The organism is Kitasatospora sp. NPDC059408 (assembly GCF_042751525.1).
In the GTDB taxonomy this organism is placed as follows: Bacteria; Actinomycetota; Actinomycetes; order Streptomycetales; family Streptomycetaceae; genus Kitasatospora.
The window spans coordinates 1-57671 of the sequence record NZ_JBHYWI010000031.1; the positions used below are offsets into that span (position 1 = coordinate 1).

At 72.9% G+C, this 57671-nt stretch carries 37 protein-coding genes (1 of these 37 running past the window's edge); 22 read left to right on the top strand and 15 right to left on the bottom strand.

The window, feature by feature from the left end:
• Positions 1 to 208: 208 nt before the first annotated feature.
• From ACFXDE_RS21495 to ACFXDE_RS21515, 5 genes are all read right to left on the bottom strand, one after another.
• Complete coding sequence (locus ACFXDE_RS21495) at positions 209 to 3250, bottom strand: alpha-mannosidase (protein WP_380496452.1); 3042 nt, start codon at positions 3248 to 3250, stop codon at positions 209 to 211.
• A gap of 34 nt (positions 3251 to 3284) precedes the next feature.
• On the bottom strand, positions 3285 to 4550 hold the full coding sequence (locus tag ACFXDE_RS21500; RefSeq protein WP_380496453.1) for a glycosyl hydrolase: 1266 nt from the start codon (positions 4548 to 4550) through the stop codon (positions 3285 to 3287).
• A gap of 43 nt (positions 4551 to 4593) precedes the next feature.
• Complete coding sequence (locus ACFXDE_RS21505; protein WP_380496454.1) at positions 4594 to 5448, bottom strand: carbohydrate ABC transporter permease; 855 nt, start codon at positions 5446 to 5448, stop codon at positions 4594 to 4596.
• A gap of 5 nt (positions 5449 to 5453) precedes the next feature.
• Positions 5454 to 6326: a carbohydrate ABC transporter permease gene (locus ACFXDE_RS21510; protein WP_380496455.1), complete on the bottom strand. Its 873-nt coding sequence runs from the start codon at positions 6324 to 6326 to the stop codon at positions 5454 to 5456.
• Positions 6327 to 6412: 86 nt separating this feature from the next.
• On the bottom strand, positions 6413 to 7702 hold the full coding sequence (locus tag ACFXDE_RS21515) for an ABC transporter substrate-binding protein (protein ID WP_380496456.1): 1290 nt from the start codon (positions 7700 to 7702) through the stop codon (positions 6413 to 6415).
• A 247-nt stretch (positions 7703 to 7949) separates the two neighbouring features.
• Between ACFXDE_RS21515 and ACFXDE_RS21520 the strand changes: the two genes are divergently transcribed.
• The 7 genes from ACFXDE_RS21520 to ACFXDE_RS21550 all read left to right on the top strand — a co-directional run bounded on the left by ACFXDE_RS21520 (position 7950) and on the right by ACFXDE_RS21550 (position 19315).
• A complete protein-coding gene (locus ACFXDE_RS21520; RefSeq protein ID WP_380496457.1) occupies positions 7950 to 8330 on the top strand; it encodes a hypothetical protein in 381 nt (126 codons plus the stop codon).
• Entirely contained in the window at positions 8327 to 9103 is a 777-nt protein-coding gene (locus ACFXDE_RS21525; RefSeq protein ID WP_380496458.1) for an RNA-guided endonuclease InsQ/TnpB family protein, read from the top strand. The genes ACFXDE_RS21520 and ACFXDE_RS21525 overlap by 4 nt, the downstream gene beginning before the upstream one ends.
• A gap of 104 nt (positions 9104 to 9207) precedes the next feature.
• Positions 9208 to 10290, top strand: a complete 1083-nt coding sequence (locus ACFXDE_RS21530) for a LacI family DNA-binding transcriptional regulator (RefSeq protein WP_380496459.1) — start codon at positions 9208 to 9210, stop codon at positions 10288 to 10290.
• 157 nt (positions 10291 to 10447) lie between these two features.
• On the top strand, positions 10448 to 12904 hold the full coding sequence (locus tag ACFXDE_RS21535) for a discoidin domain-containing protein (protein ID WP_380496460.1): 2457 nt from the start codon (positions 10448 to 10450) through the stop codon (positions 12902 to 12904).
• A 28-nt stretch (positions 12905 to 12932) separates the two neighbouring features.
• A complete protein-coding gene (locus tag ACFXDE_RS21540; RefSeq protein WP_380496461.1) occupies positions 12933 to 17126 on the top strand; it encodes an NEW3 domain-containing protein in 4194 nt (1397 codons plus the stop codon).
• On the top strand, positions 17123 to 17830 hold the full coding sequence (locus ACFXDE_RS21545; protein WP_380496462.1) for a hypothetical protein: 708 nt from the start codon (positions 17123 to 17125) through the stop codon (positions 17828 to 17830). Before ACFXDE_RS21540 ends, ACFXDE_RS21545 begins: the two co-directional genes overlap by 4 nt.
• A gap of 261 nt (positions 17831 to 18091) precedes the next feature.
• Entirely contained in the window at positions 18092 to 19315 is a 1224-nt protein-coding gene (locus ACFXDE_RS21550; RefSeq protein WP_380496463.1) for an alpha/beta hydrolase family protein, read from the top strand.
• On the opposite strand, the gene ACFXDE_RS21555 is transcribed toward ACFXDE_RS21550, so the two are convergent.
• From ACFXDE_RS21555 to ACFXDE_RS21575, 5 genes are all read right to left on the bottom strand, one after another.
• Positions 19312 to 19782, bottom strand: a complete 471-nt coding sequence (locus ACFXDE_RS21555) for a GNAT family N-acetyltransferase (protein ID WP_380496464.1) — start codon at positions 19780 to 19782, stop codon at positions 19312 to 19314. The genes ACFXDE_RS21550 and ACFXDE_RS21555 overlap by 4 nt on opposite strands.
• A 53-nt stretch (positions 19783 to 19835) precedes the next feature.
• On the bottom strand, positions 19836 to 21143 hold the full coding sequence (locus ACFXDE_RS21560; RefSeq protein ID WP_380496465.1) for a S8 family serine peptidase: 1308 nt from the start codon (positions 21141 to 21143) through the stop codon (positions 19836 to 19838).
• 200 nt (positions 21144 to 21343) lie between these two features.
• Positions 21344 to 21859 (bottom strand): SMI1/KNR4 family protein, encoded by a 516-nt coding sequence (locus ACFXDE_RS21565; protein WP_380496467.1) that lies wholly within the window; start codon positions 21857 to 21859, stop codon positions 21344 to 21346.
• Complete coding sequence (locus tag ACFXDE_RS21570; RefSeq protein WP_380496468.1) at positions 21856 to 23094, bottom strand: cytochrome P450; 1239 nt, start codon at positions 23092 to 23094, stop codon at positions 21856 to 21858. The genes ACFXDE_RS21565 and ACFXDE_RS21570 overlap by 4 nt, the downstream gene beginning before the upstream one ends.
• 193 nt (positions 23095 to 23287) lie before the next feature.
• Entirely contained in the window at positions 23288 to 26491 is a 3204-nt protein-coding gene (locus ACFXDE_RS21575) for a M28 family peptidase (RefSeq protein ID WP_380496469.1), read from the bottom strand.
• A 357-nt stretch (positions 26492 to 26848) separates the two neighbouring features.
• Here ACFXDE_RS21575 and ACFXDE_RS21580 point away from each other — a divergent pair, with 357 nt between their 5' ends.
• Positions 26849 to 28336 (top strand): helix-turn-helix domain-containing protein, encoded by a 1488-nt coding sequence (locus ACFXDE_RS21580; RefSeq protein WP_380496470.1) that lies wholly within the window; start codon positions 26849 to 26851, stop codon positions 28334 to 28336.
• Positions 28337 to 28352: 16 nt separating this feature from the next.
• On the opposite strand, the gene ACFXDE_RS21585 is transcribed toward ACFXDE_RS21580, so the two are convergent.
• On the bottom strand, positions 28353 to 28787 hold the full coding sequence (locus ACFXDE_RS21585) for a hypothetical protein (RefSeq protein ID WP_380496471.1): 435 nt from the start codon (positions 28785 to 28787) through the stop codon (positions 28353 to 28355).
• A 248-nt stretch (positions 28788 to 29035) separates the two neighbouring features.
• Here ACFXDE_RS21585 and ACFXDE_RS21590 point away from each other — a divergent pair, with 248 nt between their 5' ends.
• A complete protein-coding gene (locus ACFXDE_RS21590) occupies positions 29036 to 29497 on the top strand; it encodes a rhodanese-like domain-containing protein (RefSeq protein ID WP_380496472.1) in 462 nt (153 codons plus the stop codon).
• 33 nt (positions 29498 to 29530) lie between these two features.
• Here ACFXDE_RS21590 and ACFXDE_RS21595 read toward each other — a convergent pair whose 3' ends face one another.
• Entirely contained in the window at positions 29531 to 30709 is a 1179-nt protein-coding gene (locus ACFXDE_RS21595; RefSeq protein WP_380496473.1) for a cytochrome P450, read from the bottom strand.
• A 427-nt stretch (positions 30710 to 31136) separates the two neighbouring features.
• Here ACFXDE_RS21595 and ACFXDE_RS21600 point away from each other — a divergent pair, with 427 nt between their 5' ends.
• From ACFXDE_RS21600 to ACFXDE_RS21630, 7 genes are all read left to right on the top strand, one after another.
• Positions 31137 to 40478, top strand: a complete 9342-nt coding sequence (locus tag ACFXDE_RS21600; protein WP_380496474.1) for an amino acid adenylation domain-containing protein — start codon at positions 31137 to 31139, stop codon at positions 40476 to 40478.
• The gene (locus ACFXDE_RS21605) at positions 40465 to 42165 is read left to right on the top strand and encodes a phytoene desaturase family protein (protein WP_380496475.1); all 1701 of its coding nucleotides are present in this window, start codon (positions 40465 to 40467) and stop codon (positions 42163 to 42165) included. Before ACFXDE_RS21600 ends, ACFXDE_RS21605 begins: the two co-directional genes overlap by 14 nt.
• A 20-nt stretch (positions 42166 to 42185) precedes the next feature.
• Positions 42186 to 43826, top strand: a complete 1641-nt coding sequence (locus ACFXDE_RS21610; RefSeq protein ID WP_380496525.1) for a phytoene desaturase family protein — start codon at positions 42186 to 42188, stop codon at positions 43824 to 43826.
• A gap of 37 nt (positions 43827 to 43863) precedes the next feature.
• Complete coding sequence (locus ACFXDE_RS21615; RefSeq protein ID WP_380496477.1) at positions 43864 to 44922, top strand: MDR family NADP-dependent oxidoreductase; 1059 nt, start codon at positions 43864 to 43866, stop codon at positions 44920 to 44922.
• A gap of 116 nt (positions 44923 to 45038) precedes the next feature.
• Positions 45039 to 46340, top strand: a complete 1302-nt coding sequence (locus ACFXDE_RS21620) for a hypothetical protein (protein ID WP_380496478.1) — start codon at positions 45039 to 45041, stop codon at positions 46338 to 46340.
• A gap of 24 nt (positions 46341 to 46364) precedes the next feature.
• Positions 46365 to 47612 (top strand): AAA family ATPase, encoded by a 1248-nt coding sequence (locus ACFXDE_RS21625; protein WP_380496479.1) that lies wholly within the window; start codon positions 46365 to 46367, stop codon positions 47610 to 47612.
• A complete protein-coding gene (locus ACFXDE_RS21630; protein WP_380496480.1) occupies positions 47609 to 48850 on the top strand; it encodes a VWA-like domain-containing protein in 1242 nt (413 codons plus the stop codon). Before ACFXDE_RS21625 ends, ACFXDE_RS21630 begins: the two co-directional genes overlap by 4 nt.
• Here ACFXDE_RS21630 and ACFXDE_RS21635 read toward each other — a convergent pair.
• Positions 48796 to 49362 (bottom strand): winged helix-turn-helix transcriptional regulator, encoded by a 567-nt coding sequence (locus ACFXDE_RS21635; RefSeq protein WP_380496481.1) that lies wholly within the window; start codon positions 49360 to 49362, stop codon positions 48796 to 48798. The two genes, ACFXDE_RS21630 and ACFXDE_RS21635, sit on opposite strands and share 55 nt — an antisense overlap.
• Positions 49363 to 49557: 195 nt before the next feature.
• Between ACFXDE_RS21635 and ACFXDE_RS21640 the strand changes: the two genes are divergently transcribed.
• The gene (locus tag ACFXDE_RS21640; protein WP_380496482.1) at positions 49558 to 50313 is read left to right on the top strand and encodes a class I SAM-dependent methyltransferase; all 756 of its coding nucleotides are present in this window, start codon (positions 49558 to 49560) and stop codon (positions 50311 to 50313) included.
• Between the two features lie 64 nt (positions 50314 to 50377).
• Here ACFXDE_RS21640 and ACFXDE_RS21645 read toward each other — a convergent pair whose 3' ends face one another.
• Together ACFXDE_RS21645 and ACFXDE_RS21650 are read right to left on the bottom strand one after the other, a co-directional pair.
• A complete protein-coding gene (locus tag ACFXDE_RS21645) occupies positions 50378 to 50962 on the bottom strand; it encodes a class F sortase (RefSeq protein WP_380496483.1) in 585 nt (194 codons plus the stop codon).
• An 83-nt stretch (positions 50963 to 51045) separates the two neighbouring features.
• Positions 51046 to 52659: an ADP-ribosyltransferase domain-containing protein gene (locus ACFXDE_RS21650; RefSeq protein ID WP_380496484.1), complete on the bottom strand. Its 1614-nt coding sequence runs from the start codon at positions 52657 to 52659 to the stop codon at positions 51046 to 51048.
• A gap of 228 nt (positions 52660 to 52887) precedes the next feature.
• Here ACFXDE_RS21650 and ACFXDE_RS21655 point away from each other — a divergent pair, with 228 nt between their 5' ends.
• The 5 genes from ACFXDE_RS21655 to ACFXDE_RS21675 all read left to right on the top strand — a co-directional run.
• On the top strand, positions 52888 to 53562 hold the full coding sequence (locus tag ACFXDE_RS21655) for a macro domain-containing protein (protein WP_380436446.1): 675 nt from the start codon (positions 52888 to 52890) through the stop codon (positions 53560 to 53562).
• 222 nt (positions 53563 to 53784) lie between these two features.
• A complete protein-coding gene (locus tag ACFXDE_RS21660) occupies positions 53785 to 54966 on the top strand; it encodes an MFS transporter (protein ID WP_380496485.1) in 1182 nt (393 codons plus the stop codon).
• 37 nt (positions 54967 to 55003) lie between these two features.
• The gene (locus ACFXDE_RS21665) at positions 55004 to 56146 is read left to right on the top strand and encodes an acyltransferase family protein (protein ID WP_380496527.1); all 1143 of its coding nucleotides are present in this window, start codon (positions 55004 to 55006) and stop codon (positions 56144 to 56146) included.
• Positions 56143 to 57378 (top strand): acyltransferase family protein, encoded by a 1236-nt coding sequence (locus ACFXDE_RS21670; RefSeq protein WP_380496486.1) that lies wholly within the window; start codon positions 56143 to 56145, stop codon positions 57376 to 57378. Before ACFXDE_RS21665 ends, ACFXDE_RS21670 begins: the two co-directional genes overlap by 4 nt.
• Positions 57379 to 57575: 197 nt before the next feature.
• Positions 57576 to 57671: the 5' end (the start) of a patatin-like phospholipase family protein gene (locus ACFXDE_RS21675; RefSeq protein WP_380496487.1), read on the top strand. It continues 747 nt past the right edge of the window; 96 of the gene's 843 nt are visible here — the first part of the coding sequence; its start codon is at positions 57576 to 57578; the stop codon falls past the right edge of the window.

A 57671-nucleotide genomic window follows, 5' to 3' on the forward strand; every position in this document is an offset into this window, starting at 1 on the left:
CTGCCGACTCTGTGGGTGGGTGGTTAAGACCGTTGGCAGTCTGAAAATCACCCGTCACGCCCCTCTCCGCGGCCACCCCCTCCGCCACCCCCTCCCGCAGCGCTCCCTCTCGCCTGCGGGGGGATGAGGGGAGGGGGGTGGTTGAGGGGGGTGGGTCGGTATGGGGTGGGGGGCGGTTGAGGGGGGGAACTGGTGGGGGCGCGGTCTGTCAGCCTTGTGTGCTCAGGCGCAGGGTGACCAGTTCGAATGGGCGGAGGGCCAGGTCTACTGTGCCCTCGGTCAGTGTCACGTCTCCCCGGGTTCCCTCCCACGGGCGTTCCAGCAGGTCGCACGGCTGGGCTTCGGCCAGGGGGAAGGACGTGGTCAGACGGCCCCTCGCTCGGCCTCCGTTCGCCTCGTAGACGCGGACGATCAGGTCGCCGCTGCGGTCGTCGGCCAGTTTGACGGCGCTCACGACGATGGCGTCGTTGTCGACCGTCACCAGGGGGGCCACCGTCTCCTCGCTGCCCGTGACCCGCCGTTCGGGGAGGCCGATGCGGTAGCCCTCGCGGACGGCGTCGGCGATCGTCGCGCCGGGGACGAGGGCGTGGTGGAAGCGGTGCAGACCCTGGTCGGTCTTGGGGTCGGGGAAGCGCGGGGCGCGCAGCAGCGAGAAACGGACGGTGGTGGTCGTCCCGCCGTCGGTGTCGCGCACGGTCCGGGTGACGTCGTGGCCGTAGGTCGACGCGGTGACCAGGGCGACGCCCCACCCGGGTTCGTCGAGGTGGACGAAGCGGTGGTTGCAGGCCTCGAACTTCGCGGCCTCCCAGCTGGTGTTGGTGTGGGTCGGGCGGTAGAGGTGGCCGAACTGGGTCTCGGCCGCGTAGCGCTCGGTGTGGAGGTCGAGCGGGAAGGCGGCCTTGAGGAACTTCTCGGCCTCGTGCCAGTCGACCTCGGTGTCGATGTCGAGGCGCTGCTCGCCCGCCCGCAGCGTGAGCGTCTGGACGACGCGGGACGAGCCGAAGGAGCGCTCGACCCGGACGCTCGCCCGGTCCGGGTGGGTGGTGGCGGTGATCGCGTCGACGTCGGTGAGGTCCGTTCCGGTGTTGCGGTAGAACTGGTCGACGTCCCACGCGTCCCACATGTTGGGGAAGTCGGGGTGCAGTTGGAGCAGGTTGGCCCTCGTGCCGGGGGCGACGGTCTCGCGGCCGCTCGCCACCTCGGTGACGGAGGTGATCAGGCCTTCGGTGTCGACGACGACGTCCAGCAGGCCGTTGTGGAGGGTGAATCCGCCTTCGGGACGCTCGGTTGCGGCGCAGTTGCCGGGCGTGGTCGGTGTTGCTGCCGCTCCGCCTGCGGGCACCGAGGAGCGTTCGTGCGGTGCCGCGTTGAAGACCAGGTCGTGTCCGCCGCCGGCGTCACCGGCCAGGGTCTGCTGGGCGCGGCCGATGAGTGCTTCCAGTTCGGTGGCCAGCGCCGCGTACGTCGCCTCGGCCTCGCGGTGCACCCAGGCGATCGACGAGCCGGGCAGGATGTCGTGGAACTGGTGCAGCAGCACCGTCTTCCAGATCCGGTCCAGCTCCTCGTACGGGTAGGCGGCTCCGGTCCGCAACGTCGCGGTGGTGCACCAGAGTTCGGCTTCGCGCAGGAGGTTCTCGCTGCGCCGGTTGCCCTGCTTGGTCTTCGCCTGGCTGGTGAGCGTGGCCCGGTGCAGCTCCAGGTACAGCTCGCCGACCCACACCGGCGGGCTCGGGTACTCGGCCTCGGCCTTCGCGAAGAACTCGGCCGGCCGCTCCCAGCGGACCGTCGCCGAGCCCTCCAGGTCCTTCAGCCGCGCGGCCTTGGCGACCATCTCGCGCGTCGTGCCGCCACCGCCGTCGCCCCAGCCGGTCGGCGCGAGCGAGTGCCTGGCCACCCCCTTGTCCTTGAAGTTGCGGGCGGCGTGGGCGATTTCGCTGCCCTTCATCGAGCAGTTGTAGGTGTCAACGGGCGGGAAGTGGGTGAAGATCCTCGTCCCGTCGATCCCCTCCCACAGGAACGTGTGGTGCGGGAACGTGTTGACCTGGCTCCACGAGATCTTCTGCGTCAGCAGCCACTTGGAGCCCGCGTTGCGGATGATCTGCGGCAGGCCGCCGGTGAAGCCGAACGTGTCGGGCAGCCAGGCCTCGTGGTTCTCCACCCCGAACTCGTCCAGGAAGAAGCGTTTCCCGTGGACGAACTGACGGGCCATCGCCTCCGAGCTCGGCATGTTGGTGTCCGACTCCACCCACATGCCACCGGCCGGCACGAACCGCCCGTCGGCCACGGCCTTGCGCACGCGTGCGTACACCTCGGGGCGGTGCTCCTTGATCCACGCGAACTGCTGCGCCTGGGACATGGTGTAGAGGAAGTCGGGCTCGTCCTCCAGCAGCGCCGTCATGTTGGCGGTGGTGCGGGCCACCTTCCGGACCGTCTCCCGCAGCGGCCACAGCCAGGCCGAGTCGATGTGGGCGTGGCCGATCGCACTGATCCGGTGGGCGGATGGGGCCGCGGGGGTGGAGAGTACGGTGTTCAGCGCTGAACGGGCTTGTGGGGCGGTTTTGTTGACGTTCTGCAGGTCGATCGCGTCCAGTGCTCGTTCCACGGCGCGCAGGATCTCCCAGCGGCGGGCGCTCTCGACCGGCAGTTCGGCCATCAGTTCGCCGAGGACCTCCAGGTCGATCACCAGCTGCCACACCGTCTCGTCGAAGACGGCGAGGTCCATCCGGGTGAGCTTGTACTGGGGTTCGGTGCCGGCTGTCTCCTTGTCGCCCAACTCGGTCGGCAGGAACGGGTGGTAGTCGAGGATGACCGGGTTGGACGCCGCTTCCACGTGCAGGAGGACCGGTTCGCCGCCGACTGCCGGGGAGGCCACGCGCACCCACTGGTTCTGCGGGTTGAGGCCCTTCACCGGCGTGCCGTCCGGGCGGTAGACGAGGCCCTCGCACTGGAATCCGGGCATGTTGGCGTCGAAGCCGAGGTCGATCAGCGCCTCGACCGTCCGCCCGGCCCACTCCTGCGGCACCGTGCCGGTCACGGTGAGCCAGCTGGTGCCCCACGGCGCGCCCCAGGCGTCGCCGACCGTGATCGGGGAGCGCGGCGCCGCCAGGCCCTCGGCGACCGGGACGGGCTCGCCGGGCGCCGTCCAGATCCCGACGGTCAGCGGGACGGACTCGGGGTACACGGCGGGGCGGATGCGCTCGTCGAGGACGCGCTTGAGGCGGGACTCGACCAGGGTGCGGTCATCGTGCATGTCGGCGGCTCCGTTGCTCGGCTGGGGGAACGGCTCAGAGAGAACGTACGTCGTCGGGGTGGACCACCTCGGTGATTCCGCGTGCGGCCAGGTGCGCGCGGTCCCCGGCGTGCTCGGCGAGCACGGTGGTCGGACGGGCGCCCGCCTCGGTGAGGCGCATGAACGCCTCGAAGACCGCGCCGCCGGGCCCGCAGACCGAGCGCTTCGGCGCCGTGACCTCGTCGCCGGCGGCGATCACCACCGCCGTCGTCCGCGGCTTGGGCGGCTGCCACGCGCGGCGCGCCTCGGCGGCGGCCTCGGCGAGCCGGGCGCCGGCCGGCTTGACCTTCCGGTCGGTGGTCAACAGGCCGAGGCCGTACTCGAGTTCGGGGAAGTCGGCGAGCGAGCGGTCGACGTCGTGCGAGCACCACCAGGTGACGCCCCACAGGTCCGGGCAGTCCAGGACGGCCTCGACGGTCGCGCCGGTGAAGCGCGCTGCGTCCTCCGGGGCGATGTGCGGGGCGGGGGCGCCGACCTCCTGGAGCCAGACCGGGCGCGCCGGGTCGTCCGCCCACGCCTTCGCGAGCTCGACCAGGTAGGCGGCGTGCTGCGCGGTCGCGGTGGACGCGGCGCCGTAGCGCTGGGCGGTGCCGTTGAACACCCACGAGTGCACGGCCGTCGCCGCGCCGATCCGCGCCGAGTGCCACGGCGTGAACGGGTGCCCGTCGAGGTAGTGGGCGGCGTCGTAGGAGGCGTGCAGGTGGAGCCGGCCGGGCGCGCCCTCCTCGCACGCGGCGAGCATGCGGCGCAGCCACGCGTCGGCCTGCCCGGGGGTGATCCGGTCGGGGTCGGGGTGCGGGTCGCCGGCGAACTGGTTGATCTCGTTGCCGAGCGTCAGGCCGAGGAAGTTGGACTTCTCGCGCAGTGCCTCGGCGAGGGTGCGCAGGTAGGCGGCCTGGCCGTCGAGGACGTCGGGGTCGGTGAAGACGTTCCGCCGGTGCCAGGTCCGGGTCCAGGAGGGCAGGAAGTCGAAGCTGGAGAGGTGGCCCTGGAGGCCGTCCACGGCGACGTCGAGTCCGCGCTCCTCGGCGGCGTCCACGAGCGCGGCGAGCTGCTCGACGGCGCGCGGGCGGATCAGCGTGCGGTTGGGCTGGAAGAGCGGCCAGAGCGGGAACACCCGGACGTGGTCGAGGCCGAGCGCGGCGACCGAGTCGAGGTCGGCGCGGACGGCGTCGAGGTCGAAGTCGAGCCAGTGGTGGAACCAGCCCGTGGTGGGGGTGTAGTTGACGCCGAAGCGGGGGACGGGCGGAGCGGTGGTCATGGATCCTCGACGAGTAGACGGGACGGGGGTTCGAAGACCAGCCCTAGCCCTTGACGGCTCCCTCTTCCACGCCCTTGAAGAAGAAGCGCTGGCAGGCGGCGAACACCAGGACGATCGGCAGGAAGGCGATCATCGTGCCGGCCGCGATCAGCCGGGGGTTCGCGGAGAACGTGCCGTTGAGGTACTGGAGTCCGACGGTGAGCGTGTACTTCTGCGGGTCGTTGAGCACGATCAGCGGCCACAGGAAGTCGTCCCAGGCGCCGATGAACGTGAAGATGACGATCACGCTGAGCATGCCGCGCACGTTCGGCAGGCCGATGTGCCACAGCCGCTGCCACACGGTGGCGCCGTCGACCAGGGCGGCCTGGTCGAGTTCGGCGGGCACGGCGGCGAACGCCGTCCGCATCAGCAGCACGTTGAGCATCGCGAGCGCGCCGGGCAGCGCCACGCCGACCAGGCTGTCGGCCAGGCCGAGGCTGCGCACGAGCACGTACTGGGAGACGATCGTGACCTCGCCGGGCAGCACGAGCGTGGCGAGGAACAGGCCGAACACGAGCTTGGCGCCGCGGAACCGCAGCCGGGCGAGCGCGTAGCCGGCGAGGGTGCAGCCGGCGACATTGCCCGCGATGCAGATCGCGGCCACGATCACGGAGTTGAGGGCGTAGGTCCACACCGGGATGGTGTCGGCGACCTTCCCGTAGTTGCCGAAGGTCAGGTCCTCGGGCAGGAAGTCCGGCGTCCGGGTGTACACGTCCTCGCCCGGGCCCTTGAGGGACGTTGACAGCTGCCACAGGAACGGGCCGATGACGAGGAGCAGTACGAGGACGAGGAGTGCGTAGCGTGCCGCCGTCTGCGCGGGGGTGGGGGTGTTGAACGCCCTGGAGCGTCGGGTCGCCATCGGGTTCAGTCCGCCTTCCGGTTCAGGCGCGTCAGGAGCAGCATCGGGCCGAGCGTGATGACGAACAGCAGCAGGCTGAGCGCGGAGGCGTAGCCGAGGTGGCCGGTGAAGCCGCGGCTGTACATCTGGATGAGCATCACCACGGACATGTCCCGGCCGCCGGGGCCGCCCTGGCCGTTGGAGAGCACGTACAGCTCGGAGAAGACGCGCAGGGAGCTGACCGAGATGAGCACGGAGACCAGCATCATCGTCGGCCGCACGCCCGGGAGCGTGACGTGCCACAGCCGGCGCAGCGGGCTCGCGCCGTCGACGGCGGCGGCCTCGTGCAGCTCGCGCGGCACGTTGGCGAGGGCGGACAGGTAGATGACCATGTAGTAGCCGAGGCCCTTCCACGTGGTCAGGGCGATGGCGCTGAAGAGGAGGAGCCAGCGGTCGGTGAGGAAGGTGACCGGGGTGTCGGTGAGCCCGCTCTGCTGGAGGACGCCGTTGACGAGGCCGCGGTCGTCCAGTACCCAGCCCCAGATCAGGGCGACGACGACGGCGGAGGCGATGACGGGGGTGTAGAAGGCGGTGCGGAAGAAGGTGATGCCGGGGATCTTGCGTTGGACGAGCAGGGCGAGCAGCAGCGGCAGGACCGTCAGGAGGGGCAGGCAGACCAGCATGAAGACGATGCTGTTGACCAGGGCGTCGGCCAGCTGTTCGTCGTCCAGGAGGCGTCCGTAGTTCTCCAGGCCGGTGAACGTGCCGCCGCCCAGCGGCTTGGCGTTGGTGAAGGACAGGATCACCGTGTTGACGGCCGGCCACAGGTTGAAGACGGCCAGCCAGAGTATCGCGGGCCCGGCGAGCAGCCAGGGTGTGAACCAGCGCCGGTGGGTCATGCGGAGTGCCTTCCTGGGGCCTGGGGGCGGTGCGGTCGTTCCCGGGAGCGGCGGGGTGGGGGCGCCCGCCGTCCGGGCCCGCGGGATCAGCCCTTGAGCAGCTTGTCGCACTGCTGGACCGCGGAGTCGAGCGCCTGCTTGGAGCTCGCCTGGCCGCTGATCGCCAGGGCGATCTGCTGGTTGACGACCGTGCTCATCGCGTCGTCGATCACGACGGGCTGGATGAGCTTCGCCTTGGCGAGCGAGGCGAAGGCGATCACCTTGGCGTCGCCCGCGTTGGTGCCGTCGCCCTTGCTGAAGAACGGGTCGTCGGCGGAGGCCTTGGTGGACGGGAAGACGCTGGTCAGGTGGGCCAGCCCGGCCTGGTTCTCGGGGCTGGTGAGCCAGCGGGCCAGGGCCACCGCGGCGGCCGGGTTCTTGGTGCTCTTCGGGATGGACACGCCCTGGACGTACAGCGGCGGCGTGTTGAACGCGGCGGACGGGACGACCTTGGGGGCGAGCGTGGGGTTGTCGGTGGCGAGCGAGGTGATGTAGTTGGCACCGGCGGTGGTCCAGGCCGCGGTGCCGGAGTTGAAGAGCTTGCTGTTGCCCGCGTAGGTGTTGGTGAGGACGTCGTTGGGCAGCAGACCCTCCTTGAAGGCGTCGCGGTACTTGTCGAGCAGTGCGGCGGCCTCGGGGGTGTTGAAGGTGAAGGACTTGCCGTCGTCGGCCAGGATCTTCACGCCGGCGTTGTAGAGGTCGCCGATGCCCGGCTTGCGGCTCATCAGGTAGGCCTTGCCGCCGGACCTGTCCTTCATGACGCGGGCCTGGGCGATGAGTTCGTCCAGGTTGGCGGGGAGCTTCTTCGGGTCCAGGCCGTTCTGCGTGAGGAGGTCCGAACTCCAGTAGTTCACATCGGTGTTGAGGTACCAGGGGTAGCCGTAGACGCCGTCCTGGCCGGCGAAGCGGTAGGCGTCGACGCCGCCGCTGACGTACTCGTCGGCGAGCTTCGGGTCGGCCTTGGAGACGTCGAGGAGGAGGTCCTTCTTCGCCAGGGGGAGGGCGAAGTCCGGCGGGAGGTTGACCACGTCGGGGAGGTCGCCCGCGGCGGCCTGGCTGAGCACCTTGTTGGAGTAGCCGTCGCCGGGCTGGTCCAGCCAGTCGACCTCGACGCCCGGGTACTTCTTCTTGAAGCCGTCGATCACGCCCTGCATGTAGTCGGTGAACTTCGGCTTGAGCGCCCAGGTCTGGAGCGAGACCTTGCCCTTGACCTCGCCGGTCGCGGCCGCACTGGCCACGCTGTCGCCGTTCTTGCTGTCGCCGGAGCCGAGTCCGCACCCCGTGAGTGCGGCGGCGGTGATCGCCGTTGTCGTCAGTGCCGCCCAGATTCTTCGCATTGAGGGTCTCCCGGTCCTGGGTAGGTGGGATTGCGCCGGCTGGTGTGCCGTCTTCCTGAAACCTCATTTGCTAAACCGGTCTAGCTATTTCAGGGACTATGCTCCGACCTGACTCGGCTGTCAATATGAGCTAGCGGCTGGGGGTGGCGCCAAAAGTCCGCGTGCAAGGTGTAGGCAGTGTTGTGCCCTCGCTGTGCGCTGGGTTGAGACCCGCTGGAGTGACGCAGAAGCATGTTACGGTTACCCAGTGTTGACGGCAGTTCAGGTCAAGCTGATGCCGTCGCCGGATGTGGCGACGGCACTGCGCGACACCCTGTCCACGTGCAACCGAGAGGCCAACCGTGTCTCCGAGCTGGCTTTTCGTACGGGGGAGCAGTCCCGGAGGGCCTTGCAAAGCGCGGCCTACCTCAAGCTGAAGGGTGCCGGGCTGTCCGCGCAGCCCGCGCTGCATGTCATACGCAAGGTCGCCGACGCCTATGCCACCCTGGCGGCGAACATCCGCGCCGGGACGGGCCCGGCGACAAGCGACGCGAACGCGCCGAGTCCAAACCGATCAGTTTCCGCCCCGATGCCGCTCAGGCATACGACGACCGCTGCCTGTCCTGGCGGCTGGATGATCGGACGGTGAGCATCTGGACCACCGCTGGCCGTGTGAAGAGCATCCCCTTCGCGTGCTCCGCAGAGGTCCTTGCGATGCTCCGTGAGCACCGTAAGGGCGAAACCGATTTGGTGGCGCGCGATGGCGCGTTCTACCTGATGGCAGCCTGCAACGTAGCCGAGGCTGAGGCATTCGAGCCGACCGGATGGATCGGCGTGGACCTCGGTATCACCAACATCGCCACCACCAGCATCGGTTACCGTGCCGCCGGACGCGGCCTGAACCGGCACCGCAAGCGCATGCAGGACCTGCGGGCCAAGCTTCAGACGAAGGGCACCAAGTCAGCCAAGCGGGTGTTGAAGCGGCTCTCCCGTAAGGAGTCCCGCCGCGCCAGGGACGTCAACCACTGTATCTCCAAGCGCATCGTGACCGAGGCTGAACGCACCACTGCCGGAATCGGACTGGAAGACCTATCCGGTATTCGGCAGCGGGCACGGCTCCGCAAGCCCCAACGGGTTACGCTGCACTCCTGGGCCTTTGCCCAACTCGGCGCCTTCGTCGCCTACAAGGCCAAACGGGTCGGCGTCCCGGTGGTGTACGTCGACCCGGCATACACCAGCCAGGAATGCTCCGTGTGCCACTACACAGACCGTAGGAACCGGCCTGATCAGGCCGCCTTCGCATGCCGGTCGTGCGGCGTCGTTGCGCACGCCGACCGGAACGCTTCCCGCAACATCGCCCACCGGGCAGAGGCTGCGTGGAACGCGGGGCGGCGGTCATCCGCCCCTGCCCCCGCACCATAGGGTGCGGAGGCTGGACGTGGGAGTCCACCCAACAGCCAGTTGGGCGCTACCTGCAAGCTTGGCCCCTCATGGCCGAGTGAAGTTGACGAGAGGAGTCGGGTCCCGTGGGCAGACCGACGATCGCCGACATCGCCCGACAGGCCGGTGTCTCCAAGGGCGCGGTGTCCTTCGCGCTCAACGGGAGACCCGGCGTGAGCGAGGCGACCAGGGCCCGGATCCTGCGGGTCGCCGAGGAGATGAACTGGCGGCCGCACAGCGCCGCCCGCGCCCTCGGCGGCGCCCGGGCCGACGCCGTCGGCCTCGTGATCGCCCGGCCCGCCCGCACCATCGGGGTCGAGCCGTTCTTCGGCCAGCTGCTCTCCGGGCTCCAGGCGGTGCTCTCGGCCAGCTCGGTCGCGCTGCACCTGATGGTCGTCGAGGACACCGCCGCCGAGATCGGGGTCTACCGGCGCTGGGCCTCCGAGCACCGCGTCGACGGCTTCATCGTCGTCGACCTGCAGACCCGCGACCCGCGGCTGCCCGTACTGGACGAACTCGGGCTGCCCGCGGTCGTCCTGGGCGGGCCCGGCAAGGGTGGCGGCCGGCTGCGGATCTGGGCCGACGACCGGGAGGCGATGCTCTCCATCGTCGACTACCTGGCCGCCATCGGGCACCGCAGGATCGCCCACCTCGCCGGGCTCCCGCACTTCCAGCACACCCAGCGGCGGATCCGCGCGCTGCGCGACGCCTCGCGCCGGCTCGGGCTGGAGGAGGCGGTCTCGGTGCCGACCGACTTCAGCGACGCCGAGGGCGCCGCGGCCACCCGCACGCTGCTCTCGCGCGCCCGGCGGCCCACCGCGATCGTCTACGACAGCGACGTGATGGCGGTGGCCGGCCTGGGCGTCGCCGGCGAGATGGGGGTCGCGGTGCCCGGCGAGCTGTCGATCGTCTCCTTCGAGGACTCGGTGCTCGCCCGGATCGTCCACCCGCCGCTCACCGCGCTCAGCCGGGACACCTTCGCCCTCGGCGAGCAGGTGGCGCGCAGCCTGCTGGAGGCCCTGGACGGGGCCGGGCCCGGGCGGGACCTCCAGATGCCGACGCCGCGGCTGACCGTCCGGGAGTCGACGGCACCGCCCGGGGCCGCGGCCGTTTCACCCGTGGGGGCGGTTGTTGCGCGGGTCGTTGACAGCGGTTCTGAACCGGTTTAGCCTCGCTGCGCCGAGGGGGTCCGGCACCCTGCCCGTTGATTGCGTACCGTCAGCCGATCGCCGGCGCCTCCTCCGATGCGCATCGTCACGCCCGCATGCACCCGGGCCCGCCGCGCCGGTGGGCCCGCGCCCTCCTCCGCTCGATCGGAGTCAGCGCATGTCCAGACGTCTCCCCCTGCTGCTCAGTGCCGCGCTCGCCGCCGCCGCGCTGGGCGTCGTGCCCGCCGCCCACGCCTCGCCCGCCGCACCCCCGGCCGCCGCACCCCCGGCCGTGAAGGCCGCCGCGGCCGGCAATCAGCCCTACGCGTCGTACTGGTACCCCGGCACCATCCTCACCTGGGACCCGTCCACCGACCCCGACGCCCGCTTCAACCGCTCCCGCGTCCCCCTCCAGCCGCGCACCAGCGACCCGTCCCTCGCGGCCAACCCCAACGCCCGTGCGGGGGAAGGGAAGATAGCCTCCCTGGTCTCCTTCGCCCCCACCTCGAACAACCCCTCCCAGGGCTCCGCCGACCCCAACTACTACGCCTTCGGCTACTGGCAGTACGTCGACAAGCTCGTCTTCTGGGGCGGCTCGGCGGGTGAAGGTCTCATCCTCGCCCCCAACCCGACCGTCATCGACGCGGCCCACCGCAACGGCGTCAAGGTCTACGGCACCGTCTTCTTCCCGCCCGCGGCCTACGGCGGCCAACTCCAGTGGGTGCGCGACTTCGTCCAGAAGTCCGGCGACCGCTACCCCGTCGCCGACAAGCTCGTCCAGGCCGCCCAGTACTACGGCTTCGACGGCTGGTTCATCAACCAGGAGACGGGCGGCGGCGATCAGGCCCTCGCCGGGCAGTTGCGCGACCTCATGCAGTACACCAAGGCGCGCAGCGGCGGCACCGACTTCATGTGGTACGACGCCATGACCACCTCCGGCGCCGTCGACTGGCAGAATGCGCTCACCACCGCGAACTCGCCGTTCCTGCAGGACGGTTCGAAGCGCACCTCGGACTCGATGTTCCTCAACTTCGGTTGGACGCCGTCGGGTCTGGACTCCTCCCGCACGCTGGCCCGGCAACTCGGCCGCAGCGAGTACGAGCTCTACTCCGGCATCGACACCGAGGCCAACGGCTCCAATACGAGCGTCGACTGGAACACGCTCTTCCCCGCCGGGCAGCCGCACACCACCTCGCTCGGCCTCTACCGGCCCGAGTGGACCTGGAAGTCCGCCACCGACCGCAACGACTTCTACGCCAAGGACTCCCGCTACTGGGTCGGCGCCAACGCCGACCCCTCCAACACCAACCTGTCCGACTCCTGGCCCGGCCTCGCCAGTTACGTCGCCGAGTCCTCGCCCGTCACGGCCAAGCCGTTCGTCACCAACTTCGACACCGGGCAAGGGGACTTCTACAACGCCGGCGGCACCCGCGTGGCCACCGGCGGCTGGAACAACCTCTCCCTCCAGGACGTTCCGCCCACCTACCGCTGGGTCGTCGACTCCGACGGCAGCAGGCTCACCCCGTCCGTCGACTTCACCGACGCCTACCAGGGCGGCTCCTCGCTGCGCCTCACCGGCACGCTCGACTCCGCCAACACCGTGCGGCTCTACCAGAGCAGCCTGCCCGTCGCGGCGAACACGCAGCTGTCGGTGGTGGTGAAGACCCCGGCCGCCGGGCCGACCAAGCTCAAGGCCGCGGTCTCCTTCACCGACGCGCCGGACAGCTTCACCACCCTCGACGTGGGCGCCAACACCGGTACGGGCTGGGAGCGCCACACCCTCGACCTGTCGCCGTACGCGGGCCGCACGATCGCCCGGATCGGGCTCCGGGTCGAAGGGTCCGACCCCGCGTACGACGTCCGGATCGGCCAACTCGCCGTCTACGACGGCTCGGTGGAGGCTCCGGCCGCGCCCGCAGGGCTCACCGTCCTCGGCGCGAGCGACGTGGTGGCCGGCGCCAGCCAGTCCCTGCGGCTCTCGTGGACGGCGGCGCCCGGCGGCAACGTCCACCACTACGAGGTGTACCGGCGCAACGCCGACGGCACCCGGACGTTCCTCGGTGCCACGCCCAACGATGCCTATTTCGTCGGCAAGTTGGACCGGGCGGGCGGCGAGGACAGTACGGTGGTCGACGTCGAGGCGGTCTCGACGACGTACGGCCGCTCGGCGGCCGTGTCCACCACGGTGGCCTGGACGGCCGCGCCCTCCGGCAGCAACCTCGCGCTCAACCGGCCCGCCACCGCCTCCGGCCAGTGCAACGCCGGCGAGGGGCCGGCGAAGGCCGTCAACGGCAGCGTGAACGGCGGCACGAGCGACAAGTGGTGCACCCTGACCTCCGCCAAGTGGCTCCAGGTGGACCTCGGTTCGGCGAAGCAGCTGTCGAAGTTCGTGGTCGAGCACGCGTCGGCGGGCGGAGAGAGCGCCTCCTACAACACCCGGGACTTCTCGATCCAGGTGCGCTCCAACGCCACCGACCCGTGGACGACGGTCGCGAACGTCACCGGCAACACGGCGGGGGTCACCACCCACGGGGTGAACGTGTCCGCCCGGTACGTCCGGCTGGTCGTCACCAAGCCCACGCAGAACTCCGATCCGGCCGCCCGCATCTACGAGTTCGAGGCCTGGGGCAAGTAACCCCCGTTCACTGGAAAGGACCCTCCCCGTGCCGGTCACCATCACCGCCGTCGAGAGCACCGACCTGTTCGTGGGCCCCGAGGACGCCCCGCGCCAGGTGCTGCGAGTCACCGTCGACGGCCCCTCCGCCCGGATCGCCGTCAGCGGTCCCGGCGTGCGCGGCGAGGCGGCCGGCACGGGAGAGGTCGAAGTCCCGCTGGAGATCACCGGCGCCGCCGTCGGGGCCCGGCTGCCGGTCACCGTGACGGCCGGGGACTTCGAGGCCGAAGCCGTCGTCGAGGCCGTCGTCGAGGTCGCCGAGCCCGGCTGGACGATGTTCCTCGTCTCGCACTTCCACTACGACCCGGTCTGGTGGAACACCCAGGCCGCCTACACCTCCCCCTGGGAACTGCTCTCCGCCGACGCGACCACCCGCCCGGTCTGGGAGCGCAACGGCTTCGCGCTCGTCGACGCGCACCTGGACCTCGCGCTGCGCGACCCGGTCTACAAGTTCGTCCTCGCCGAAGTCGACTACCTGAAACCGTACTTCGACCAGCATCCCGAGCGACGGGCGGAGCTCCGGACGCTGCTGGCGCGCGGCCAGGTCGAGCTGGTCGGCGGCACCTACAACGAGCCGAACACCAACCTCACCGGCGCCGAGACGACCATCCGCAACATCGTGTACGGCATCGGCTACCAGCGCGACATCCTCGGCGGCGATCCGCAAACCGCCTGGCAGCTGGACGTGTTCGGGCACGACCCGCAGTTCCCCGGGCACCTCGCCGCGGCCGGCCTCACCGGCAGCGCCTGGGCGCGCGGGCCGTTCCACCAGTGGGGCCCGATCCAGAAGAACTTCCGCGAGGGCAAGGACGACGCCCGGGTGATGCAGTTCCCGAGCGAGTTCGAGTGGATCGCCCCGAGCGGCGACGGCGTCCTCACCCACTACATGCCGCACCACTACTCGGCCGGCTGGTGGATGGACTCCTCCCCGGACCTCGCCACCGCCGAACGGGCCGTCCACGACCTGTACCGGAAGCTCAAGCCCGTCGGCGCGACGCGGAACCTGCTGCTGCCCGTCGGGACGGACTACACCCCGCCCAACAAGTGGGTCACCGCGATCCACCGCTCCTGGGCCGCCAAGTACCTGTGGCCGCGCTTCGTGTGTGGGACGCCGAGGGACTTCCTCGACGCCGTCCGGTCCGAACTGGCCTCCACGGGGCGCCGGTTGAGCCCGCAGACACGCGACATGAACCCGGTGTACACCGGGAAGGACGTCTCGTACATCGACACCAAGCAGGCCCAGCGCGCGGGCGAGGTCGCCGCCGTGGACGCCGAGAAGCTCGCCACGCTGGCATCCGTCCACGGGCTCGGCCGGTACCCGTCGGCGGCGATGGACAAGGTGTGGCGCCACCTCGCGTACGGCGCCCACCACGATGCCATCACCGGCTCCGAGTCCGACCAGGTGTATCTCGACCTGCTCGGTGGCTGGCGCGAGGCGCACGACCTCGCGGCGGAGGTGCGGGACGCGGCGCTGGACGCTCTGGCCGCCCGGATCTCCCTTGAGGGGACCGGTTCTGGGGTGGTCGTGACGAACACGCTCTCGTTCGACCGCACGGATCTGGTCGCCGTGCGGCTGCCCCCGGACGTTCGCGCGGTACGGGTGCTGGACCCGCTCGGTGCGGAGGTGCCGAGCGTCGTCGACCGGGGGACGCTGCGGTTCCTGGCGGCGGACGTTCCCGCGCTGGGGTGGCGCACGTGGCGGCTGGTGCCGTCGGGCGAGCCGGTCGACGCCTGGACGGCCGAGGACGGGTGGACGATCGCCAACGGGCGGTACCGGGTGCGGGCGGATCCGGCGCGCGGTGGCGGTCTCGCCTCGGTCTACGACCGGCTGCACGAACGGGAGTTGATCCGCGACGGCGCGATCGGCAACGAGCTGCGCGTCTACGAGGAGTACCCGCAGCACCCCGACTTCGGCGAGGGCCCCTGGCACCTGCTGCCCAAGGGACCGGTGGTCGGGTCTGGTGCGGGGGCGGCTGTCGTCCGGCGGGAGGTCGGGCCGCTCGGGGAGCGGCTGGTGATCGCGGGCTCCGTGGACGCCGTCCGCTACGAGCAGACGGTCACGCTGTGGCACGGGCTCGACCGGGTCGACTGCCGGACCCGGGTGGTCGACCACTCCGGTGCCGACCGCTTGCTGCGACTGCGCTTCCCCGTCGACCTCCCCGGCGCGCTGCCGGTCAGCGAGGTCGCGGGCGCGGTCGTCGGGCGGGGCTTCGCGATGCCCGACGTGGACTCGGCGGAGGCGCCGTGGACGCTCGACAATCCGGCCAACACCTGGTTCGGCCTCGGCGCGACGGCCCGCGCGATGCTCCGCGACCCGGCGGGGTCGGTCCTCGGTGAGCGGGCGTTGGGCGTGGCGGAGGTCGTCGTGCCGGCGCTGGACTCGGCGGCCGGCGTCCGCGATCTCGTCGTGGCGCTCGCCCGGGTCGGCGTCACGGCCACGACTTCGGGCGCCGACTGGGCCCGGTACGGCTGGCTGGACGTGGACTCCAACCTGCCGGACTTCCGGATCGTCGTGGGCGGCCCGGAAGTCAACTCTGTGGCCAGGGATTTGATCGACCGGGCGGGAGAGGAGTACGCGAGCGTGCTCAAGGCGCACGGTGCGGTGTGGGTGCCGGCGGTCGCGCCGCTGGCGGACGCGTGGCGGCCCGGCGCCGACCTGCGGGACCTGCGGGCGCTCCCGGCGCTCGTCGTCACGGACCCGGCCGGACCGGCGGCGGACCTGGCGGACGCGCGGATCGAGGCCGTCTGCCCGGTCCACGATCCGGACGCCCAACTGGCCGACCACACGGTCGCGTTGCTGAGCTACGGCCTGCCCGGCTTCGCGGTGGACACGACCGGCGCGCTGCACCTCTCGCTGATGCGCTCCTGCACCGGCTGGCCGTCCGGCGTCTGGATCGACCCGCCCCGGCGGACAGTTCCCGACGGCACCTCTTTCCAACTCCAGCACTGGACACGCGAGTTCAGCTACGCGCTGGTCGGAGGAGCGGGCGACTGGCGCGCGCAGGCGCTGCCCGCGCAGGGGCAGGAGTTCAACCACCCGCTGTACGGCCGCGTTGTGCCCGCCCAGGAGGGCCCGCTGCCGTCCACCCTGTCGTGGCTGCGCGTCGAGCCGCAGCGGGAGGTGCTGCTGAGCGCGCTGAAGCCGGCGGGCAACCCGATCGCGCACGGGTCGGCGGCGTCGGTGGGTTCGGATCTCGCTGTCCGTCTGGTGGAGTCGACGGGCTTCGGACGGACGGTGACGCTCGGAGGCGCGCTGGGCCTGGGCGACCTGCGGCAGGCGGACCTGCTGGAACGGCCCGCGGGCCCGGCCGACCTCGACCTCTCCGGCTCGCAGATCGTGACGCTGCTGGCGGCTCCCGCCCTCACGTCACCCCCGGAGGGCCCCGCCCTCGGCCCGGAGGCGGAGGCCGCCCAGCCCGTTCACGCCCGCTACTGGCTGCACAACCGGGGCCCGGCACCGCTCGGCTATCTGCCGGTGTCGGTGGGCGTCTCGCCCGGCCTGCTGCGGACGGTGGGGGAGCCGGTGTCGGTCTCTGCGGCCCTCTCCTCGCACCTGCGCGACGCTGCGGTCGAGGGCACGGCCGTGGTCCTGCCGCCCGAGGGCTGGCGGACGAGCCTCGGCAGCCGCCCGTACCGTCTGGAGGCGGGCGGCCACGTGCGCTTCCCGGTGACGCTCACCCCGCCTGCGGACGTCCCGCCGGGCCTGTACTTCGCCGCCGTGCGGCTGGAGCACGACGGCCAGGAGGTCGAGGACGTGGTGACGATCGCCGTCGGCGACCTGCCCGACCTGCTGCCCGTCCCGGGTGAGGCCCCCGAGGAGTGGGTGGCCACCCAGGGCACGAAGGCGACGAGCGGCCGGGACACGGGTCTGGAGGTAGCGGTCTCTTCCGAGGCCCTCGTTCTCACTCCCGGTGTCCGGACGAACCTCACCCTGACTCTGACGAACCGCACCCGGAGCGAGATCCGAGGCGAGGTGCAGGTGGTCTCCCCCTGGGGCACCTGGGAGGCGATCCCGGCGCCCGTCCGGGGCTTCACCGTGGCGGCCGGCGAGTCCTCCGCCGTCACTTTCGCCGTCACTGTCCCCGAGGACGCCGACCCCGGCAAGTACTGGGCGCTGGCCAAGGTGATGTGGTTCGGCCGCTGCCAGTACAGCCCGACCGTCGCCCTGGAGGTCAGCCGGTGACTCTCGGCCACCTCGACGGCCGCCCGCTGTCGCGCAGGAACCTCGACCGCCGCCTCGCCGTTCTGCGCAACGGCCCGCGCTCCACGGCCCTCCCGCAGCCCGGAAGCCCGGAGGACCGTCAACTCACAAGGTGGGTGGCCCAGGTGATGTTGACCGAGGCCCTGTGCGAGGCGGTCGCGGCCGAACGCGGCCTGGCGGTGGCGGATGGGGCGCCCGTCCACCTCGACCAACAAGCAGCCGTCGAGCTGGGCTCCATCACGGCAGCGGCCTTCGAAGGCAGCGCCGCCGTGCGGGCCGTCTACGAGGCCGTCACGGCGGACGTCGAGCCGTCGGAGGACGAATCGGCCCACTACCGCCGGATGACGACCCGCCCGCCGTCCGTCGTCTGGCGCGTGGCGCTCCCCGACGGTGAGTGCGAGGCGGCCCCGGAATCGCTCCCGCTGGCCCTGGCCGACGCCCTGCGCAAGGCCCCGAGAGGAGAACGAGTCACCGCAGGCCGCTGGACAGCGACCCTCATCTCCGAGCACTCGACCACCCCCGACACCCCCGACACCCCCGACATCACCACCACCGTCCACGACGCCACCCGCCGCGCGGCCTTCACCCGCTGGCTCGACCGAGAACGGGCAGCCCGCCTCACCCTCGTAGCCGGACTGGAACACCCGGGCGACCCGGGCCAGCCCGACAACCACCACCGTCACTAGTGCAGCGCCGCGTTGATCCTTCGGGAGTTCATGCGGCTTTGAGTGGGCTGCCGTCGTGGGTCCAGGGGTAGGGCTCGGCGTCGTGTTCGTCGGAGGCCAAGACGAAGTCGGCGCTCGACGATGCCGGCGCGAGGAACCCCGCGCCGCACGACGTACTCCCGGCGGGTGACTCCGGTACCTCGCCGGGGCTACGAACGACACCGGAACGTTTACATCCACGGGCCGATTCGATGCGGAGCTGCGGAACCTAGCGTCGATCCCATGAAACGCAATCACCGTGTCAACGCCGTCGCGATGCTGGCGCTCGCCGCCCTCGTCACCGGAACCGGGGCCGGGTTCGCCGCCACGACGACACCGTCGGCCACACCGTCGGCCATACCGGTGGCCACGCACGCGTTCGACGCCGCACCGGCCACGGCCACGGCTACCGCGCCCACGCGGTCCTTCCAAGGCGCGCTCCCCGCGCCGACCGGCCCCTACGCCGCCGGCGAGGACGTCATCCACCTCACCGACGCGAGCCGTCCCGACCCGTGGGTGCCGTCATCCGGCCCCCGCCAACTGACCGTCACGATGGTCTACCCGGCCGTCCCCGGGACCGGGACTCCGGCCCCTTACATGACCCTCGCCGAGGCAGCCGGACACATCCAGCGCGCGAAGATACCGGCGAGCTCCGGCATCACCCCACAGAACGTTTCCAGCGTCACCACTCACGCCTTCGACGGCGCTCGGCCGCGACACGGCAAGTATCCGCTGGTGGTCCTCTCACCCGGGTTCGGGGACCCGCGCATGGTGCTCACCTCGCTCGCGACCGAGCTGGCCAGTCAGGGCTACGTCGTCGCGCTCGTCGGCGACACCAACGGGGACAGCGGCGAAACGCTGGCGGACGGCCGGACGCCGCCGTGCGCGATCTGCGATGACCCGAACCTCGACATGGACACGGTCACCGCCGGCCGCGCGCTGGACGTGTCCTTCGTGATCGACCAGTTGACGCACGGCAATACCGCGTGGCCCCTGGCACACCTCATCGACAAGCACGAGATCGGCATGGCCGGACACTCCATCGGCGGAGCGGCGGCCGCCGCCACGATGATCGCCGACCCGCGAGTACGGGCCGGGGTGAACATGGACGGCAAGTTCTACCCGGTGCCGGTGCCCGGCCGGATCAACCGCCCGTTCCTCATGCTGGGCGAGACCGACACCCACGTGGCCGACGGCTTCGACACCACGTGGGGGCAGACCTGGGCCGCCCTCGGCGGCTACAAGAAGTGGCTGACGGTCACCGGCGCCAACCACCCCAGCTTCACCGACGTGGACCTGCTCGAGGAGCAGGCCGGGTTCCCGACGCCGGCCCTCGACCCCGAACGTGGAATCGTGATCACGCGTGAGTACGTGACAGCGTTCTTCGACCGGACGCTGAAGGGGATCCACAGTCCGCTGCTGGACGGGCCCTCGCCGGACAATCCGGAAGTTCTCTTCCAGTACTAGAGCAGTTGGTCCATCTGCTGGTTCATCGGGCTGAGGCCGGCGGACTCGTAGAAGGCGCGGGCCGGCTCGTTGAAGTGCCAGACGGCGGTGGTCAGGCGGCGGCAGCCTGCGGAGCGGCCGTGGGCGCGGACGGCGTCGAGGAGGGCGGAGCCGACGCCGGTGCGGGCGGCGTCGGGGGAGACGGAGAGCTGGTCGAGGTAGACGACGTCGTCGGGGACGGCGAAGGTGTTGCCCGGCCAGTGGACGATGCGGGCGACCGCGTAGCCGGCGGGTGTGCCGTCCGCCGCCTCGGCGACGAAGACGGTGACGGCCGGAGCGGTGATCTGCTCCTCGAAGTGGGCCGCCGCGTCGGGGGACGGGGTGAAGAGGTCGGGGCGGTGTTCGACGTGCAGGGCGTGGACGTGGTCGTTGAGCCGCGCGAGGAGGGCGGCGTCGGCGGCGGTCGCGGTGCGGATGGTGATCGTCACGGCGTCATCCTGGTCAACTCGCCTCCGCACCGCCACGCCTTTTCGTCGGAGGGTCAGCGGCGCAGTCCGCGGACGCCGTGGGGGGTGCCGAGGCCGGTGGGGCCGTCGTAGCCGGGGCCGGCGGTGCAGAGGTAGGAGCCGCCGCACGATCCGTTGGAGCCGGTGGTGATGTCGTTGAAGGCCCGGGGGTGGGCGTAGGGGTAGGAGGCGGCGAAGTCGTTGGCGCCGGGTGTGCCCGCCACCGCGTACATGCCGGCGATCAGGGGTGCGGCGACGCTGGTGCCGCCGACCACCTGCCAGCCGGCCCCGTCGTTGGGGTCGGTGACGTAGACGGCGATGCCGGTGCCGGGGTCGGCGACGGCGGAGACGTCGGCGATGGTGCGGTTGGCGCAGCCGGGGTCGTGCTGCCAGGACGGCTTCGGGTCGAAGAGCGAGCAGCCGGAGCCGGCGCCGGACCACGCGCTTTCGGACCAGCCCGGGCGGTTGAACGGCAGGAACGGGGGCCGCACCCGGTGCAGGCTGGTGCCGCCGGCGGCGGTGACGAACTGCGAGGCCGCCGGGTAGAGCGGGTTGGGGTAGCCGTTGTCACCGCTGCTGGCCACGAACGCGATGCCGCGGTGGAAGAAGAACGCGTCGACGAGCGTCTGGTTGGGGAATTCCGGCGCGCCGAAGCTCATGGAGATGAACGTGGCGTTCTGCTGGAAGGCCTGGCCGACCGCGTGGATCTCGTTGCTGAGCAGGTCGTTGTCGGCCTCGACCAGCAGGAGACGGCAGTCCGGGCAGGTGGCGCTGACGGAGGCGAGGTCGGTGGCGGCCTCCACGACCCAGCCGGGGTCGGTGGTCGGGGGCGGGGTGCTGCCGCCGTTCTGGTTGATCTTGCGGAAGCAGCCGTTGGCGGTGGTGCACGGCGGCAGGTGGTACTGCTCGCGGTAGACGGCGAGGTCGCTCTCGGCGGTGCGGTCGTCGAAGGCCACCACGATGGCCACCGTCCGTTCCCCGCCGCCGTTGCGGGGCAGGTTGTAGGCGGCCTGGAGGTCGCGCGCGCCGAGTCCCGGGGGCTCGGTGTCCGGCTGGAGGCGCCGCAGCGGGGGCAGGTCGGTGCGGATCAGGGCGAGGCAGGGGCCCCGCAGGTCGGACGGCACCTCGGCGACGGTGCCGTCCGGGGCGGTCAGCACCGTGGTCGGTGCGTCCGCCGCGGCGGGCGACGCCGGTGCGCACGCCCGCTCGGCGGTGACGGCCGGTGGGTCGGCGGGCTGCACGCCGCCCGCCGGGGTCAGGGCCTGCGCGGGCGCGGCGGTGGCCGCGAGGGCCAGTGCCAGGGGGACGGCGAGCAGGAAACGCATGAGTGGGGTGGGCCGCATGGACTCCTCGTTTCGTCGGCCCGGACCCCGGGGCCCGTCGAGGCGCCGCCCGGTCCGGGCCGGGTGTTCCCGTTCGGTGGCGCGGTCCCGCAACGGCGGACCGCTCGATGTGGCGCCATCGTCGCAGCGCCCGACCGGGGGTCGACGACGTCGGGGCGGACACCGCGGCGCGATCACTCCGACGGGCCATCGCCTCGCCGTCAGGTGTCTTCGGCGGGAGCGAGCCAGGCCTCGTACCAGTCGCGGAAGTCCGGGCCCGGGGTGAGACCGCCCCAGTCGGGGTCGTCGTGCCACACCTCGCCCGCGTTCGGGCCGGTGACGACGAGGCGGGACCACATGCCGCAGCCGCCCTCCGCGATGACCAGGCTTCCCGCGACGGCGTGCGGGCCGCGCGCGGTGAACGGCGTGGCCAGGACGCCGGGGCGCAGGTCGTCCTCGCGCACGCCGTGGATGGCGTCCTCCTCGTCGAGGACCTCCGTCAGGCCCACGACGCCGTAGTCCGGGCCGGCACCGCCGTCGGCGACGTCGGCGAGGAAGCTCCGGTAGGAGGACGGGAGTTGGACGCCGTGCCGGTGCTCGAACGCCCGGATGGTCTCCTCGGCGAGCGGCGGCCGGAGCCGGTAGTCGTGGTGGTCGGAGCCGAAGCGGCGGCGTTCGGGGTCCGCGTCGGCCATGGCGGCGAGGCGGGTGCGCACCCTGGAGGCGTCCCGGGTCACGTGAGCAGCACCGCCGGCGTCGGGCCGTCGGGGCGGACGGTGATGCTGTAGGCGGCGCCGGTGGGGGTGGAGAGGAAGGTCGGGGAGTACGCCGGGAGGAGCAGTTCGAGCAGGGCGGTGGTCTCGCGGACGGCGAACTGGGTGCCGAGGCAGGCGCGGGCGCCGAGGCCGAAGGGGTAGTAGGCGGCGAGGTGGGCGGGGCGGGTCCCGGTGGCGGTGAAGCGGGTGGGGTCGAAGCGCTCGGGGTCGGGCCAGAGAGCGGGGTCCCGGTGGGTGAGGTACGGGCAGACGAGGACGTCCGTTCCGGCCGCGATGTGGTGGCCGGCGATGACGTCGTCCTCGGTGGCATGCCGAGGGAGCATCCAAGCGGACGGGTAGAGGCGCAGGGTCTCGCTGACGAGCGCCTGGGGGGCGGCCGTACGGGCCTCGGGGTGGCGGTCGAGGAGGAGGTACAGCCAGGTGAGGGTGGTGGCGGTGGTCTCGTGGCCGGCGACGATGAGGGTGACGAGTTCGTCGCGGATCAACCGGTCGGTGTACTCGGGGTGTTGGCGCGAAGCTTCGAGGAGGTCGTGCAGGACGCCGGGGGAGTCGTGGGTGGTGCGCGCCGCGTCGATGGCTGCCTGGGCGATCGCGTCGATCCGGGCGAGGTCCTCGGCCACCGCGTCGCGGGCGTCGGCCGCGTTGGTGGGCAGGGTCGGCATCGCGGCCACCACCCGTTCCACCGACCGGAGTTCGCGGTCGGTGGCGTCATCCATCTCGTGTCCGGTGAGGGCCCGCCACACCGTGTCGAGGGCGAAACGCCGCATCTCCTCGCCGACGTCGAAGGTCTCGCCGGTCCGGGCGTACCCCGCCCACCGGTCGGCCGTCCGCCGCGCCGCCTCGGCGATCCGCTGCTCGTACCGGCGCATGCCCGTCCCGGTGAACTGGGACTGCAGCAGCCGCCGTTGACGCTTCCACGCATCCCCGCCGGCGGACAGCACACCGTCCCCGACGAGCATCCGCGCCCGGTGCGAGCGCTTCACGTACCGGTCCGGATGCCGCCCGAGCACGTGCTGCACGCCCGCCGGATCCGTCACCAGCACGGTCGCCCGCTCGCCCCCGAGCGGGACCGCGGCGATCCCCCCGACCTCCCGCCGCGCCCGCGCGAGCAACTCGACGAGGTCGGCCCCGGAGGCCCGCCACTGCTCGACGGCCGAGAGCGGAAGCTCGGGAATTGAAAGCGCTTCGGTGGCCACGGGCTGCTCCTCGGTGCGGCGGCTGTCGGTCCGTCGGATCCGGACGGAACTCTATGGCAGGGCAGTGGCGATCATGGAATGACGACGGGACCCGGTGCTCTCCTCTCGTCATCGACGCGCGCGGCTGCGCCGCGGTCCGTCCCCCTCGACGGGCCGCGGCGCAGCTCTTTTTCCCCTCTGCGCGTCAGAGACGTCAGATGCGCTGCCAGAGGGCCGGGACGATGGGCGGTTCCCAGCCGACCTGGGCCGTGTGGCCCTGGATGCAGCGGTAGCTTGCGCCGTTGTACGTGACGACGTCGCCGGCCTGGTAGGTGGTGCCGGGGGTCCAGGTGCCGCCGGGGTTGCCGCTCCCGACGGTCAGGGAGTAGGTGGTGGTGTGGGTGGCGGTGCCGGTGCCGGTCACCGTGATGGTGTAGGTGCCGGCGGCGGCCGAGGAGGAGGCGGCGACCGTCATGGTCGACGAGCCGCCGGACTGCACCGAGGCCGGGCTGAAGGAGACCGTCACGCCCGCCGGGGCGCCGCTCGCCGACAGGTTGACCTTCTGCGCGGAGCCGGACGTGGTGGCGGTCGAGACGGAGGCCGTGGCCGAACCGCCGGGCGTCACCGAGCCGTTGGCCGGGCTGACGGACACCGAGAAGTCGTTGGACGGGGCGGTGCCGCCGACCGAGGTCTTCCAGATGGTGTACGCGACGCCGTTGGCGCTGCGCTTCAGGGCCGTCGGGTCGATGTTGCCGCTGGTGTCGCAGGACTGGTGGTAGCAGGAGTCGTAGGACTGGTTCGCGGTGCCGCCCCACTTGGCCGCCTGCGCCGCCGTCTTGACGGCGTCCGCGCCGGCCGCGTAGCCGGAGGTGGCGATGCCGGCCTGCTGGAAGGAGTAGTCGTCGGAGCGGCCCTGGCCCTCGACGTTCTCCTCGGGCTGGAGGTTGAGCGAGTCCCAGTACGCCTTCATGGGGGCGGCGGGCGCGGTGGTGATGTTGTTGATGAAGTAGCCGGCGTTGGGCGAGCCGACCATGTCGAAGTTGTAGTAGGCCTTGATCGCGGAGCGCTGGGCGGAGCTCAGCTGGCCGACGTAGGAGCGGGAGCCCTGGAGGCCCTGCTCCTCGCCGGTCCACCAGGCGAAGCGGACGTGCCTGGTCATGGCCGGGTTCTGCTGGGCGAGGGCGAGGGCGTTCTCCAGCAGGGTGGCCGAGCCGGAGCCGTTGTCGTTGATGCCGGGGCCGGCCTGGACGCTGTCGAGGTGGGCGCCGAGCATGGTGACCTGGTCGGCGGGGCCGCCCGGCCAGTCGGCGACCAGGTTGCTGGAGGGGTAGTCGCAGGAGCTGCAGGTCTGTTCGGCGACGGTGTAGCCGGCGGCCTGGAGCTTGCCCTTGATGTACGCGACGGACTGGCTGTGGCCGGCGCTGCCGGCCCGGCGGTTGCCGCCGTTCTGGTCGGCGATGGTGTTGAGCTGGGCGAGGTCGGCCTGGATCTTCGCGACGTCGATGTCGGGCGCGGGTCCGCCGGGCGTGCCGCCGCCGACCGTCAGGGTGTACTGGGCGGTGTGGGTGGCCGCGCCGGCGGTGCCGGTGACGGTGATGACGTACGTCCCGGCCGGGGCGCCCGAGGAGGCGGACAGGGTCAGGGTCGCGGAGGAGCCGGTCTGCACGGAGGACGGCGAGACGGTGGCCGTGACGCCGGCCGGCGCGCCGGAGGCGGTCAGGCCGACGTTCTGCGCGGTGCCCGAGGTGACGGCCGTGCTGACCGTCGCCGTGGTCGAGGAGCCGGGCTGGACGGAGCCGGACGCCGGGCCGAGGGCGAGCGAGAAGTCGTTGTTGCCGGACGGCGTGCAGCTCGGGTCGCCGCTCTGCGCGGGCACGCTGACCGCGTCCCAGGCCGCCTTGGTGCGGTTGTAGAAGCCGCAGGTGGGGTCGAGGTTCTTGGCGGCGGTCAGGGTGGTGGTGCGGTAGCGCTTGTACGTCATGCCGCTGGTCTTGAGCAGCATGCCGCCGTAGAAGACCTGCCCGGCCTGCTTGACGCCGATGCCGGTGACCGAGGAGCCGTTGCAGGTGGGGCTCGCGGGCTTGCCGCCACCGGGGTTGGAGCCGAGGCTCAGCAGGTAGAACCAGTGGTTGAGCGGGCCGGCCGCCGCGTGCACCTCGGTGCTCGGGATCGAGGAGGAGTAGCAGTCGGGGTCGTTGTTGACGAGCGAGGGCTGGTAGAGGCTGCGGATCGGGCCCTGGCCGAGCAGGTTGGCCTCCCGGCCGACCTGGTAGTCGGGGTAGTCGTAGGGCGAGGGCTGGTTGGCGTACTCCTTGGTGAGCGCGCCGAAGATGTCGCCGGTGCCCTCGCCGAGGCCGTTCTCGTTGTTGGCGCCGCCGGGAGTGTACTGGTCGATGCCGTGCCCGAACTCGTGGCCGACGACGTCCTGCGCGGCGATCCACTCGCCGCCCTGGTTGTGGCCGATGGAGACGGAGCTGCCGTCCCAGTAGGCGTTGACGTCGTTCAGGCCCATCTTGACCGGCCAGCTGCCGCCGTTGCCGTCGTGGCCGTTGCGTCCGAGCCAGTCGCGGAGCATGTTCCACTCGGTCTGGGCGGCCCACATGGCGTCGCCGCAGCCGGTCTCCCTGCTGGACGGGTCGCCGGTGCCCCAGGAGTCGGAGGACTTGGTGAGCACCTGCCCGGTGTCGTAGTCGGAACAGCTGAGGCCGGGCCGGTTGGGGTCGCGCAGGCTGTACGAGCCGCCGGAGTTGGTGGTGTTGATGGTGAGCGGCCCGGGGCCGTTCCACTTGCTGTTGACGGTGCCCGCGCGGACGTCGTCGTAGGTGTCGATCACCTCGCCGGTGGCGGCGTCGACGAACACGTGCAGCTTGCTGGGCGCGCTGTCGGTGCGGCCGGTCAGGACGGTCTCCCAGGCGAGCCGTCCGGCGCCGTCCTTGACCCGGACGACGAGCCGGCGCGTGTCCACCGAGTCGACGGCGGCGAGCCGGGTGCGGGCCGTCTGCTCCGCGTGCGCGGCGCTCACCTGCGGGGTCGTCGAGCCGCCGACCGGGCCGGTGGCCGCGGACTGGAGGCCCTGGACGCGCCCCTGGCCGTCGGCTATGACGACGGCGTCGCCGCCGACCACGGGCAGGCCGCGGTAACTGCGCTCGTAGGCGACGGAGTAGAGGCCGTTCAGCCAGGGGGTGACGGTCCGCCGTTCGTACGTCTCGCCGGGGCCCTTGGCGAGGGCGTCCAGGCCGGCCGCCGCGGCGGCGTCGGCGGCGTTGACGGCGGCGGCCAGGGCACTGGGCGGGGCGGCGGAGGGACCTGGGTCCGCGGCGGCGGCCGGCCCGGCGCCGGTGGCGGCGATCAGGCCGGCCAGCACGGTCAGGGTGGTCGCCGTGGTGAGCAACCGGCCCGTGGTCAGTCTGCGTTGCATCGAGGCTCCTCGAACGTGGGGGTCCTCGACCGCGGACGGCGTGGTGGTGCGGGGTGGTGCGTGGAGCTGCGTTCCGCGGGCCGCGTCTGGGGGACGGCCGTTCGCTGCGGGCCGTCCGCGCTCGGGTGCCGGAACCCTCACATGTCGTCATGGCCGGGTCAATGGGCGGTGCGGAGGTGCCCAAGGGTTGGCAAATTCCGTCAAGGCGCCGGGGGTCCGCCCGGGGTCGTCCGGAAGCCCGAATTGGTTGAGACCACGTCATGTACGGATCGCGTGCCGTCGAGTACCGTCCTCATCGTCGGACGGTCCGTGAACGTTCCGGGGGCCGGGGTTGGAGCGCTACCGCGGGAGGCAGCCGTGCACCGGAACCGGGTGGCCGCGCCCCAGCCGTCGACGACCCAGCCGTCGACGCCCAGGCCGTCCGCACCCCAGCCGTCGACGCCCCAACCGGACGGGCCCTGGCGCGAGTTCGGCGCCCGGCTGCGCCACTGGCGGCGGCGGGCCGGACTCACCCAGGCCCAGCTCGGCGCCGGCATCGGCTACGACCACACCGCCGTCAGCAAGATCGAGCACGGCACCCGCCGGGTCACCCCGCGCGTCGCCGACCGGCTCGACGACCTCCTCGCCGCCGGGGGTGAACTGCGCGGCGCCCTCGCGCGGGCCGAGGAGGCCGAACTCAACGCCGCCGTCCTGCCGTTCGCCCCCGGCCTCACCCGCCCGCCGCTGCCCGGCGACCCCGACGAGCGCGGCCCGCAAGCCCCGTGGTGCGCGCCGCCGCGCCGCCTGCCCGACTACGGACTGCTCTGCCCCCTCCACGGCGCAGACGGCTGCGCCGTGCCCGCTCCCGCCGAACTCGCCGCCCTGCACGCCGGGTTCTGCGCGGCCGACCCCGCCGCCCCGCCACCCCTGGACGCCGACACCGCACACGCCCTCACCGGGCTCCTCGCCGCCCGGCTGCGCTCCGGCGAGACCGCCGCCCACCCCGGCCTCGCCGCCGCCGTCGAGCGGACCCTGCGCGCCGTCCTCGCCCGGCTCGCCTCCGCGTCCGCCTCCGCCGAGCAGCGGCGCCCGCTGGCCCGCCTCGCCGCCGAGTACGCGCACGCCGCCGGCGCGCTGCGCATGCAGGGCGGCCGCAACGCGACCGCCATGGCCTGCTTCGACCGGGCGCTCACCTGGGCCGAACTCGCCGGCGACACGGCCACCCAGGTCGCCGCGCTCAGCGACATGAGCACCCTGGCCCGGCTCGACGGCGACCCGGCGGCCGCCCTCGGCTACGCCCGCGAGACCGGCCGGGTCGCGCCCGGGCGGCACTGGGCGGCGGCGATGGGCCAGATCGGCCGGGCCAGGGCGCACGCGCTGACCGGCGACGTCCGCGAGACCGTCCGGCACATCGGCCGCGCCCGGCTCCACCTCGACCACATCGGGCCGCGCGACGAGGCCGACGCGCCGTGGCTCTCCATCGCCTCCATGCGGATGCGGGTCGAGTCCGGCGCGGCTGCGGCCCTGCGGGATGTTGCCGCCGCCGTCGGCGACCCGGCGCTCGCCCGGCACGCGCTGGCCGCCGCGGAGAGTGCGCTCCAGCTGCTCGGGCCGGCCCAACTGCCGTCCACCCGGCTACTGTTCACCGTCCGGGTCGCGGACTGCCACGCGTGCGCGCACGACCCGCAGACCGCCGTCGCCCTGCTCGGCCGCACGCTGGAACAGGCGCCGGACACGGCCCTGCCGGCGCTCGTCGGATACGAACTCCGAGGCCTGCGCGAGCGCTTGGCTGCGCACCGCCCGGTGGAGGCGCACCGGCTCGCGGAGCTGTCTCATCGACGCTTGACGAGTCTCGCCGAAGTTTGACCGCAGCCGGTCCGTCTCACGGGAGTCTGACCGGGTGGTAGGGCTGCCCGTCGCGGCTGAGATGGAGGCACTGGCCGGTGAGCTTCCAAGCGATGCTGTGCCTGCTCAGCGCCCATGCTTCGGATCCGGTGCGGGCGCTTTCGATCCACTGCCGAAGTTCGGGGAGTGCCTGCTCGCGCAGGATCCGGCGGGCGGCGGCCCGCTCGCCGCTCGGGACGGGGACGACGATGATCCAGACACTCGACCACGAGCGGGGGTGTAGGCCGTTGCCGTAGTTCGAACCGATGGGTGGCGTCCAGGAGGCCGCGAGGATGATCCCGTCGGTCGAGCCGAGGCCGCCGAAGCCGAGCTGCAGGGCATCGGACGGTACCTCTCCGAGGCCGGAGCTGATATCCGTCGACGTGAGGGGCCACGAAAGGTGCCGCGGCAGGCGGCGGTTACGAGCTGGCACGCGCCTGAGCATGGCAGATGACCTGGTGGGAGCGCCCGGGATTTCCAGCCGGCTCCTCGGAGGATCGGTCGAACTTCGGTGAGACGGGACACTCGCGGAGCCGGCGGGGCCCTGAAAGGGGCCCGGGGCGGCCCATCGGGAGCTGGCGGGATCTTGACGAAGACAGGCGATCACGACACTCGTGGGCGGGTCGGGGCGCGGGCCAGGATGAGCACATCACCAGCGGCCACCACCCCAGGAGCACCCCGATGACCAGCGCCGTCCTCTCCGTCCCCGCCGCCGACCCGGCCCTCGCCGCCGCCCACTTCCTCTCCCGCCTCACCTTCGAAGCGGATGTCTCGGACGTGCGCGCCGACCTGCTGGCCGGTGTCCCGGGCCTGGTCGTCGTCGACTCGCGCAGCGAGGTGGCGTGGTCCCAGGGCCGCATCCCGGGCGCCCTGCACCTGCCCACCGCCCGCATCGCGGAGCTGGCCCCGCGGCTGGTCGACCGCGGGGCCACCGTCGTCACCTACTGCTGGGGCCCCGGCTGCAACGGCGCCACCCGGGCCGCCCTCGCCTTCGCCCGCCTCGGCTACCGGGTGAAGGAGATGCTCGGCGGCTTCGAGTACTGGGCCCGCGAGGGCTTCGCGTACGACACCGACAACGGCACCGAGCAGCGGCCGATCGACGACCTGACGGCCCCGCGCTCGGGCATCTCCTGCGCCTGCTGAAGGCTGGTCGGACGCCCGGTCACCCGCCCGGCCTCACCACGTCACCGTGAGCCGGCGCGGGCTGCGGGTGGAGAACACGCAGCGCCACTCGATGGCCTCGACGGGCTCGGCGAGCCGCAGGTCCGGGAGGCGGGTGGCGAGGCGGTGGAGGGCGAGGCGCAGTTCGAGGCGGGAGAGCCAGGCTCCCAGGCAGTGGTGCGGTCCGGCGCTGAAGGCCAGGGTCGTGGCCTCCAGCGGTTCGAAGAGTCCGTCGGCCAGGCCGGTGGCGAAGACCTCCGGGTCCTGGTCGGCGCTCGCCCGGTCGACGATCACCACCGCGCCGGCCGGGATCGTCACCCCGCCGACCACCGTCTCCCGGACGGACCGGCGCAGGGCGCCCTGCCCGTCGCCGAGCGGGATGGTGTGCAGCAGCCGGTCGGCGGCCGCCTGGGCGGCGTCCTCCGAGGTGAGCCGCGGCCAGGCGTCCGGGCGCTCGTCGAGCAGGTAGACCAGGAAGTTGCCGAGCGTGGCGACGGTCGTCTCGTGGCCGCCGGCGATCAGCCCGCAGATCAGCTTGACCATGCGCTCCTCGGAGACGCCGCCCTGCTGGTCGGCCGCCGCCACCATGCGGCTGACCAGGTCCTCCCCGGGCTCGCGCCGCCGCCGGTCCAGGAGTTCGGCGGCGAAGGCGTAGAACTCGGCCAGTACCACCCGGACTTCGTCGACGGGTTGGCTGCGGTCGGCGAACAGGTGGTCGGTCCAGTGGCGCAGCCGCTGCCGGTCGACGTCCTCCACGCCCATCAGGCGGCTGATCACGTCGACCGGCAGCGGCATGGTGAGCGAGGCGACCAGGTCGGCCGGGGGGCCCTGGTCGACGACGTCCTCGACGAGCCGCTCGACCACGGAGGTCAGCCAGGGCGTCCACGCGTCGATGGCCTTGCGGGTGAAGGCCTGCTGCATGAGGGCGCGCAGCTGCCGGTGCTCCGGGCCGTCGATGTTGCTGATGAAGCCGGGATCGCCCTCCAGGCCGGAGACGGAACCGAGCGAGGGGGCGTCCGGCGCGAACAGCGCGGCCCGCCCGAACGCCGGGTCGGTGAGCACCTGCCGGACGTCGGGGTAGCGGGTGATCAGCCAGGCGGGCGTGCCGTTGGGCAGCGCGGTGAGCCGGGGCGCGCCGTGCGCGGCGGGCTTGCGGCGGTGCAGGGGAATCAGCGTGCGCTCATCGATGGACATGGATCCTCCGGCGGCCCCGCGGGTGGGGGTTCGTGGCCAATGGTCTGGAACCAGCTTTGCCGGGGTGTGCACGATCGATCCAGAAGATCGTCAAAGACGCTCTGGAATATTCCGCCATTCGTGTAATCCGCACGTCGAATCAGCTTCGTAGTGGGTGGGTCGGGCTAGCATCACTGGCGTTTCCGTTCGTCCGCCATCGAAAAGCCTGGGAGCGCGTGCTGTCCGCCATTGCCCGTCGGGTCAGATGTCCGCTTCCATCCGTCTCTGCCGGATTATTCGGGGCGTGAGAAATCGCACTGTGCCCGCCGGCAGTAGTGATCGGATTGTCTTAGGAATCGGATTTCCATAGGACCGCGTGTTCGCAGTCGAAACGAGTTTCTCCGTCCAGGGAATTTCGTGAACGCGAACCGAACCCCCGGATTGGACCATGACCTCCTCGCCCCTCGACGTGCCCAGCGAACGGATCGCGATCACCGGGATCGGCTGCCGCCTGCCCGGCCACGCCAACGACCACCGGTCGTACTGGCGCAACCTGCTGGCGGGCCGGGACTGTCTCGTCCCGACGCCGGCCGACCGCTACGACGTCGCGTCGCTGGGCAGCCGGGACCGGGCCAAACCGGGGCGGCTGATCGGCGGCCGGGGCGGGTACATCGACGGCTTCGACACCTTCGACCCGGAGTTCTTCGGCATCAGCCCGCGCGAGGCCGCCTACATGGACCCGCAGCAGCGCAAGCTGCTGGAGGTCGCCTGGGAGGCGCTGGAGGACGGCGGGCAGCGGCCGTCGGAGCTCGCGGGCCGGGACGTCGGGGTGTACGTCGGCGCGTTCACCCTGGACTACAAGATCCTCCAGTTCGCCGACCTGGGCTTCGAGACGCTCGCCGCGCACACCGCCACCGGCACCATGATGACGATGGTGTCGAACCGGATCTCGCACTGCTTCGACTTCCGCGGCCCGAGCGTCTCGATCGACACCGCGTGCAGCTCCTCCCTGGTCGCGGTGCACCTGGCCTGCCAGAGCCTGCTCCGCGGCGAGACCGAACTCGCCCTGGCCGGCGGCACGTTGCTGCACATGGCGCCGCAGTACACGATCGGCGAGACGAAGGGCGGGTTCCTCTCGGCGGACGGCCGCTCGCGGGCCTTCGACGCCGCCGCCGACGGGTACGTGCGGGCCGAGGGCGTCGGCGTGGTGGTGCTCCGCCGGCTGTCGGACGCGCTGCGCGACGGCGACCCGGTGCACGCGGTGATCATCGGCAGCGGCGTCAACCAGGACGGCCGCACCAACGGCATCACCGTGCCGCGGGCGGACGCCCAGGTCACGCTGATCGAGCGGGTGTGCGCCGAGGCCGGGGTGCGGCCCGGCGGCCTGCAGTACGTCGAGGCGCACGGCACCTCGACCCCGGTCGGCGACCCGATCGAGGCCAATGCGCTCGGCCGGGTGCTCGCGGTCGGGCGGCGGCCGGGGGAACGCTGCTACGTCGGCTCGGTCAAGACCAACATCGGGCACGCCGAGTCCGCCGCCGGAGTGGCCGGGCTGATCAAGACGGCGCTGGCGCTCGAACACCGGCGGATCCCGCCGCACATCAACCTGGAGCGGCCGAACCCCGACATCGACCTCGACGTGCTGCCGTTCGAGATCCCGCGCACCGCCGTCGACTGGCCCGAGCACGAGGGGCCGGCGCGGGCGGGGGTCAACTCCTTCGGCTTCGGCGGCACCAACGCGCACGTCCTGCTGGAGGAGCCGCCGCCGCGCGAGCCCGTCGCCCCGGATCCCGCGGCACTGCCCGCGCCGGCGTGCACGGTGCTACCGCTGAGCGCCCGCGACGCGGCCGCACTGCCCGAGCTGGCCGCCGGCATCCGCCGTGAACTCGCCGACGGCACGGACCTCGTGGACCTCGCGCACACCCTCGCGCACCGGCGCGAGCACCTGCCCGAGCGCCTCGCCGTCGCGTACGCCTCCCGGGAGTCCCTGGACGAGGCGCTGGCGGCGTACGAGCGCGGCGAACCGCACCCCCGGGTGGTCCAGGGGCGGGCCCGCGAGCGCCGACAGCGCCGGCTGGCCTGGGTGTTCACCGGCATGGGGCCGCAGTGGTGGGCGATGGGCCGGGGGCTGTACGCGAGCGAGCCGGTCTACCGCGAGGCCGTCGACGCGTGCGACCGGGAGATTCGCGCGCAGGCCGGGTGGTCGCTGCTCGACGAACTCGCCCGCGGCGAGGACGAGTCGCGGATGGCCGAGACCTGGCTCGCGCAGACCGCCAACTTCGCTCTCCAGGTCGGTCTTTCGGCACTGTGGCGGAGCCGCGGCCTACGGCCGGACGCGGTCGTCGGGCACAGCACCGGCGAGGTCGCCGCGTTCCACGAGGCCGGGGTGTACGACCTGGCCGACGCCGTCACGGTGGTGCTGCACCGCAGCCGCCTCCAGCACCGCCTCGCCGGGACGGGCACGATGCTCGCCGTCGGCCTGCCGGAGGCCGACGCGGAGCGCCGGATCCGCCCGCACCGCGAGCGGGTGTCGCTGGCGGCCGTGAACGGGCCGAGCGCGGTCACCCTCGCGGGCGACGCCGACGCGCTCGGCGCCCTCGCCGAGGAACTGCGGCAGGAGCGGGTGTTCGCGAAGTTCCTGGACGTCGAAGTCCCCTACCACAGCGTGCGGATGGACCCGATCCGCGAGGAGCTGCTGACGGCGCTCGCGGGCATCAAGCCGCGCGCGGCGCAGGTGCCGCTCTACCTGACCGCCGACGAGGGCCGCGCCCTCGGGCCCGAGCTGGACGCCGCGTACTGGTGGCGCAACGTCCGCCACCCGGTGCGCTTCAAGGCCGCCGTCGAGCTGATGGCCGAGGACGGGTACGGGCTGTACCTGGAGGTCGGCCCGCACCCGGTGCTCGGCCACGCGATCCGCGAGTGCCTGGCGGACCGCGACCCGGACGTCCGCGCGCTGCCCTCCGTCCGCCGCCGCGAGGACGAGCCCGAGCGCGTCACCCGCACCCTCGCCGAGCTGCACACCCTCGGGGTGGAGCCGTCCTGGGCGGCCCTCCACCCGGCCGGCCGCCCGGTGCCGCTGCCCTGCTACCCGTGGCGGCGCGACCGGTACTGGGCCGAGCCGAAGCCGGTCGAGCAGGTCCGGCGCGGCGAGTCGGACCACCCGCTGCTCGGCCGCCGGACCGCCGCCGCGCAGCCCACCTGGGAGAACGCGCTCGACGTCGAGAAGCTGCCGTACCTGTCCGACCACCGCATCGAGGGCAGCGCGGTGTTCCCGGCCGCGGGCTACCTGGAGATGGCCGCCCAGGCCGTCCGGACGCTGACCGGCGGGACGGACGCGGTGCTCGCCGACGTCGACCTCGCCCGGGCGCTGGTGCTCTCCGACGCGGAGCCCACCAGGGCGCAGTTCTCCTTCCTCCCGGACGACGGCCGGTTCGGCGTCGCGTCGCTGCCCGCCGGCGGCGACCCGGTGGTGCACGCGAGCGGCCGGATCCGCACCGGCCAGCGCCGCGCCCACGGGCCCGCGCTCGACGCCGACGCCGTCCGCGCGCGCGGCACCCGTCACGGGAAGGCCGACTGCTACCGCGCGCTGGCCGCCCGGGGCTACCACTACGGCCCCGCCTTTCAGGCCGTCGACGAGGTGTGGACGGCACCCGGCGAGGCGCTCGCCCGGATCAGCCCCACGGTCGAGGACGCCGCCGGCCACCACGTGCACCCGGTGCTGCTCGACGCGTGCTTCCAGACGCTCCTCGCCGCCCAGGTGCTCCAGGGCGACGGCGACGGCGTGCGGCTGCCGGTGTCGATCGGCGAGGTGCGCCTCGGCCCGGTCGGCGACCAGCCGGTCTGGGCCCACGCGACCGTCACCCGCGACACCGGGGACGAGCTCCTCGGCGATCTCGCCGTGTACGCCGAGGACGGCGCCCCGCTCGGCCGGATCACCGGCTTCCGCGTCGCCGACGTCGCCCGCGCCGCCTCTTCCGTCGGCCTCGCCACCATCGACGGCTGGCTCACCGAACTCGCCTGGGCGGAGGCACGGGAGTCCGAGGAGGCGCAGGGGCCCGAGGAGGCCGGGGAGTCCGAGGAGACCGACGCCGGAGGCCTCGTCCTGCTCGCCGACGCGGGCGGCCTCGCCGAACGCCTGGCCGCCCGGGCGGGGGAGCGCGGCATCCGCTGCCACCTCGTGCGGCCCGGCGACGGCTACCGGCACACCCCCGAAGGCTCCACCGTCCGCCCCGAGGCGGCCGAGGACTTCACCCGCCTCCTCGCCGACCTCGACCCCGCGTTCCGTACGGTCGCCCACCTCTGGAACCTCGACCAGCCCCGCCTGGACGACTCCCTCCACACCGACCTCGACCGCCTGGCCGGCCTCGGCGCCTACTCGCTCGTCGCCCTCGCCCAGGCCCTGCCCGACGCGCGACCGGACGGACGGCTGCACATCGTCACCCGTGGCACCCAGGCCACCGGCCCCGACGACCGCGTCGAACCGCTCGGCGCCCCCGCCTGGGGCCTCGGCCGGGTGCTGTGGCAACAGGAACTCGTCGCCCAGCGCGGCACGTTGATCGACCTGGACGGTGCCACCGGGCACGGAAGGCCGATCGGCCTCGACGCCCCCACGGACCTGCTCGACGAGGTCGACGCGCTGCTGCGCGAACTGACCGCGTCGGCCGCCCACGGCGAGCAGGAGATCGCCCTGCGCAGCGGCCGCCGCCTCACCAGCCGGCTGCGCCCCGCGGAGGGGCTCACCAAGCCGCTGCCGCTGAGCCTGCGGCCCGACGGCAGCTACCTCGTCACCGGGGCGTTCGGCGCCCTCGGCCGGCTGCTGTGCCGCACCCTCGTGCGGCGCGGCGCCCGGCGGCTGATCCTGCTCGGCCGCACCGCCTTGCCCGAGCGCGACCAGTGGCGGCACACCGACCCCGACAGCCCGGCCGGTGCCCGCATCGCCTTCCTGCGCGAGCTGGAGGCACTCGGCGCCGAGGCCCTCGTGGCGCCGGTGGACGTCACCGACGAGACCGCCCTCGGCGCCTGGCTCGCCGACTACCGGGACCGCCAACTCCCGCCCGTCCGAGGCGTGTTCCACCTCGCCGGACAGGTCCGCGACACCCTGCTCCCGCAGATGGACCGCGCGGCCTTCGACGCCGGCTACCTGCCCAAGGTGGCCGGCGGCCACCTCCTGCACCGGCTGCTCCGCGACGAACCGCTCGACCACTTCGTGCTGTTCGCCTCCGTCGCCTCCCTGCTCACCACCGCCGGACAGACCAACTACGCGGCGGGCAACGCCTTCCTGGACGCGCTCGCCCACCACCGCCGCGCCGACGGCCTGCCCGCGATCAGCCTCGACTGGGGCCCGTGGGCCACCGGCATGATCGAGGAGCTCGGCCTCGTCGCCCACTACCGGGACGCCCGCGGCATGAGCTCGCTCCCGCCCGAGGCCGGCACCGCCGTCCTGGAACGGGTGATCGGGCAGGACCGGGCCCAGCTGCTCGTCGCGACCGTCGTCGACTGGCCGGTCTTCCTCGCCTGGTACCCCGCGCCGCCGCCGCTCGTCGCCGACCTCGCGGCCGGCGCCGCCGAACCCGCCCAGGCCGAGACCGGCGGGCTCCTGGCCGCCTTCCGCGCCGCCGACCCGGCGGGCCGCCGTGCCTTGGTCGCCGAGCGCTTCGCCGCCGCCGTCGCCGCGGTGCTGCGGATCGGTGCCGAGCGGATCGACGAGGACACCCGGCTCGGCGCGCACGGCCTGGACTCGCTGCTCGCCATGGAGCTGCGAGCCCGCGTCCTCGGCGAACTCGGCGTCGCGCTGCCGGTGGTGGCCCTGCTGAGCAACGGCCCGGCCGGCGAACTGCTGGACCTCCTGCACGACGGCCTCGCCGCCCTGGCCGCCGACGACGGCACGGCCGCGCGCGCGGCCGTCGACCTGCACACCGACGAGCGGTGCTACCCGCTCACCCACAACCAGAAGGCGCTCTGGTTCCTCAAGCAGCTCCACCCCGACGGCTTCGCCTACAACATCGGCGGAGCCGTCGAGGTCCGCACCGCGATCGACCCCGGGCTGTTCGCCGAGGCCTTCCGCGCCGTCGTCGCCCGCCACCCCGCGCTGCGCGCCGCCTTCACCGCGGAGGAGGGCCGCCCGGTGCAGCGGATCCGGGACGAGGCCGTCGTCGACACGGCGCTGGTCGACGTCGAGGGCCGGCCCTGGGCGGAGGTCCAGGACCTGATCGTCGCGGAGTACCGCAAGCCGTACGACCTGGAGCGCGACCCGCTGGTGCGGCTGCGGATGTTCCGGCGCGGGCCGGAGCACTGGGTGCTGATGAAGGCCGTCCACCACATCGTGTCGGACGCGATCTCGACGTTCACCTTCATCGAGGAGCTGTTCGAGGTCTACGAGGCGCTGACGGCGGGCCGCACGCCCGAGCTGCCGCCGGTGCCCGCCCGCTACCTCGACTTCCTCAACCACCAGAACCGCTTCCTGGCCGGTCCCGAGGCCCGCCGGATGCTCGACTACTGGCGCGGCCACCTGCCCGCCGAGGTGCCGATCCTCAGCCTGCCCACCGACCGGCCCCGGCCGGCCGTGCAGACGCACAACGGCGCGTCGGTCTTCTTCCAGCTGGACGCCGAGCTCAGTGCGCGCGTGCACGAGCTGGCCCGCGCGCACAACGCCACGCCGTTCATGGTCCTGCTGAGCGCGTACTACCTGCTGCTGAACCGCTGGTCCGGGCAGGAGGACATCATCGTCGGCAGCCCGGTGACCGGGCGCACGCAAGAGGAATTCGCCTCCGTCTACGGGTACTTCGTCAACCCGCTGCCGCTGCACGTGAGCCTGGCCGGGGAGCCGACGGTCGCCGAGCTGCTGGGGCGGGTCCGGGAGACGGTGCTCGGCGGGCTGGACAACCAGGAGTACCCGTTCGTGCTGCTGGTCGAGCAGTTGGGGCTCCAGCACGACCCCAGCCGCTCGGCGGTGTTCCAGGCGATGTTCATCCTGCTCACCCACAAGGTCGCCGTCGAGCGCGACGGCTACCGCCTCGACTACATCGAACTGCCCGAGGAGGAGGGACAGTTCGATCTGACGCTCTCCGCCTACGAGGAGGCGGCGGACGGCTGCTTCCACTGCGTGTTCAAGTACAACTCCGACCTCTTCGACGCCCCGACCGTCGAGCGGATGGCCGGGCACTACCGCAACCTCGTGGACGCCATGACGCGCGCCGCCGCCGAGCGGCCCACCGACCGGCTGCCGATGCTCGGCGCGGACGAACGGCGGCTCGTGCTCACCGAGTTCAGCGGCACCGGACGCGTCCTGGAGCACGACGTGCCGCTGCCCGACCTGTTCGCCAAGGCCGCCGCAGAACACCCCGAGGCCGTCGCCGTGGTGGCGCCCGGCCGCACGGGGCCCGGCGAGGCGCGGCGGCTCACCTACGCGGAGCTCGACCACCGCTCCCAGCGGGCCGCCCTGCGGCTGCGCGAACTCGGCGTGCGGGAGGGCTCGGTGGTGGCGGTCTGCCTGGCCAAGTCGCCCGAGCTGATCGGCACGCTGCTCGCGGTCTGGCGGGCGGGCGCCGCCTACCTGCCGCTCGACCCCGGGCACCCGGCCGACCGCCTCGCCTACCAGGTCGCGGACGCGGGCGCCGTCCTCGTCGTCGTCGACCAGGAGCTCCCGGCCCCGGCGGGGCTGCCCGTCCCGCTGGTGACCCTGGAGGACCTGGCGGTTTCGGCGGCCGAGGACGCCCCGCTGCCCGGCACCGACCCGGACCGGCCCGCGTACGTGATCCACACCTCCGGCTCGACCGGCCGCCCGAAGGCCGTCCGGGTGGCCCACCGCAGCCTCGCCGCGGTGGCCGCGGGCTGGCGGGCCGAGTACCGGCTGGACACCGACGTCCGGGTGCACCTGCAGATGGCCGGCGTCTCCTTCGACGTCTTCACCGGCGACCTCGCCCGGGCGCTCGGCTCGGGCGGCACGCTCGTCCTGGTCGACCGCGAGCTGCTCTTCGACCCCGCCCGGCTGTACCGGACGATGCGCGAAGAGGGCGTCGACGGCGGTGAGTTCGTCCCGGCGGTGGCCCGCGCCCTGCTCGCCCACTGCGAGCGCGAGGACCTGCGGCTGGACTTCCTGCGGCTGCTGGTCGTCGGCTCCGACCTCTGGAAGGCCGGCGAGCACGCCCGGCTGAGCGCCCTGTGCGGCCCGCGGACCCGGGTGGTCAACTCCTACGGCCTGACCGAGGCCACCGTGGACAGCACCTACTTCGAGGGGCTGGTGGACGCCCTGGAACCGGGCCGGATGGTGCCCATCGGGCGGCCGTTCCCCAACAGCGCGCTCTACATCCTCGACCGTCACGGCGAGCCGGTGCCGCCGGGTGTCCCCGGCGAACTGTGGATCGGCGGCGCGGGCGTGGCCGACGGGTACCCGAACGACCCCGGGCAGACCGCCGAGCGCTTCACCACCCTCGACCTGGACGGGCCGGTCCGGCTCTACCGCACCGGCGACCTCGGCCACTGGGACGCCGGGGGCACCGCGCACCTGCTCGGCCGGATCGACAACCAGGTGAAGGTGCGCGGCCACCGGATCGAACTCGGCGAGGTGGAGGCCCAGTTGGCCGACCGGGCGGAACTGGCGCAGGTGTGTGTGACGATCCGTCAAGATATGGCGGGCGAGGCCGTCCTGTGCGCGTACTGCGTCCCGGCGGAGGGTTCCGTACTGGACCGCGGCGAGCTGCGGCGCCACCTGTCCGAGCGGCTGCCCACCTTCATGATCCCGTCCTGGTTCACCGAACTGCCCGCCCTGCCGCTGACGTCGAGCGGCAAGGTCGACCTCGCCGCGCTGCCGGAACCGCGCGTCGAGGCCGGCGGGGAGCGGCACGAGCCCCCGGTCACGCTCTACGAGACCCGGATGGCCGCCCACTGGGAGGCGCTGCTCGGGGTGGACGGGGTCGGTCTGCAGGACGACTTCTTCGAACTCGGCGGCAGCTCCATCCGGTTGATCGAACTCATCCACCACCTGCGGACCGAGTTCAACATCGCCGTCCCGGTCGGCCGGCTCTTCGCGGTCACCACCCTGCACGGCATGGCGCGCGCCGTCGAGCAGATCATCACCGGCGAGGCGGCGGGCGGCGAGCCCCACCTGTGGTTCAACCGGGACGCGCCGCCCGAGCGGACGGTGTTCTGCTTCCCGCCCGCCGGCGGGCACGGCCTGGTCTACCGCCAGCTCGCCGCGCACCTGCCCGGCCACCGGATCGCCGCCTTCAACTACCTCTCCGGAGACGACAAGGCGGCCCGGTACGCGGACCTCGTCGAGGCGCTGCACGAGGACGGCCCGTACGTCCTGCTCGGCTACTCGCTCGGCGGCAACCTCGCCTTCGAGGTGGCGAAGGAGCTGGAGCGGCGCGGCCGCGCGGTGAGTGCCGTCGTCGTCCTGGACTCCTACCGGATCACGGAGGCCTACGCGCTCGGCGAGGAGCACCTCGCCGCGTTCGAGCGGGAGCTCCGCGAGCACCTGCACCGGCACACCGGGTCGACGATCGTCGCCCAGGAGACCCTCGAACAGGCCCGGGACTACCTGGAGTTCTGCAGCCGCACACCCAACACCGGTACCGTCGCCGCCCCGCTCACCGTGGTCTGCGACCGCGAGCAGGTGGTCCTCCACACGGGCGGGTCAGGTGGCTCCTGGCAGGGCGCCTCCACCGCCGGCACCGCGGTGCTCGGCGGGCACGGCACCCACGCCGAGATGATGGACGGCGAATTCGCCGCCCGGAACGCCGAGTTGGCGGGCACGATCCTGGCCGGAGGCGGCGCCGATGGCCACGCCTGACCGCGGCCCGGACTGGACCGCCCGGGAGCGCCCTCCCGGCGGCCCGCCCCGGGTGATCGTCATCGGCGCGGGCATCGCGGGCCTCGCCACCGGCTGCTACGCGCAGATGAGCGGCATGGAGACGCGCATCTTCGAGAAGCACGTGCTGCCCGGCGGCTGCTGCACCGCGTGGTCCCGCGACGGCTACCTCTTCGACTACTGCATCGACTGGCTGATCGGCACCGCACCGGGCGCCGGCGGCCACCAGGTGTGGCGCGAACTCGGCGCGCTGGACGGCAAGTCGGTGACCGAGTTCGACGTCTTCAACCGCGTCGTCGACGAGCACGGCCGGGCCGTCACCTTCTACAACGACCCCGACCGGCTCGAACGGCACCTGCTGGAGACCTCCCCGGCCGACGCGCCGCTGATCCGCTCCTTCTGCAAGGACTTCCGCCGCTTCGCCGCGCTCGACCTGCCCTGGGAGGTCACGCCCCCGCCACTGCGGACGGCGGCCCAGCGCCTGCGCACCGCGCGCGCCGTCCTGCCCGCGTTCCGGCTGTTCTGGCGCACCGCGACCACCCCGATGCGGGGCTTCGCCGACCGCTTCCAGGACCCGCTGCTCCGGCGGGCCCTGCCCAACATGTTCCTCCAGGAGCCGGCCGGCTTCCCGCTGCTGCCGTACCTGTACACGCTGGCCGCCGCGCACAACGGCAACGCCGGTTTCCCGCAGGGCGGTTCGCTCGGGCTGGCCCGCTCGGTGGAGGAGCGCTACACCTCGCTCGGCGGGGTGGTCGGCTACCGCCGCCGGGTCGAGCGGATCCTGGTCGAGGACGGCCGGGCGGTCGGGGTGCGGCTGCGGGACGGCAGCACGCACTACGCCGACCACGTGGTGTCCGCGTGCGACGGCCCGACCACCGTCGACCGCCTGCTGGAGGGCCGCTGGACGAGCCCGACGGCGGACCGGCTCTACCACGAACTCCTCGACATCCCGGGCAACTTGTACCCGGCCGCCGTCTCGGTCTTCGTCGGCGTCGACGGCCCGCTGCCGCCCGGCGGGGCGCACAGCACCACGTACCTGCTCACCCCCGAGGAGGGCGCCCGACTGCCCGGCGCGCTCCAGGACAGCCTCGTGGTGCAGCTGCGTTCGCGCTACGGCGACGGGTTCGCGCCGCCGGGCAAGTCGATCCTGCACTGCATGTACTTCAGCGACCACGCCTCGTGGAAGGCGCTCCGCGCGGCCGACCGCCGGGCGTACCGCGCCAGGAAGCAGGAAGTCGCCGACTTCGTGCGGGAGTTCCTGGAGCGGACGCACCCGGGGCTGGCGGGCCGGATCGAGCTGCTCACCGTGGCCTCGCCCGTCACGACCGAGCGGTTCACCGGCAACACCTACGGCAGCATCCTCGCCTGGCAGGCGTTCTCCGACGCCGAGGACGCCGCCAACCGGCTGGTCAACAAGGACCGCATGCGGCTGCCGGGGCTGAGCGGCTTCTCGATGGCGGGCCAGTGGGTCGGCATGGGCGGCCTGATCCGGGCGGCCACCAGCGGGCGGTTCGCCGTCCAGTACCTCTGCCGGGAACTCGGCCTGGAGTTCCGGGCCTGGCCCAGCGACGACCAGGAGCCCTGGCACCCCGGCAACTGGGGCCGGGTGCCGCGGCTCGGCCGGGCGGACCTCGGGGCCGTGGAGACGACCGTGGGAGCGGCGGAATGAGTTCGACGACCAGGCCGGACATGGTGATCGTCGGAGGCGGCCTCAGCGGCCTGTCCACCGGTTGCTACGGCCAGATGAACGGCTACCGCACCAAGGTGCTGGAGATGCACGAGATCCCCGGCGGCTGCTGCACCGGCTGGGAGCGCGGCGACTTCACGTTCGACCCCACCATCAGCTGGCTGCTCGGCAGCGGTCCGGGCAACGAGATGCACCAGATCTGGCTGGAGCTGGGTGCCCTCCAGGGCAAGCGGATGCGCAACTTCGACGCCTTCAACGTCGTGCGCGGGCGGGACGGCCGGGCGGTCTACTTCTACTCCGACCCGGACCGGCTGGAGGCGCACCTGCTCGGCCTCTCGCCGGCCGACGCCCGCCCGATCAGGCAGTTCTGCGGGGACCTGCGCCGGTTCCGCCGCTGCCTCACGCTCTACCCGTTCCTCAGCCCGGTCGGGCTGATGAGCCGCTGGGCGCGGTACCGGATGCTGGCGTCGTTCGTCCCGTACTTCAACCTCATCCGCCGCTCGCTCGGCGTCCTCATGACGGACTACTCGCAGCGCTTCCAGGACCCGTTGCTGCGCGAGGCGTTCAACTTCATCCTCTACGAGAAGCACCCCAACTTCCCGGTGCTGCCGTTCTACTTCCAGCTGGCCGCCCACGAGGGCCTGTCGGCCGGGGTGCCGGAGGGAGGTTCGCTCGGGCTGGCGCGCTCGATCGAGGACCGTTACAAGCGGCTCGGCGGCGAACTGCTGTGCAACACCAAGGTGGTGGAGATCCTCGTCGAGGACGACCGCGCGGTGGGGGTGCGGCTGAGCGACGGCACCGAGATCCCGGCGGACGTCGTGGTGTCGGCCTGCGACGGCCGGGCGACGGTGATGGACCTGCTCAAGGGCCGCTACCTGAACGACACGTACCGCCGCCTCTACACCGAGTGCATCGACCAGCGGGACCAGGTCTTCCCCGGCTACGTCGCCGTCTTCCTCGGCCTGCGCGAGCCGTTCCCGGTCGGCGACCCGTGCACGACGTACCTGCTCGACGAGGACCTCGCCGGGCGGCTCACCGGGATCCGGCACCCGAGCATCAACATCCAGTTCCGCAGCCGCCACTACCCGGAGCTCTCCCCGGCCGGCACCGGCGTCGTGTTCGCGAGCTACTTCAGCGACATCGCCCCCTGGCGGGCGCTGAGCACCGGCCCCGAGCAGGCCGCCCGGATCCGCCGCGGCGAGGAGCTGCACACCCTGCCGGTCGGGCGCGGCCGGGAGTACCAACGGGAGAAGCGGCGGGTGCGCGACGCCGTCATCGAGCTGCTCGAACGCCACCACCCCGGCATCCGGTCCGCGATCACCGTCAAGGACGTGTCGACCCCGCTGACCCAGCTGCGCTACACCGGCAACTACGACGGCTCGGTGCTCGGCTGGCAGCCCTTCGTGGAGAGCGGCGAGACCATGGAGGAGGAGATCAAGCGCAACGGCCCGGTGCTGCCCGGCCTGCGCGACTTCTACCTCTCCGGGGTGTGGGCCACCACCGGCGGGCTGATCCGGGCCGCCGCCTCCGGCCGGCACGTCATGCAGTTCATCTGCCACGACGAGGGCCGCCCGTTCACCGCTTCGGTGGACGACATCGCCCCGCCGCCCACCCATCTCGTCGACCGTGTGGGTCGGTTCTGAGTTCTTCGGTCGGTTCTGAGTTCTGAGGAGCACACCTGTGGTTCGGATCGAGAAGTGGATCGTCCGCGAGCACGTCGAGGGCGTACCGGACGTCGAGCGGACGTACGAGAAGGCGGTCGAGGACGTCGAGGTCCGGCTGGCCCCGGACGAGATGCTGTTCCGCACCCGGTACGTCTCGGTGGACCCGTACCTCCACGGGATCACCCTGGACACGCCGATCGGTGACCACGCGGGCGGCGACTCCGTCATGGAGGTGGTCGAGGCGGGGCCGCGGGCGCGGTTCGCCGTCGGCGACCTGGTGCACGGCTTCGGCGGCTGGCGCAGCCACGTCATCGGGACGGGCGCCGCGACGCCGTGGCAGACCGGGACGTTCCCGATGGTCTTCCCCGAGTACCGGCTGCTCGACCCCGCGCACTACGACGAGGCGCTGCCGCTGTCGACGGTGCTCGGCGTGCTGGGCGGCTCGGGCATGACGGCGTGGGCGACGGTGACGAAGTTCCTGGACGTCCGGCCCGGGGACACCGTCGTGGTCGGCGGCGCCTCCGGCTCGGTCGGCTCGCTGGTCGGCCAGCTGGCGCGGCTGCGCGGCGCCCGGGTGGTGGGCACGACCGGCTCGCCCGCCAAGGTGGCCCGGCTGAGCGGGCTCGGCTTCGACGCGGTCGTGCTGTACCGCGACGGGGACGACCCCGAGCGGCTGCGCGAGGACCTGGCCAAGGCGGCGCCGGCCGGCGTCGACCGGTACTTCGACAACCTCGGCGGGACGCTGACCGACGTCGTGTTCACGATGCTGAACATCGACAGCCGGGTCGCGGTGTGCTGGCAGTGGGCCAGCCAGGTCGGCGGGGACTGGACCGGGCCGCGGCTGCTGCCGATGATCATGTTCCCGCGGACGACGATCCGCGGCATCTTCGCGCCGGAGTGGTTCACCGACGAGAACTGGGCGGGCCTGCGGGAGGAGGTGGGCGGCCTGGTGCGCCGGGGCGAGATCGCCTACGAGCAGACCGTGCACCGCGGCTTCGACAGCATCCCGGCCGCCTACCGGAGCCTGTACACGGACCGGGCGGCCAGCCGGGGCAAGGTGCTCGTCGAGCTGTGAACGGGTCTTCCCGGGGAAGGCGTTGGCGGATCGGCGGCCGTGCGGCTATGCTCCCCGGCGATGACGACTCACTCCTCTCTCAGGATGGAGGTCCCGTCCGCGCAAGGTGAGTGCTGATGGCCACTCACTCCGCGAACCGGGATCCCCGTCTCCTCCGCTGGCTGCGCGTGCGCGAGTTCGCCGTGCCGCCCACCATGATCGAGTCCGCGACCGCCCGCCGCCGCACCGGCGACTGGGCCGGGGCGTGCGCCGCCGCGCGGCTCGACGTCGACCTCGACCTCAAGACCGCCGCCCGTACCCACGGCCGTGCGTTCGTCGAGCAACTCCGCGCCGACCTTCGTAGGCTGGCGCCCGACCTGCTGCGCTGGCACCTGCCCAGGACCGCTCCGGACGGGCTGCTGCGGGCCGGCCTGACCGTCCCGCTCGCCCGGTACGCCGGCACCGGGCGCGACGGGCGGAGCCCCGTGCACCTGGTGGTCCGCACCCCGCCCGCGTGGGCGGACGGCGGCCAGCGGATCAGCCTCGCGCTGTGGTCCGACGGCGCGGACGCGGGCGCGCATCCGCATCCGCGGCCGAGCCGCCGCTACCGGCTCGACCTGCACCGGCACCTCTGGGACGCCGACCGCGCAGACGAGTTGGGCGCGCGCGGCGGCGACGGCGCGGCGCAGCCGGTGCAACCGGCCGTGCCGCCGGGCCTGCCGTGCGCCGTCGACCGCTGGGCGGCGGAGGCGGGCGTCCTGCTGGCGGCCGACGGGCTGCCCGCGGGCCCGGTCGCCGTCCGGCTCGGGGGCCGCCACCGGCTCGTCCTCGGCGTCGACGGCACGCCCACGCCCGGCGTGACGGACGGGCTGCCCGTGCTGCCCGACGCGGCGACGTGGATCCCGCCGGACGTGGAACTGCTGCGCGCCGGGCTCATCGAGCCCGACCGGCTGCACCCGCTGGTGGCCGCCGCCCTCGTGGCCGGTCACGTCCCGGCGGCCCGGATGCGGCCCCCCGACGGGCCGCGGTTCGTCGACTGCCGGGGCTCCCGGCACCGGATCGGGCTGGTGGACGGGGTGTTGGCCGCGCTCGACCACGACCCCGAGGAGCTCCGCCGCGAGGAGCTGCTCGTCGGCCTCGGTGGCCCGCCCCTGCCGTGCCTGCGGGCGATCGACCTCACCCACAGGAGCCCGGCCGGGCTCGACGGCGTCCGTGAACTCCTGGACCACGGCGACACCGCCGGGGCCCTCGCCGTCGTCGAGGAACTGCTCGGCCCGGCCGCCGTGCTGCGCGACGGACCGCTGCGGGACGAACTGGAGGCCGCGGCGCAGCGCCGGATCGCGTACGGCCTCTACCGCGCCGGCCTGACCGGCGGTCACTGCCCGCCCAGGCCCCGTCCCCTCCACTCCTGGTGCTCGCGGCACAGCCGCTGCTACTGATCCTCCGTCAAAAAGGTGATCCCCATGGCTCTTTCCGTCCTGCCCGAAAACTCCGAACTCACCGTCGCCGCCGACCTGTTGGCGCTCCTCGCCGACACCGCCACCGAAATCCGCCCGGACGACCAGCTGGAGGCCCTGACCCTCGCCGTGGCCGCCGACCTCCCCGTGCTCCTCTGGGGCGAGCCCGGCATCGGCAAGACCGCCGCCCTCACCCAGCTCGCCACCTCCCTCGACCTCCCGCTCACCACCGTGATCGCCAGCGTCCACGAGCCCTCCGACTTCTCCGGACTGCCGATCGTCGGTGACGACCCCGCCGAGCAGGGCGTCCCGCTGGCCCCGCCGGACTGGGCGGTGCGCCTCGTCCGGGCCGGGCGCGGGCTGCTGTTCCTCGACGAGCTGTCCACCGCGCCGCCCGCCGTCCAGGCCGCGCTGCTCCGGCTGGTCCTGGAGCGCCGCATCGGCGCCCTCCAACTCCCGCCCGGTGTGCGGATCGTGGCCGCCGCCAACCCGCGCTCCTCGGCCGCCGACGGCTGGGAGCTGAGCCCACCGCTCGCCAACCGCTTCGTCCACCTCCAGTGGGTCCACGACCACGAGGTCGTCGTCCGCGGCCTCGGCGGCACCTGGCCGCGCGCCACCCTGCCGAGTCTCGACCGGGCCGCCCTCCCCGAGGCGGTGGCCTTCGCCCGGCGCGCCGTCTGCGGGCTGCTCGCCGCCCGTCCCAAGCTCGTCCACCAGCTGCCGAGCAGCGAGGCCCGCCGCGGCGGCGCCTGGCCGTCCCCGCGCAGCTGGGACATGGCGCTGCGCCTGATCGCCTTCGCCACGGCCGCCGGCTCCTCGCGGGACGTCCTGTCACTGCTCGTGCGCGGCACCGTCGGGGACGGCCCCGGGCTCGAACTCCTCGCGAGCATCGACCGGATGGACCTGCCGGACCCGGAGGACCTCCTCGCCGACCCGGCCGCCGCCGTCCTGCCCGAGCGCGGCGACCTGCGCCAGGCCGTCCTCGACGGTGTCGTGGCCGCCGTCCGCAACCGGGCGACGCGCGAACGCTGGGACGCGGCCTGGGCGTTGCTCGTCCGTGCGATGGAGACCGGCGCCCCGGACGTCGTGGTCGTCCCCGCCACCACGCTCGCCTCGCTGCGCCGCGACGACTGGGACGTGCCGGCCGCGATCGACCGGCTCGCCGGGGCGGTGACGCTGTCCCGGCGCGCGGACGCGGCGGCGGGCCGGGTGGCGGACCGGGTGGCGGCGCTCGCGGGCAAGGGCGGCCGGTGACGGCGACGGTGAGCGCGGCCGCCCTCGGCCTCGACGTCGACAAGCTCTTCGCCGCCCGCCTGATGGCCGCCCGGGCCCGCCCCTACCTGGCGACGGCGCTGTTCGCCCTGCACGTGGCGGAGTCGCGGGACGTGCCCACGATGGCCGTCGACGCCCACTGGCGCTGCTACGTCTCCCCGGGCTTCGTCTCCCGGACACCGGTCGAGGACCTCGCCGGGGTGTGGGTGCACGAGGTGTCGCACCTCCTGCGCGACCACCACGGGCGCAGCGCGCGCTACGCGAAGCGGCACGGGCTGACCGGTCCGGCGGAGCAGCTGCGGATGAACATCGCGGCCGACTGCGAGATCAACGACGACGTCTACGGCGACGGCCTCGTGTGCCCCGAGGGAGCCGTCGTCCCGGCCGACCTGGAGCTGCCGGCGGGTGAACTGATGGAGGACTACCTCGGGCGGTTCCGGCTCGGGCAGCTCACCGAGCACCTGGCCTGGCTCGACTGCGGCAGCGGCGCCGACGGCCGGCCGCGCCCGTGGGACCTGGGCCCGGACGGTGCCCACGGGCTCAGCCGGCAGGAGCGGGACGCGGTGCGCTTCCGGGTGGCCGAGGGCATCGCGGGCCGGCCGGGGAACGCCCCGGAGGGCTGGCGGCGGTGGGCCGAGGAGGCGTTCCACCCGCCGCAGCCGTGGCGGGAGCTGCTCGGTGCGGCGGTCCGTTCGGCGGCCTCGGGCGGCGGTGTGGGCCAGGACTACTCGTACGGCCGCCCGGCCCGGCGCTCGGTGAGCCTGCCCGGGATCGTCCTGCCGAGCCTGCGCCGCCGTCCGCCCCGGGTGGCGGTGGTGGTGGACACCTCGGGGTCGGTCAGCGACGCCGAACTGGGCAGCGCCCTGCTGGAGGTCGCGGCGATCGCCCGCGCGGTCGGCGGTCGGCGGGACCTGGTGACGGTGCTCTCCTGCGACGCGGCCGTGGGGACGGTGCACCCGCTGTGCAAGGCCGAGGGCATCCCGCTGATCGGCGGGGGCGGCACGGACATGCGGGAGGGGTTCACGGCGGCGCTGCGCACGCGGCCCGACGTCATCGTGGCGCTGACGGACGGCCAGACGCCGTGGCCGTCGGCCAAGCCGCCGTGCCGGACGGTCGTCGGGCTGTTCCCCCGGGGCACCCCGAGGTGGGCGGAGAAGGACCCCGGCTACGAGCCCCCGCCCGGGCCTCCGGCCTGGGCGCGGGTGGTGACGATCGGGTGAGCCGCGTCGTCCCGGCCGCGGGCGGCGAGCAGCGGACCGAGGGCGCGGGTGCCCGGACCGGTCCGGCCGCCGGGGCCGGGGAGCGCGGTGGTGTTGGCGGCGGTGACCGGTCCGCCGCAGTTCCCGCAGGCCATGACGGGGGTGGCGGCGTGGCCGCAGTCCAGGTGGCGGACGCGGGCCGGCGGTCCCGCCTCGCCCGCGTACCAGCGGTCGCCCCAGTTCATCAGGGCGAGCAGGACGGCGTGCAGGTCGGCGCCCTTCTCGGTGGCGCGGTAGTGCTCGCGCGGCGGGTGGTCCTGGTAGCGCTCGCGGACGAGCACGCCCTCGTCGACCAGCCGGGCGAGCCGGGCGGCCAGGGTCTTGCGGGAGATGCCCAGATCGTGCGCCAGGTCGTCGAAGCGGCCGATGCCTGCGAGGACGTCCCGCATGATCAGGGCCGTCCAGGCGTCGCCGAACAGGTCGGTGGCGCGCGCGATCGAGCAGGCGACGTCGGCGAGCGAGGTGCGGGTCATGGCGGCCAGCCTAGACCGGTCCCCGGGTTCCCTGAGGGAACCTGTCCCTGTTAGGTTTCCTCAGGGAACGCAACATTGACTCCGGGTCAGGACACCGGCTCCAGGGCCGGACCCCGACTCCGGGGCAGGACCAGGCCTCCATCCGGGGGCCGGGTCCGGCACCGGGCCCGGACCCGAGCAGCTGGGAGCACCGGCATGGGCACCACCCCGCACATCGAGCTCGACTCGGCGCACCCCGGTGCCATCGACGGCCGGCACATCCGCGCCCTCGCCTTCCAGGCCGTCCGCACGGCGTACCTCGCCGAGGTCGCCCCGGACGGCGGCGGGCGTCCGGCCCTGGTCGTCGGCGGCGGTCGCGGCCTGCCCGCCGCCGCGCTCGCCCGCCTCGGCTACCGGGTCACCGCCGTCGACCCGTCCCCGGTGGCCACCGCGGCGGCGCGGGCCGCCCACGCGCGGGACGGGCTGGCGATCGCCGACGAGACCGCGACCGCCGAGGAACTGCCGTTTTCCGACGGGGAGTTCGACCTCGTCTACGTCGCGGACACCTTCGAGGTCACCACCGACCTCGACCGCGTCCTCGGGCACGCCGCCCGTGTCCTGCGCCCCGGCGGCACCCTCGTCTACGACACCGTGAACCGGACGCCGGTCGCGCGGCTGGTCTACCTCGGCGCGTTCCAGGCCCTCCCGATGACCCGCATCATGCCCCCGGGCCGCTACGCCGCCGACCGGCTGCGCACCCCGGCCGAACTGACCGCGGCCCTGGCCCGCCACGGCCTGCGCAACCAGGACGTCCGGGAGTTCAAGCCGCGCGACCCGCGCGCGCTCGTCCGGGCGATCCGTGCCCGCAGGGCCGGGCGGATCACCGACGACGAGATCCCGCCGCTGGTCGACTTCGTCCTCGCGGCGGGCGCCCGGCCGTTGGTCACCTACCTCGGACACGCGCGGAGGTGAGCGCCGCCCGGTCGTGCGCGGCCCGGTCGTGCGCGGCCGTGGTGAGGCCGTCGCCCCGGCGGTGTCAGTCCGTCTCGGCCAGGTGGGCGTAGATGACGACGTCGCCGTGGGCGCCGGTGGCGTCGCCGTCGCAGGTGACCAGCCGCAGTTGGGCGTCGGCCGCCGCGGCGTAGGCGCGGTCGTCCGGGAAGCCGGCCTTCGTGTCGGCCTGGACGGCGTCGACCGCGAACCGGGCGGTGTGCCGGTCCGCGCGGGTGATGTCGATCAGGTCGCCCCGGTGCAGCGTGCCCAGCCGCCGGAACACCGCGGGGCCCTGACGGGTGTCGACGTGCCCGAGCACGACGGCCGTGCCGACCTGGCCGGGGGAGACGCCGTCGTGGTACCAGCCGGCCAGGTTCCGGTCGGTCTCGGACGGCGGCTCCAGGCGCCCCCGGCCGTCGAGCCCGACCCCCGCGACCGGCGCGTCCACGCCGATCCGGGGGATCCGGATCCGCGTCGGCGCGGCCGGGCCGAGCCCCTCGGGAGCGGGCCGGTCCGCGGCCGCCGGGGCCCGCTCCGTGGCGTCCGTCGCTGGCCCGCACGCCGCCAGCCCGCCGCCGACGGCGAGTACGAGCACCCACCGGCCGGCTGCCCGTCGCCCCTGGTTCATGATCCGCATCCGGACAGACAACCGCGCCGACCGTCCCGCCGCACGGCGACGCGCCCATGACCGCGATCGGCTCGCGCTCCGGCTCAGGACACCAGCGGTTCCTCCTCCACCTCCGTCAGGCGGACGGTGCACAGGCCGCCGCGCTCGGCCTTCACCTCCGTCACCTTCAGCTGCGTGCCCGGCAGGAGGATGAACTCCTCCTCTCCCGTGAACGACGAGAAGTCGCGGATGCCCACCGCCCGGGCCGGAACCACCTCGAAGAGCGTCCGCTTCCCGCGGCTGCCGAGGAACGACCGCGCCACGCCGAGCTCGGAGGTGCACGAGGAGACGCCCCACCACGTCACCGTACGTCCGAGAGGGTACTGGGCGCGGAGGTCCAGCGGCACCCCGCGCCACAGCGGCGCGGTGCGCGCCGGCAGCCCGGACACCGCCGCGAACAGCAGGCGCAGGTAGGGGAGGTACGGCACGACCTTCGCACGGTCGGGGGAGCGCAGGACGGCGTTGATCTCGCGGTAGAACGCCGACTCGCACGTGTAGAGGTACAGCGCGGCGATCGCGTCGGCGGAGAGCCCCCGGCCCGCGTCGGCGTCCGCCCGCCGCTTGCCGAACTCGTGCGAGCGCTCGACGTGCCCGCCCAGGCCGCGCAGCAGTTCGGCGACCGGGCCGACGGCGTCCCGGAAGTCCATCAGGGGCGTGTCGAACACCCCGGTGATCGCCGGGAGTTCGAGGCCCTCGTCCTTCACGCTCGCGAGGCGTTCGAGGTACAGCTGGTGCAGTTCCATCGTGGAGGCGATGAACGCGCCCATGCGCTCGGCGACGCCGTCGTCCGCCTGGCCGGCCTCGGCCGCCTGCTGGTTCCAGCCCTTGCTCGGCAGCCAGTCGACCTCGTCGAGGCCGAGCGAGGCGAGGGCGGCGTTCACCGTGCCGAAGTGCTCGTCGTCGCAGAAGATGTCGCCCTGCGCGGCCGGGTTGGCGTGGTCGATGTGCCGGACCTCGACACCGGGGTACTTCTTCTCCAGCCGCTGCACGACCCGCTTCAGGCTGCGCGCGTGCGCGCCCCACCACGCGAAGACGACGGCGCGGTCCTCCTCGGCGGCCTGCTGCTTCGCGCTGAGGATCTCCTCGACGATCCGCTCCGCCACCGGCCGCCAGAACGCGGTGTGCCGGTCGGGGCCCGCCCCGCCGCTGCTGCTCGCCGTCAGGGCCGCGTTGAGCAGCAGCACGCCCTGGGTGAGCATCGCCTGGAACCACTCCGGCGGCTGGACGGTGTCCCGCTCCTTCAGCAGCGCGCGTATGTCGGCGATCGGCGTCTTCTTGGGGATGCCGTACTTCCACATCGCCGCGGCCTTGATGATGCAGCGGATGCTGACGACCCGGCCGAACTGGCTGTCCTTCCAGTCGTGGAAGGTGTTGTCGAACATCGCGATGCCGGTGGCGCTCTCCGGCCGGGGGTACGGGTTCTGGCCGAAGACCACGACCTTCCACTTGTGCGGCGCGTTGGGCTTGAGCGCCTGGAAGGTCAGCTCGCGGACCGGCACGACCTCGGGGGCGCGGTTCGGGCCGATGAAGGAGGCCGCGTCCGGCTGCGCCTCGATGACCGGCTTGAGCAGCGGCAGCCAGGGCTCGCCGCCGCCCTTGAACAGGTCGGCGAGGGCGAGCGGGTCGTTCGGGTCGGGCTGGGCGGTGGCTTCGCTCATGGCGGCACAACTCCTGGGTTCTCACGCGGTGCTGACGTCGGGAAGTCGCTGCCGACAGTACGAGGACCCACCGACAACGGCGCCGGCCGGGTTTGTCAGTGCGGCGCGCTAGCTTCGAGTCCGTTGGAAGAACGCGACGACGAAGCCGTCGACGAACGCGATGACGAACGCGATGACGAACGCGATGACCAACGAGATGACGAACACGATCCCGATCGGAGCACGCCCATGGACCGCACGCAGCCGCCGCTCAGGGTGGTACTGACCGACCTCAACTCGACCGTGGTGCGGGCGTGGCGGGCCGCCTTCGCCGACACGCCCGGGGTCGAGATCCGCACCGGCTCGATCCTCGACGAGAAGGTCGACGCCTGGGTCAGCCCCACCAACTCCCGCGGCCGGATGGACGGCGGCACCGACGCCGCCGTCAAGCGCCACCTCGGCGCCGGCATCCAGCTGCGCGTCCAGCGCGCGATACGCACCGGCTTCGCCGGTCACCTCCCGGTGGGCGCCGCGGTGTGCGTGCCGTCCGGGGCGGAGCACCCGAAGTTCCTGATCTCCGCCCCGACGATGGAGGAGTCCTCGCAGAACGTCAGCGAGACGCTCAACGTGGCCCTCGCGTGCGCCGCCGCGTTCCAGGCGGTCCACCAGCAGAACCGCAAGGCCCCCGGCAGCATCCGCTCCGTCGCCCTGGTGGGCATGGGCGCGCAGACCGGGCGCGTCCCCGCCCGGGTGTGCGCCAACCTGATGTGGACGGGCCACACCCTCTTCCACGACCACGACTTCGAGGACTACGCGGACCTGCGCACCACGGTCCTCGCCCAACTCGACGACATCGAGAACGCCCCGGTCGACCAGCCCGTCCGCCTCACCCCACCGCCGGCCACCAGGCGCCGCACCCGCTGACGCTCCTCCCCGCCCACCGGCCATCCGGCGCATCGCGCCCGGTGGCCTTTTTCATGCCCGTTTCCATGTCCGCTTCCATGCCCGCCGAACGCGCCGCATGCCGTCAGCTGACTGGACGGTGCGTATTCACTGCAAGCTTGGCGCCGCCTCCGCAGGAATCTGTCTTGTATATTGGCAGCTCGGTTTCTATAGTCTCCTCATGGCTCCTGAGAGGACTCCCACGTGACCCGCAGAACCGTTCCGCTGGTGGCAGGCATCTGCTGCATCGGCACCTCCGAGCTGCTGCCCGGCGGGATGCTGTCCCAGGTCGGGGCTGCGTTGCGCGTCGACGTGACGACGGCGGGGCTGCTCGTGACCGTCTACGCCGCGACCGTCGCGATCGCCGGGCCCGTCGTCGCCGTGCTCACGGCGGGGGTCTCGAAGGTGCGGCTGGCCACCTGGCTGCTCGCGGTGTTCGCCCTCGGCAACGTCGTCATCGCGACCGCCGCCGACTTCTCCCTGGTGCTGCTGGGGCGGGTGGTGACCGCGAGCGTCCATGGCGCGTACCTCGCCACCGCGATCGTGCTGACGCAGCGCCTGCTACCGGTGGACCGCTCCAGCAAGGCCGTCACGGCCATCCAGTTCGGGGTGAACCTGGCCACCGTGCTCGGCATCCCGGCCGGGGCCGCGCTGGCCCAGATCGGCGGCTGGCGCACACCGTTCGCGGTGATCTCGGTGGTCGCCGCGGTCGCCACGTGGGGCGTGCACAAGGCGACCGCCCACCTGGACATCGGCACTCCGGAGCCGGACGCCCGGCAGGAGATCTCGGCGCTGCTGAACCTCGACGTCGCGCTGACCGTCGGCGCCACCGCGCTGTTCTCGGCGGCGATGTTCACGATCATCACCTACTTCGAGCCGAGCGCCGTCGCGGCCGGCTACGCCGAGGCGGCCGTCCCCGTGCTGCTGGTGGCCTACGGAGTCGCGAGCATCTTCGGCAACTCGATCGGCGGCCGGCTCGCGGGCCGGGGCCGCGGGCCGGCGCTGCTCACGGCGGCCGCGTTCATCGCCGGCTGCGCGGCCTTCCAGCCGCTCCAGCGCAGCACCCTCACCTTCCCCATCGGCGGGGTGCTCTTCGCCCTCGCCACCTTCTCGCTCATCCCGATCCTGCAGAGCGACGTCCTGGACCTCGCCGCGGCCGCCCCGAGCCTGTCCCTGGCGACCAACATGTCGGCCTTCGGCGTCGGCGCGGCCCTGGGCTCGTTCGCCGGCGGCCGGGTCATCATCCACTTCCACGACGTGCACGACGTACCACTGGCCGCCGTCGGCCTCGCCGTGGGCGGCTTCGTCCTCTACGGGCTGCGGCACGTGCGACCGGCCCCTTCCCCAGTCGACCGCATCAAGGAGGCGTCCCATTTCCAGGCCTAGCCACGACCACCGCGCCCCGCTGCCGTCCCTGACGGGTCTGCGCTTCATAGCGGCCGCGCCCGTCTTCTTCTTCCACCTCTCGCTCACGTTCATCCCGATGAACCCGTTCAGAGACCAGAACTGGGCCGAGACCTACAAAACGATCTTCTGGAAGGCCGGCTGGGTCGGCGTGTCCTTCTTCTTCGTCCTCAGCGGGTTCCTGCTGATGTGGCGGAGCTCCGACAGCCGCGGCTACCTGCACTTCTTCCGCAAGCGCGTGGTCAAGCTGTTCCCGTCCCACGTCGTGACCTGGGCGCTCGCCATGGTCCTGTTCGCGGGGGCGGCCGCCACCAGCCCCTGGGACTACCTGCCGAACCTGTTCCTCGTGAACTCCTGGTTCCCGGTCCACAACATCTTCCTCGCCGTCAACGTCCCCAGCTGGTCGCTCTGCTGCGAGCTGATGTTCTACGCGCTGTTCCCGCTGATCGCGCCGCTGGTGCGCCGCATACCCCGCGAGCGGCTGACGCTCGCCCTGGCCGGCTGCGTCGCCTGGACCTTCCTGATCGCCGCCGTCGCCACCGTGCTGCCGAACTCGCCGCACACCGACGGCATGCCGATCTCCACCGTCCAGTTCTGGTTCGGCTACAACTTCCCGCTGCCCCGGCTCGCCGAGTTCCTCTCCGGCATGCTGCTGGCCCGCGTGATCGCCGAGGGCCGGCTGCCGGTGATCCGGCCGGCCGTCGCGTGGGGCGCGCTGCTCGTCGGCTACGTCGTCGCCGAAGTGGTGCCGTTCACCTTCTCGTTCATCCCGTTCACGTTCGTGCCGCTGCTGCTGATCGTCGCCTCCGCCGTCCGCCGCGACCTCGACGGGCACCGCACCTGGACGGCCACGCGCACGATGGTGTGGCTGGGCGAGGTGTCGTTCGGCTTCTACATGACGCAGCACGTGCTGATGTACACGCTGCGCACCAAGATCCAGCACGGCGCCCACTACGCGCCGCTGCCCGCGATCGCCCTGATCCTCGGCACCTTCGCGGCGACGATCCTCGCGGGCTGGCTGCTGTACCGGCTGGTCGAGCTGCCGACCATGAAGTACTGGGCCACGGCCCGGCCGAAGGCCGTGGTCCCGACGGAGCCCGCGCCCGCGGCACCGGCCGTGCCGGCGCAGCGGGCCGAGGCCGAGGCGGGGGTGTCCTCGTGAGCACCGCCCGGCCGGTCGGTGCCGCCCAGCCGGTCGGCACGGGCCGCGGCGGCAACCTGCCGGGACTGTCGCTGGCCCGGCTGCCCGCCTCCTTCTTCATCCTCACCTCGCACGTCGTCGGCGTCGGCCTCTTCGCCGACCAGGTGCTCCAGTCGCACGTGTACGGGGCCCTGAGCAAGGTCGGCTACACGTCGGTGTCGTTCTTCATCGTGCTCAGCGGCTTCGTGCTGACCTGGACCTCGCGCGGCACGTCGCTGGACTGGCGGCGGTTCATGTCCCGGCGCGTGGTCAAGGTGATCCCCGTCCACCTGGTCGCCTGGGTGATCTGCGCGGCCCTCTTCGCCGCGACGGCGTTCCCGCTCGGCACCGTCCTGGCCAACCTGTTCCTCGTGCAGGCGTGGGTGCCGGACCACACCGTGTACTTCGCGGTGAACAACCCGGCCTGGACGCTGTCCGTGGAGATCTGCTTCTACCTGGTCTTCCCGTTCCTGTACCGGGGGCTGGTCCAGCGCTCCACCAAGGCCCTGCGCATCCTGACGGTCGTGCTCACCGCGGTGGTCGTCGCGCTGCCGTTCGTCCTGTCGCTGCTCCCCGACGGCGCCACGTTCCAGAGCCCCGGGATGAACTACCACGGCGTGCCCGAGGACATCTCGGAGTGGAAGTTCTGGCTGGTCTACGTCTGCCCGGCCGCGCGCATGGTCGAGTCCGTCCTCGGCATGCTGATCGCCCTGCTGCTCAAGCGCGGCGCCTGGCCCCGGATCCCGCGCTGGGCCGCCCTGGTGGTCCTGGCACCGGAGGTCTACGTGGCGACGGAGCACGCGCACTTCATCTTCGCCACCAGCGCGGTCAGCATCACCGGCATCGTGCTGCTGATCGGCGCCGTCGGCGCCGGCGACCTGCGCCGCCCGGCGGACCGGCCCGCGCCCGCGGTCGCCCGCTTCGGCCGCTTCACCTTCGGTGTCTACATGTACCAGTGGCCGCTGCTGTGGATGTGGTACCTGCACCGCTCGGGCCACGGCTACAGCGGGGTCGAGGCGCCGATCGTGTACGCCGGGATCGTGGCGCTGACCATCGCCGCCACCTACCTGTCGTACCAGCTCGTCGAGAAACCCCTCGACCAGCGTTGGCGCCGCCGCAACGCGAGCCCGCGCCAGGCCCCCACCGGCGTGCCCGCCCCCACCGGCGTCCCCACGGACACCGCGGCGCCCGCCGAACCCGTGCACGCGCGCTGAGCGCCGTGCCCGCGACCGTCCCGCCATCCCCCGGCCGGGACGAGGCCGGCCACCGGACCCGCCCCGAGGGCACGGTGGCCGGCCCCCACAGCCCCTACCGCCCCCACGACCCCCACGGCCCCCACGGCCCCCACCGTCCCCACATTCCCCACCACCACATCGCACCGGGCACCACCCGCACCAACAGGAGGAAGTTCATGTCGCAGGAATCGACCGCCGTGGTCCTCGGCGGCGGCGGACTCGCCGGCATCGGCTGGACCATCGGCGTCCTGGCCGCGCTGGAGGAGGCCGGG

Bases quoted from the DNA above. Each gene is read 5' to 3' on its own strand.
- ACFXDE_RS21495 (WP_380496452.1), bottom strand. From the start codon at position 3,250: ATGCACGATGACCGCACCCTGGTCGAGTCCCGCCTCAAGCGCGTCCTC.
- ACFXDE_RS21500 (WP_380496453.1), bottom strand. From the start codon at position 4,550: ATGACCACCGCTCCGCCCGTCCCCCGCTTCGGCGTCAACTACACCCCC.
- ACFXDE_RS21505 (WP_380496454.1), bottom strand. From the start codon at position 5,448: ATGGCGACCCGACGCTCCAGGGCGTTCAACACCCCCACCCCCGCGCAG.
- ACFXDE_RS21510 (WP_380496455.1), bottom strand. From the start codon at position 6,326: ATGACCCACCGGCGCTGGTTCACACCCTGGCTGCTCGCCGGGCCCGCG.
- ACFXDE_RS21515 (WP_380496456.1), bottom strand. From the start codon at position 7,702: ATGCGAAGAATCTGGGCGGCACTGACGACAACGGCGATCACCGCCGCC.
- ACFXDE_RS21535 (WP_380496460.1), top strand. From the start codon at position 10,448: ATGTCCAGACGTCTCCCCCTGCTGCTCAGTGCCGCGCTCGCCGCCGCC.
- ACFXDE_RS21550 (WP_380496463.1), top strand. From the start codon at position 18,092: ATGAAACGCAATCACCGTGTCAACGCCGTCGCGATGCTGGCGCTCGCC.
- ACFXDE_RS21560 (WP_380496465.1), bottom strand. From the start codon at position 21,143: ATGCGGCCCACCCCACTCATGCGTTTCCTGCTCGCCGTCCCCCTGGCA.
- ACFXDE_RS21575 (WP_380496469.1), bottom strand. From the start codon at position 26,491: ATGCAACGCAGACTGACCACGGGCCGGTTGCTCACCACGGCGACCACC.
- ACFXDE_RS21590 (WP_380496472.1), top strand. From the start codon at position 29,036: ATGACCAGCGCCGTCCTCTCCGTCCCCGCCGCCGACCCGGCCCTCGCC.
- ACFXDE_RS21595 (WP_380496473.1), bottom strand. From the start codon at position 30,709: ATGTCCATCGATGAGCGCACGCTGATTCCCCTGCACCGCCGCAAGCCC.
- ACFXDE_RS21600 (WP_380496474.1), top strand. From the start codon at position 31,137: ATGACCTCCTCGCCCCTCGACGTGCCCAGCGAACGGATCGCGATCACC.
- ACFXDE_RS21605 (WP_380496475.1), top strand. From the start codon at position 40,465: ATGGCCACGCCTGACCGCGGCCCGGACTGGACCGCCCGGGAGCGCCCT.
- ACFXDE_RS21610 (WP_380496525.1), top strand. From the start codon at position 42,186: ATGGTGATCGTCGGAGGCGGCCTCAGCGGCCTGTCCACCGGTTGCTAC.
- ACFXDE_RS21620 (WP_380496478.1), top strand. From the start codon at position 45,039: ATGGCCACTCACTCCGCGAACCGGGATCCCCGTCTCCTCCGCTGGCTG.
- ACFXDE_RS21625 (WP_380496479.1), top strand. From the start codon at position 46,365: ATGGCTCTTTCCGTCCTGCCCGAAAACTCCGAACTCACCGTCGCCGCC.
- ACFXDE_RS21635 (WP_380496481.1), bottom strand. From the start codon at position 49,362: ATGACCCGCACCTCGCTCGCCGACGTCGCCTGCTCGATCGCGCGCGCC.
- ACFXDE_RS21640 (WP_380496482.1), top strand. From the start codon at position 49,558: ATGGGCACCACCCCGCACATCGAGCTCGACTCGGCGCACCCCGGTGCC.
- ACFXDE_RS21645 (WP_380496483.1), bottom strand. From the start codon at position 50,962: ATGAACCAGGGGCGACGGGCAGCCGGCCGGTGGGTGCTCGTACTCGCC.
- ACFXDE_RS21650 (WP_380496484.1), bottom strand. From the start codon at position 52,659: ATGAGCGAAGCCACCGCCCAGCCCGACCCGAACGACCCGCTCGCCCTC.
- ACFXDE_RS21655 (WP_380436446.1), top strand. From the start codon at position 52,888: ATGGACCGCACGCAGCCGCCGCTCAGGGTGGTACTGACCGACCTCAAC.